The 56390-nt window shown below is 71.4% G+C and carries 54 protein-coding genes (2 of these 54 running past the window's edge); 24 read left to right on the forward strand and 30 right to left on the reverse strand.

What is annotated here, in order from left to right; translation table 11 throughout:
- On the forward strand, positions 1-876 hold the 3' portion of the coding sequence (speB, locus tag ACFVQG_RS12830; RefSeq protein ID WP_383380496.1) for an agmatinase. It extends 93 nt beyond the left edge of the window; only the last 876 of its 969 coding nucleotides appear in the window; the start codon falls outside the window, past its left edge; its stop codon occupies positions 874-876.
- Complete coding sequence (locus ACFVQG_RS12835) at positions 873-2558, forward strand: thiamine pyrophosphate-binding protein (RefSeq protein ID WP_383380499.1); 1686 nt, start codon at positions 873-875, stop codon at positions 2556-2558. Before speB ends, ACFVQG_RS12835 begins: the two co-directional genes overlap by 4 nt.
- A 13-nt stretch (positions 2559-2571) precedes the next feature.
- Here ACFVQG_RS12835 and ACFVQG_RS12840 read toward each other — a convergent pair whose 3' ends face one another.
- On the reverse strand, positions 2572-2937 hold the full coding sequence (locus tag ACFVQG_RS12840) for a peptidase inhibitor family I36 protein (RefSeq protein ID WP_383380502.1): 366 nt from the start codon (positions 2935-2937) through the stop codon (positions 2572-2574).
- 208 nt (positions 2938-3145) lie between these two features.
- Positions 3146-3955: an endonuclease I family protein gene (locus tag ACFVQG_RS12845; RefSeq protein ID WP_383380505.1), complete on the reverse strand. Its 810-nt coding sequence runs from the start codon at positions 3953-3955 to the stop codon at positions 3146-3148.
- A 173-nt stretch (positions 3956-4128) separates the two neighbouring features.
- Between ACFVQG_RS12845 and ACFVQG_RS12850 the strand changes: the two genes are divergently transcribed.
- From ACFVQG_RS12850 to ACFVQG_RS12865, 4 genes are all read left to right on the forward strand, one after another.
- Positions 4129-5154 (forward strand): esterase-like activity of phytase family protein, encoded by a 1026-nt coding sequence (locus ACFVQG_RS12850; protein WP_383380507.1) that lies wholly within the window; start codon positions 4129-4131, stop codon positions 5152-5154.
- Positions 5155-5264: 110 nt separating this feature from the next.
- Complete coding sequence (locus tag ACFVQG_RS12855; RefSeq protein WP_383380510.1) at positions 5265-8993, forward strand: ABC transporter ATP-binding protein; 3729 nt, start codon at positions 5265-5267, stop codon at positions 8991-8993.
- Between the two features lie 69 nt (positions 8994-9062).
- Positions 9063-9449 carry a hypothetical protein gene (locus ACFVQG_RS12860; protein ID WP_383380513.1) on the forward strand — a complete coding sequence of 129 codons (387 nt, stop codon included), beginning with the start codon at positions 9063-9065 and terminating at the stop codon, positions 9447-9449.
- A gap of 66 nt (positions 9450-9515) precedes the next feature.
- A complete protein-coding gene (locus ACFVQG_RS12865; RefSeq protein WP_383380516.1) occupies positions 9516-10934 on the forward strand; it encodes a S28 family serine protease in 1419 nt (472 codons plus the stop codon).
- On the opposite strand, the gene ACFVQG_RS12870 is transcribed toward ACFVQG_RS12865, so the two are convergent.
- The 3 genes from ACFVQG_RS12870 to ACFVQG_RS12880 all read right to left on the reverse strand — a co-directional run bounded on the left by ACFVQG_RS12870 (position 10935) and on the right by ACFVQG_RS12880 (position 14596).
- Positions 10935-11534: a hypothetical protein gene (locus ACFVQG_RS12870; protein WP_383380519.1), complete on the reverse strand. Its 600-nt coding sequence runs from the start codon at positions 11532-11534 to the stop codon at positions 10935-10937.
- 93 nt (positions 11535-11627) lie between these two features.
- Entirely contained in the window at positions 11628-13478 is a 1851-nt protein-coding gene (locus tag ACFVQG_RS12875; RefSeq protein WP_383380522.1) for a glycoside hydrolase family 3 protein, read from the reverse strand.
- 194 nt (positions 13479-13672) lie between these two features.
- Complete coding sequence (locus ACFVQG_RS12880; RefSeq protein WP_383380525.1) at positions 13673-14596, reverse strand: LysR family transcriptional regulator; 924 nt, start codon at positions 14594-14596, stop codon at positions 13673-13675.
- A 104-nt stretch (positions 14597-14700) separates the two neighbouring features.
- Between ACFVQG_RS12880 and ACFVQG_RS12885 the strand changes: the two genes are divergently transcribed.
- On the forward strand, positions 14701-15465 hold the full coding sequence (locus ACFVQG_RS12885; protein ID WP_383380528.1) for a hypothetical protein: 765 nt from the start codon (positions 14701-14703) through the stop codon (positions 15463-15465).
- On the opposite strand, the gene ACFVQG_RS12890 is transcribed toward ACFVQG_RS12885, so the two are convergent.
- Both ACFVQG_RS12890 and ACFVQG_RS12895 read right to left on the reverse strand, forming a co-directional pair.
- Positions 15446-15631, reverse strand: coding sequence for a DUF397 domain-containing protein (locus ACFVQG_RS12890; RefSeq protein WP_383380531.1), 186 nt, complete (start codon positions 15629-15631; stop codon positions 15446-15448). The genes ACFVQG_RS12885 and ACFVQG_RS12890 overlap by 20 nt on opposite strands.
- Complete coding sequence (locus ACFVQG_RS12895; RefSeq protein ID WP_383380534.1) at positions 15628-16479, reverse strand: Scr1 family TA system antitoxin-like transcriptional regulator; 852 nt, start codon at positions 16477-16479, stop codon at positions 15628-15630. Before ACFVQG_RS12895 ends, ACFVQG_RS12890 begins: the two co-directional genes overlap by 4 nt.
- Before the next feature lie 82 nt (positions 16480-16561).
- Here ACFVQG_RS12895 and ACFVQG_RS12900 point away from each other — a divergent pair, with 82 nt between their 5' ends.
- Positions 16562-16960, forward strand: a complete 399-nt coding sequence (locus ACFVQG_RS12900) for an ATP-binding protein (protein WP_383380537.1) — start codon at positions 16562-16564, stop codon at positions 16958-16960.
- A 16-nt stretch (positions 16961-16976) separates the two neighbouring features.
- Here ACFVQG_RS12900 and ACFVQG_RS12905 read toward each other — a convergent pair whose 3' ends face one another.
- The 6 genes from ACFVQG_RS12905 to ACFVQG_RS12930 form a co-directional block, all read right to left on the reverse strand.
- A complete protein-coding gene (locus ACFVQG_RS12905) occupies positions 16977-17363 on the reverse strand; it encodes a DoxX family protein (RefSeq protein WP_383380540.1) in 387 nt (128 codons plus the stop codon).
- An 18-nt stretch (positions 17364-17381) separates the two neighbouring features.
- Positions 17382-17852, reverse strand: a complete 471-nt coding sequence (locus tag ACFVQG_RS12910; protein ID WP_383380544.1) for a carboxymuconolactone decarboxylase family protein — start codon at positions 17850-17852, stop codon at positions 17382-17384.
- Between the two features lie 72 nt (positions 17853-17924).
- Positions 17925-18806 carry a sigma-70 family RNA polymerase sigma factor gene (locus ACFVQG_RS12915; RefSeq protein ID WP_383380547.1) on the reverse strand — a complete coding sequence of 294 codons (882 nt, stop codon included), beginning with the start codon at positions 18804-18806 and terminating at the stop codon, positions 17925-17927.
- Positions 18807-18895: 89 nt separating this feature from the next.
- Positions 18896-19699, reverse strand: a complete 804-nt coding sequence (locus ACFVQG_RS12920; RefSeq protein WP_383381704.1) for a sugar phosphate isomerase/epimerase family protein — start codon at positions 19697-19699, stop codon at positions 18896-18898.
- Positions 19700-19717: 18 nt separating this feature from the next.
- Positions 19718-20653: a GNAT family N-acetyltransferase gene (locus ACFVQG_RS12925; RefSeq protein WP_383380550.1), complete on the reverse strand. Its 936-nt coding sequence runs from the start codon at positions 20651-20653 to the stop codon at positions 19718-19720.
- Positions 20654-20938: 285 nt separating this feature from the next.
- Positions 20939-22204, reverse strand: coding sequence for an ROK family transcriptional regulator (locus tag ACFVQG_RS12930; protein ID WP_383380553.1), 1266 nt, complete (start codon positions 22202-22204; stop codon positions 20939-20941).
- Between the two features lie 205 nt (positions 22205-22409).
- Between ACFVQG_RS12930 and mmsA (ACFVQG_RS12935) the strand changes: the two genes are divergently transcribed.
- The 3 genes from mmsA (ACFVQG_RS12935) (at position 22410) to ACFVQG_RS12945 (ending at position 26485) form a co-directional block, all read left to right on the forward strand.
- Positions 22410-23930: a multiple monosaccharide ABC transporter ATP-binding protein gene (mmsA, locus tag ACFVQG_RS12935; protein ID WP_383381707.1), complete on the forward strand. Its 1521-nt coding sequence runs from the start codon at positions 22410-22412 to the stop codon at positions 23928-23930.
- Positions 23927-25225 carry a multiple monosaccharide ABC transporter permease gene (mmsB, locus tag ACFVQG_RS12940; RefSeq protein WP_383380556.1) on the forward strand — a complete coding sequence of 433 codons (1299 nt, stop codon included), beginning with the start codon at positions 23927-23929 and terminating at the stop codon, positions 25223-25225. The genes mmsA (ACFVQG_RS12935) and mmsB overlap by 4 nt, the downstream gene beginning before the upstream one ends.
- Positions 25226-25375: 150 nt before the next feature.
- Positions 25376-26485, forward strand: a complete 1110-nt coding sequence (locus ACFVQG_RS12945) for a substrate-binding domain-containing protein (protein WP_383380559.1) — start codon at positions 25376-25378, stop codon at positions 26483-26485.
- A gap of 361 nt (positions 26486-26846) precedes the next feature.
- On the opposite strand, the gene ACFVQG_RS12950 is transcribed toward ACFVQG_RS12945, so the two are convergent.
- Positions 26847-27893 (reverse strand): LacI family DNA-binding transcriptional regulator, encoded by a 1047-nt coding sequence (locus ACFVQG_RS12950; RefSeq protein WP_383380562.1) that lies wholly within the window; start codon positions 27891-27893, stop codon positions 26847-26849.
- A 316-nt stretch (positions 27894-28209) separates the two neighbouring features.
- Here ACFVQG_RS12950 and ACFVQG_RS12955 point away from each other — a divergent pair, with 316 nt between their 5' ends.
- The 3 genes from ACFVQG_RS12955 to ACFVQG_RS12965 are packed head-to-tail and all read left to right on the forward strand — an operon-like array spanning position 28210 to position 31348.
- Complete coding sequence (locus tag ACFVQG_RS12955) at positions 28210-29361, forward strand: Gfo/Idh/MocA family protein (RefSeq protein WP_383380565.1); 1152 nt, start codon at positions 28210-28212, stop codon at positions 29359-29361.
- A complete protein-coding gene (locus ACFVQG_RS12960; RefSeq protein WP_383380568.1) occupies positions 29358-30509 on the forward strand; it encodes a dihydrodipicolinate synthase family protein in 1152 nt (383 codons plus the stop codon). The genes ACFVQG_RS12955 and ACFVQG_RS12960 overlap by 4 nt, the downstream gene beginning before the upstream one ends.
- 38 nt (positions 30510-30547) lie before the next feature.
- A complete protein-coding gene (locus ACFVQG_RS12965) occupies positions 30548-31348 on the forward strand; it encodes a sugar phosphate isomerase/epimerase family protein (protein WP_383381710.1) in 801 nt (266 codons plus the stop codon).
- A 39-nt stretch (positions 31349-31387) separates the two neighbouring features.
- Here the strand turns inward: ACFVQG_RS12965 and ACFVQG_RS12970 are convergent, their stop codons facing one another.
- The 11 genes from ACFVQG_RS12970 to ACFVQG_RS13020 all read right to left on the reverse strand — a co-directional run bounded on the left by ACFVQG_RS12970 (position 31388) and on the right by ACFVQG_RS13020 (position 37746).
- Positions 31388-31771: a gas vesicle protein K gene (locus ACFVQG_RS12970; RefSeq protein ID WP_383380571.1), complete on the reverse strand. Its 384-nt coding sequence runs from the start codon at positions 31769-31771 to the stop codon at positions 31388-31390.
- A complete protein-coding gene (locus ACFVQG_RS12975) occupies positions 31755-32030 on the reverse strand; it encodes a gas vesicle protein (RefSeq protein ID WP_383380574.1) in 276 nt (91 codons plus the stop codon). The genes ACFVQG_RS12970 and ACFVQG_RS12975 overlap by 17 nt, the downstream gene beginning before the upstream one ends.
- Positions 32027-32824, reverse strand: coding sequence for a GvpL/GvpF family gas vesicle protein (locus tag ACFVQG_RS12980; RefSeq protein WP_383380578.1), 798 nt, complete (start codon positions 32822-32824; stop codon positions 32027-32029). The genes ACFVQG_RS12975 and ACFVQG_RS12980 overlap by 4 nt, the downstream gene beginning before the upstream one ends.
- The gene (locus ACFVQG_RS12985; RefSeq protein ID WP_383380581.1) at positions 32821-33177 is read right to left on the reverse strand and encodes a gas vesicle protein; all 357 of its coding nucleotides are present in this window, start codon (positions 33175-33177) and stop codon (positions 32821-32823) included. The genes ACFVQG_RS12980 and ACFVQG_RS12985 overlap by 4 nt, the downstream gene beginning before the upstream one ends.
- Entirely contained in the window at positions 33174-34190 is a 1017-nt protein-coding gene (locus tag ACFVQG_RS12990) for an SRPBCC family protein (protein WP_383380583.1), read from the reverse strand. The genes ACFVQG_RS12985 and ACFVQG_RS12990 overlap by 4 nt, the downstream gene beginning before the upstream one ends.
- The gene (locus tag ACFVQG_RS12995; RefSeq protein WP_383380586.1) at positions 34183-34647 is read right to left on the reverse strand and encodes a hypothetical protein; all 465 of its coding nucleotides are present in this window, start codon (positions 34645-34647) and stop codon (positions 34183-34185) included. Before ACFVQG_RS12995 ends, ACFVQG_RS12990 begins: the two co-directional genes overlap by 8 nt.
- A 28-nt stretch (positions 34648-34675) precedes the next feature.
- Entirely contained in the window at positions 34676-34939 is a 264-nt protein-coding gene (locus ACFVQG_RS13000; RefSeq protein ID WP_383380589.1) for a gas vesicle protein GvpG, read from the reverse strand.
- 14 nt (positions 34940-34953) lie between these two features.
- A complete protein-coding gene (locus ACFVQG_RS13005; protein ID WP_383380592.1) occupies positions 34954-35667 on the reverse strand; it encodes a GvpL/GvpF family gas vesicle protein in 714 nt (237 codons plus the stop codon).
- A 7-nt stretch (positions 35668-35674) separates the two neighbouring features.
- The gene (gene gvpJ / locus ACFVQG_RS13010) at positions 35675-36136 is read right to left on the reverse strand and encodes a gas vesicle protein GvpJ (RefSeq protein WP_383381713.1); all 462 of its coding nucleotides are present in this window, start codon (positions 36134-36136) and stop codon (positions 35675-35677) included.
- A gap of 33 nt (positions 36137-36169) precedes the next feature.
- Positions 36170-36445 carry a gas vesicle protein gene (locus tag ACFVQG_RS13015; protein WP_383380595.1) on the reverse strand — a complete coding sequence of 92 codons (276 nt, stop codon included), beginning with the start codon at positions 36443-36445 and terminating at the stop codon, positions 36170-36172.
- A 389-nt stretch (positions 36446-36834) separates the two neighbouring features.
- Positions 36835-37746, reverse strand: a complete 912-nt coding sequence (locus ACFVQG_RS13020; protein WP_383381716.1) for a ribokinase — start codon at positions 37744-37746, stop codon at positions 36835-36837.
- Positions 37747-37799: 53 nt separating this feature from the next.
- Between ACFVQG_RS13020 and ACFVQG_RS13025 the strand changes: the two genes are divergently transcribed.
- Positions 37800-40097, forward strand: a complete 2298-nt coding sequence (locus tag ACFVQG_RS13025; RefSeq protein WP_383380598.1) for an ATP-dependent RecD-like DNA helicase — start codon at positions 37800-37802, stop codon at positions 40095-40097.
- A 178-nt stretch (positions 40098-40275) separates the two neighbouring features.
- Positions 40276-41565 (forward strand): citrate synthase, encoded by a 1290-nt coding sequence (locus ACFVQG_RS13030; RefSeq protein WP_383380602.1) that lies wholly within the window; start codon positions 40276-40278, stop codon positions 41563-41565.
- Positions 41566-41834: 269 nt separating this feature from the next.
- Here the strand turns inward: ACFVQG_RS13030 and ACFVQG_RS13035 are convergent, their stop codons facing one another.
- The 3 genes from ACFVQG_RS13035 to ACFVQG_RS13045 all read right to left on the reverse strand — a co-directional run bounded on the left by ACFVQG_RS13035 (position 41835) and on the right by ACFVQG_RS13045 (position 45341).
- The gene (locus ACFVQG_RS13035; protein ID WP_383380604.1) at positions 41835-44231 is read right to left on the reverse strand and encodes a heavy metal translocating P-type ATPase; all 2397 of its coding nucleotides are present in this window, start codon (positions 44229-44231) and stop codon (positions 41835-41837) included.
- 98 nt (positions 44232-44329) lie between these two features.
- Positions 44330-44569 carry a heavy-metal-associated domain-containing protein gene (locus ACFVQG_RS13040; protein ID WP_383380607.1) on the reverse strand — a complete coding sequence of 80 codons (240 nt, stop codon included), beginning with the start codon at positions 44567-44569 and terminating at the stop codon, positions 44330-44332.
- A gap of 88 nt (positions 44570-44657) precedes the next feature.
- A complete protein-coding gene (locus ACFVQG_RS13045) occupies positions 44658-45341 on the reverse strand; it encodes a TetR/AcrR family transcriptional regulator (RefSeq protein WP_383380610.1) in 684 nt (227 codons plus the stop codon).
- Between the two features lie 164 nt (positions 45342-45505).
- Here ACFVQG_RS13045 and ACFVQG_RS13050 point away from each other — a divergent pair, with 164 nt between their 5' ends.
- Both ACFVQG_RS13050 and ACFVQG_RS13055 read left to right on the forward strand, forming a co-directional pair.
- A complete protein-coding gene (locus ACFVQG_RS13050; protein WP_383380612.1) occupies positions 45506-47749 on the forward strand; it encodes an MMPL family transporter in 2244 nt (747 codons plus the stop codon).
- Between the two features lie 104 nt (positions 47750-47853).
- Positions 47854-48897 carry a zinc-dependent alcohol dehydrogenase family protein gene (locus tag ACFVQG_RS13055; RefSeq protein WP_383380615.1) on the forward strand — a complete coding sequence of 348 codons (1044 nt, stop codon included), beginning with the start codon at positions 47854-47856 and terminating at the stop codon, positions 48895-48897.
- Here ACFVQG_RS13055 and ACFVQG_RS13060 read toward each other — a convergent pair.
- Both ACFVQG_RS13060 and ACFVQG_RS13065 read right to left on the reverse strand, forming a co-directional pair.
- Entirely contained in the window at positions 48878-49459 is a 582-nt protein-coding gene (locus ACFVQG_RS13060; RefSeq protein WP_383380618.1) for a GNAT family N-acetyltransferase, read from the reverse strand. The two genes, ACFVQG_RS13055 and ACFVQG_RS13060, sit on opposite strands and share 20 nt — an antisense overlap.
- Before the next feature lie 42 nt (positions 49460-49501).
- Positions 49502-49702, reverse strand: coding sequence for a helix-turn-helix transcriptional regulator (locus ACFVQG_RS13065; protein WP_383380621.1), 201 nt, complete (start codon positions 49700-49702; stop codon positions 49502-49504).
- A 337-nt stretch (positions 49703-50039) separates the two neighbouring features.
- Here ACFVQG_RS13065 and iolC point away from each other — a divergent pair, with 337 nt between their 5' ends.
- The 6 genes from iolC to ACFVQG_RS13095 form a co-directional block, all read left to right on the forward strand.
- Positions 50040-50990, forward strand: coding sequence for a 5-dehydro-2-deoxygluconokinase (gene iolC, locus ACFVQG_RS13070; RefSeq protein ID WP_383380624.1), 951 nt, complete (start codon positions 50040-50042; stop codon positions 50988-50990).
- Entirely contained in the window at positions 50987-51877 is an 891-nt protein-coding gene (locus tag ACFVQG_RS13075) for a deoxyribose-phosphate aldolase (protein ID WP_383380627.1), read from the forward strand. Before iolC ends, ACFVQG_RS13075 begins: the two co-directional genes overlap by 4 nt.
- A 7-nt stretch (positions 51878-51884) precedes the next feature.
- Entirely contained in the window at positions 51885-52697 is an 813-nt protein-coding gene (gene iolB, locus ACFVQG_RS13080) for a 5-deoxy-glucuronate isomerase (RefSeq protein ID WP_383380630.1), read from the forward strand.
- The gene (gene iolD, locus ACFVQG_RS13085; protein ID WP_383380633.1) at positions 52694-54577 is read left to right on the forward strand and encodes a 3D-(3,5/4)-trihydroxycyclohexane-1,2-dione acylhydrolase (decyclizing); all 1884 of its coding nucleotides are present in this window, start codon (positions 52694-52696) and stop codon (positions 54575-54577) included. The genes iolB and iolD overlap by 4 nt, the downstream gene beginning before the upstream one ends.
- A gap of 14 nt (positions 54578-54591) precedes the next feature.
- A complete protein-coding gene (gene mmsA / locus ACFVQG_RS13090) occupies positions 54592-56094 on the forward strand; it encodes a CoA-acylating methylmalonate-semialdehyde dehydrogenase (protein ID WP_383380636.1) in 1503 nt (500 codons plus the stop codon).
- A 128-nt stretch (positions 56095-56222) separates the two neighbouring features.
- Positions 56223-56390 carry the beginning of an alpha/beta fold hydrolase gene (locus ACFVQG_RS13095; protein WP_383380640.1) on the forward strand. It continues 2484 nt past the right edge of the window, so 168 of the gene's 2652 nt are visible here — the first part of the coding sequence; its start codon is at positions 56223-56225; the stop codon falls past the right edge of the window.

The raw sequence follows: 56390 nt of genomic DNA on the forward strand, positions 1-56390 counted from the left end.
GACGAGGTCGGCACCGCCGACGTCGCCGTCGTCGGGGTGCCGTTCGACTCGGGCGTCTCGTACCGTCCCGGCGCCCGCTTCGGCGGCAACGCGATCCGTGAGGCGTCCCGGCTGCTGCGGCCGTACAACCCGGCGCAGGACGCCTCCCCCTTCGCGCTCGCGCAGGTCGCGGACGGCGGGGACATCGCGGTGAACCCGTTCAACATCAACGAGGCGGTCGAGACGATCGAGGCCGCCGCCGACGACCTGCTCGGTACCGGCGCCCGGCTGATGACCCTCGGCGGTGACCACACCATCGCGCTGCCCCTGCTCAGGAGCGTCGCCAAGAAGCACGGGCCGGTCGCCCTGCTCCACTTCGACGCGCACCTGGACACCTGGGACACCTACTTCGGCGCCGAGTACACGCACGGCACCCCCTTCCGGCGCGCGGTCGAGGAGGGCATCCTCGACACCTCGGCGCTGTCGCACGTCGGCACGCGGGGTCCGCTGTACGGCAAGCAGGACCTCACCGACGACGAGAAGATGGGCTTCGGCATCGTCACGTCGGCCGACGTCTACCGGCGCGGCGCCGACGAGGTGGCCGACCAGCTCCGCCAGCGCATCGGCGACCGGCCGCTGTACATCTCCATCGACATCGACTGCCTGGACCCGGCGCACGCGCCCGGCACCGGCACCCCCGAGGCGGGCGGCATGACCTCCCGCGAGCTGCTGGAGATCCTGCGCGGCCTGGCGTCCTGCCACCTGGTCTCGGCGGACGTCGTCGAGGTGGCGCCCGCGTACGATCACGCCGAGATCACGTCGGTGGCCGCGTCCCACACGGCGTACGAACTGACCACGATCATGTCCCGCCAGATTGCGGAGGCCCGCGCGAAGTGACCCACGACCACGACCTGGTGCTCCGCCCCACGCCCGCCCAGACGGAGGCCGCCCTCAACCCTCCCCCGGGCCGCACCGGCGGGGACCTGGTCGTGGAGACGCTGGCCGGGCTCGGCGCGACCACCGTCTTCGGGCTGCCCGGCCAGCACGCGCTCGGCGTGTTCGACGCGCTGCGCCGCTCCGACCTGCGGTACATCGGCCTGCGCGTGGAGAACAACGCCGGGTTCGCGGCGGACGCGTACGGCCGGATCACCGGTGAGGCGGCGCCGCTGCTGCTGTCGACCGGGCCGGGCGCGCTGACCTCGCTGGCCGCGCTCCAGGAAGCGGCGGCGGCGAGCGCGCCCGTGCTGGCCGTCAGCAGCCAGGTGCCGACGGCCGGGCTGGGCGGCGGACGCCATGGCTATCTGCATGAACTCCCGGACCAGGCGGCCTCGTTCCGGGGCGTGGTGAAGTCGGTGCACACGGTCCGTACGCAGTCACAGATACCGTCCGCCATCGCCGCCGCCTGGCAGTCGGCGCTGACCGCTCCGCACGGGCCGGTGTGGGTGGAGATCCCGCAGGACGTGCTCACGGCCCAGACGGTGATCCCGGTGGTGACCGGCGGTGACGCCTTCCCGGAGGAGCTGCCCCCGCGCCCCGAGCTGACGGCCCTCGCCGCCGATCTGCTGTCCAAGGCCGCGCGACCGGCGATCATCGCGGGCGGGGGAGTGGTGCGCGCGGACGCGGCGAAGAAGCTGCGGCAACTGGCCGAGCGGCTGGACGCTCCCGTCGTCACCACCTTCGGCGGCAAGGGCGCCTTCCCCTGGACGCATCCGCTGTCCCTCCAGTCCTGGCTGGAGGACCGGCACACCACGGACTTCCTGGAGGACGCCGACGTCCTCCTCGTAGTCGGCTCGGGGCTCGGCGAACTCTCCTCGAACTACCACACGTTCAAGCCGCGCGGCCGGGTGATCCAGATCGAGGCCGACCTCGGCAAGCTGGAGTCCAACCACCCGGCCCTCGGTGTCCACGCCGACGCCCGGCTCGCCCTCCAGGCGCTGCTGGAGACGGTCGAGGAGCGCACCGACCCCACGGCGCCGGAGCGGGTGCGGGCGCTGCTGGAGCGGGTGCACGGCCGCGTCGCCGCCCAGGAACTCACGCTGGAGCAGGACGTACTGGCGGCCGTCCGCCGCGCCCTGCCCGCGCGGTCGCCGTCCTTCTGGGACATGACGATCCTCGCCTACTGGGCCTGGTCCGCTTTCGACGCCAAGGCCCCCAACACCATGCACTCCGCCCAGGGCTCCGGCGGCCTCGGCTACGCCTTCCCGGCCGCCCTGGGCGCGGCAGCCGCCGACCCGACCCACCCGGTTCTCGCGGTGTCCGGCGACGGCGGCGCGCTGTACTCCGTCGCCGAGCTGGCGACGGCCCGGCAGTACGGCCTGGACGTCACCTGGCTGATCGTCGACGACGGCGGCTACGGCATCCTGCGCGAGTACCTGACCGACGCCTACGGCGAGACCACGGCGACGGAGCTGACCCGGCCGGACTTCGTCGCCCTCGCCGAGTCGTTCGGGGTCCCCGGGGTCCGTACCACCCCCGGGACCCTGGAACGGGACCTCGCGAAGGCGCTGGCGTCACCCGGGCCGTCGGTGGTCGTCCTCCCGGCGGTGCTGCGGATGTTCGCGCCCACGCATCTCGGCTGAAGACGCCTGAGCGTCAGCAGGCGCCCGGGCCCACCCCGTCGATGCGGCCGCCGAAGTCGCCGAGGTAGCGCGAGCGCCAGTCGCCGTTGAAGACGTCCCGCTTCTCCACGGGACCCCAGTTGACGAAGCAGGCGCGGGTGCTCGCGACGAACGAGCCGACGTGGTCGTGCAGGTGGGGCGGCATGTCGCGGTAGCCGCTGCGTGCCGTCCACTCCCAGGTGCTGCCGCTGAAGCCCTCCCCGCTCCAGAAACACACCGAGCCGTCGGCACAGGCGGGCGGGGCGGCGGCGTCGAGCTGCTGGGCCGCGGCGCCCGGGGCGGGCAGCACCAGGGCGGTGAGGGCGAGCGCTGCGGCGGCGGACCAGGTACGAAGCTTCACGGTGTTCTCCATGGCTGTGTGGACCGGTGGCCCCGGCGAGGTCACCGGGGCGCAGCCATCGTCCCGAGCGCATGGCCCGCCCCGCGGTGAACGGCCGTTCACACCACCTGTTGGAGCGAACCGGTGGCTCGGCGCGGAGATCCACCGGGCGCGCGGAGCGCCGGTGCGCGGGGCGCACGGGCCCCGGACACCGGCGCCAAAAGCGCCGCTACCAGATCGCCTCCACCCACTCCGGGTGGTCGATGAACGGGTTCCGGTTCCCCTGGTAGTTGGTGTAGATGAGCTGGTTGCGGCGCTCCTCGAAGGCGTCCGGCGGGTCCTGTACGTTCCACTGCTTCAGCACCGACAGACGGCCGTGGTAGGGCACGCTGCCGTTGCTGACCGCGTCGTTGGGCTCCAGGTCGGGCCAGCCGTCGGTGCCCTCGTAGCGGACGGCCATGTAGAGGATCATGCGGGCCACGTCGCCCTTGACGGCGCTGCGCGGCTCGAAGGAGTTGGCGTCGGTGAGGCTGCCGCCGCTGTTGGTGAACGAGCTGCCGCCGAGGTCGAAGTCCTTGTTGCCGCGGATGCTGTTGACCTGGACGTCCTCGGGGCGCAGGTGGTGCAGGTCGGTGCCGGGCCCGGCGGAGGTGCCGAAGTCGCCGTGCGACTGCGCCCACACGTGCTCGCGGTTCCAGTTGCCGGTGCTGCCGCCGTTGAGGGACTTGCTGCGGGAGATGCCGGAGTAGAGCAGCCGGACGTTGGCGCTGTTGCTCGGGTCCTGGTCGGTGACCTTCAGCGCCTCCCAGACCGCCGAGTAGGAGATCTTCGTCTGCTTGCTGATGATCGTGTTCAGCGAACTCTTCAGGCTGGCGCCGGTCTTGCCGATCGCGTCCTTGTAGTACGTCGAGTCGTAGGCGGTGGTGGTCGCGGCGGCCGGGGTGGCGGTGAGCGCCGGGGCCGTGAGGGCCACCAGGACGGCGGAGACGGCGAGGGCGAGCGGCCTGAGGCGGTGACGGCGTACGGGGGGCACGGGCATGGGGGTGTCCGTTCTACGCGGGTTGACTGAGCGGCCGAGAGGTAGCGTGGCATGAACATGCATACCCACGGGTGAACGGCGGATTTCCGTCGTGCGTCGGAAATCCCCCCGCGCCGACGGCACTTCACGACATGTCCGCCCCGCCGTCACCGCTCCCGCCTACGGTGGCGCCCATGCGTATGAGATCCGCACTCGCCACCGTCACCGCCGCCCTGACGGCCGCCACCTGCCTGTCCGCCGCCGGGGCGGCCCACGCGAACGCGCCCGCGAGCCACGCCTGTTCGGGCTCCGTCGCCCTCCGGGGCTTCTCCGACGCCCTCGACAAGACGACGTACGAGGGCACGTACGTCGGCAACTTCTCCGCGCTCGCCACCGACCGCGACGGCACGCTCGCCGCCCTCTCCGACCGCTCCGCCCTCTTCGCGCTGGACGCCCGGACGCTCCAGCCGCGCCGGGTCACGCCGCTCGCGGACGAGGGCGGGGCGGCGCTGGACTCGGAGGGCATCGTCGTGGACCGGGACGGCACGTACCTGATCTCCGACGAGCGCGAGCCCGCCGTACGGCGCCACTCCCGCACCGGCGAGATCGTCGACCGCCTCCCCGTGCCGGACGCGCTGCGGGTCGCCCCGGCCGGGCGGGCCGTCACCAACGGCACCTTCGAGGGGCTGACCATGCTGCCCGGCGGCCGGACCCTGCTGGCGTCGATGGAGGCCGCGATCTCCGGCGACAGCGCGGGCCTCCTCCGCTTCCAGACCTGGCAGCGCGCCAAGGGCGGCCACTTCCGGCTCGCGGAGCAGTACGGCTACCGCGCCGACACCGGCCTCGGCGTCGTCGAGGTCACCGCCCTGGCCGACGGCCGTCTGCTCGTCCTGGAGCGCGGCTGGACCTCCGGCGTCGGCAACACCGTCCGCCTCTACCTCGCCGACCCCCGGCACGCCACGGACACCGGCGGCATCGAGAACCTGACCGGCCAGGACGGCGTACGCCTGATCCGCAAGACACCGCTCGCGGACCTCGTCGACTGCCCCGACCTCGGCGCCACCGCCAAGCAGCCACAGCCCAACCCGCTGCTCGACAACATCGAGGCGATGGCGGTCACCGGCCGCACCAAGAACCGTCTCGAGGTGCTGCTGGCCAGCGACGACAACCAGAGCACCACGCAGATCACCCGCTTCTACTCGCTGCGCGTGCGCCTGTGACCCGTCGGCGGGGCCTGCCGGGATGAAATCCGCCCCCGTCCGCGTTGGTGCCTTCCGGAAGATCAGGTCGATCGCAGTCGATCACAGTCGACGGAAACGGGTGGCACCGCGTGGACGAGCAACGGGGATGGGCACGGCGGCTGGCCGGATACGCCTGGCGGTATCCGAAGGACGTCGTCCTCGCCCTGGGGTCCTCACTGGCCGGGATGGCCGTCATGGCGGTCGTACCGCTGATCACCAAGGTGATCATCGACGACGTCATCGGGGACAAGAGCCGTGACATGGGCGTCTGGGCGGGCGCCCTGATCGGCGCGGCGCTGCTCGTGTACGTCTTCACCTACATCCGCCGCTACTACGGCGGACGGCTCGCCCTCGACGTCCAGCACGACCTGCGCACGGAGATGTACGGCACGATCACCCGGCTCGACGGCCGCCGTCAGGACGAGCTGTCCACCGGGCAGGTCGTCGGCCGGGCCACCAGCGACCTCCAGCTGATCCAGGGCCTGCTGTTCATGCTCCCGATGACCATCGGGAACTTCCTGCTGTTCCTGATCTCCCTGGTGATCATGGCGTGGCTGTCCGTACCGCTCACCCTGGTCGCCCTGGCCGTCGCCCCCGCGCTGTGGTGGATAGCCAAGCGCAGCCGCACCCGGCTGCACCCCTCCACCTGGTACGCGCAGGCCCAGGCCGCCGCCGTCGCGGGCGTCGTCGACGGCGCGGTCAGCGGCGTCCGCGTGGTGAAGGGGTTCGGGCAGGAGGCGCAGGAGACCGGCAAGCTGCGCGAGGTCGGGCGCAAGCTGTTCGCGGGCCGACTGCGGACCATCCGCCTGAACAGCCGCTACACCCCCGCCCTCCAGGCCGTCCCCGCGCTCGGGCAGGTCGCCATGCTGGCCCTCGGCGGCTGGCTCGCCGTACGCGGGCAGATCACCCTCGGCACGTTCGTCGCCTTCTCCACCTACCTCGCCCAGCTCGTCGGCCCGGTCCGGATGCTCGCCGTGGTGCTCACGGTCGCCCAGCAGGCCCGCGCGGGCACCGAACGCGTCCTGGAGCTGATCGACATCCGGCCGTCGCTGACCGACGGCACCAAGGACCTGCCCGCCGACGCCCCCGCGACCGTCGAGTTCGACGACGTCTCCTTCGGCTACGACCCCGACCGGCCCGTCCTCGACGGCCTCTCCTTCCGCATCGCCCCCGGCGAGACCCTCGCCGTCGTCGGCTCCTCCGGCTCCGGCAAGTCGACCGTCTCGCTGCTGATGCCCCGCTTCTACGACGCGACCGGCGGCGCCGTCCGCATCGGCGGCCACGACGTGCGCGAGCTGACCCAGGAGTCGCTGCGGGCCGCGATCGGACTGGTCCCGGAGGACTCCTTCCTCTTCTCCGACACCGTCCGCGCCAACATCGCCTACGGCCACCCGGACGCCACCGAGGAGCAGATCCTCCAAGCCGCCCGCGCCGCCCAGGCGGACCGCTTCATCGCCGAGCTGCCCGACGGCTACGACACCAAGGTGGGCGAGCACGGCCTCACCCTCTCCGGCGGCCAGCGCCAGCGCGTCGCGCTCGCCCGCGCCCTGCTCACCGACCCCCGCCTGCTCGTCCTCGACGACGCCACCTCGGCCGTGGACGCCCGCGTCGAGCACGAGATCCACGAGGCCCTCCAGCACGTCATGGCGGGCCGCACCACCCTGCTGATCGCGCACCGCCGCTCCACCCTCAACCTCGCCGACCGCATCGCCGTCCTGGACGCCGGACGCCTCGCCGACGTCGGCACCCACGAGGAACTCCAGCGGCGCTCGGCCCTGTACCGCCGCCTGCTCACCGACCCCGACGAACTGGGCGCCGTCTCCCCGGGCCACACCGTGCCCGAGGTCCCGGAGGAGGACACGTCCGTCCGCGACGAGCTGGACGCCGAGTTCGACGCCGAGCGCGGCATCACCCCGAGGCTGTGGGCGGGCGAGCGCCAGCCCAGGGACGCGGCGATGGAGGGCAGCCCCGCCACCCCCGAACTCCTCGCCCAGGTGGACGCCCTGCCCCCGGCGACCGACGTCCCGGACGTCGACGAGGACCGCGCGGTCACCCCCGAGGACTCCTACGGCCTGCGCCGACTGCTGCGCGGCTTCGGGCTCCCCCTGCTGGTCAGCCTGGGCCTGGTCGCGGTGGACGCGGGCATGGGCCTGCTGCTGCCGGTCCTGATCCGGCACGGCATCGACAGCGGCGTCACCCAGATGGCCACCGGCGCGGTCTGGGCGGCCTCGGTGCTCGCGCTGCTCTCCGTGCTCGCCCAGTGGGCCGCGCAGACCGGCGAGATCCGGATGACCGGCCGCACCGGTGAGCGGGTCCTGTACGCCCTGCGCCTGAAGATCTTCGCCCAGCTCCAGCGGCTCGGCCTGGACTACTACGAGCGTGAGCTGACCGGCCGGATCATGACCCGGATGACCACCGACGTGGACGCCCTGTCCACGTTCCTGCAGACCGGCCTGGTCACCGCGTTCGTCTCGGTCGTCACCTTCTTCGGCATCATGGTCGCCCTGCTGGTCCTCGACGTGGGCCTCGCCCTGGTCGTCTTCGCCACCCTGCCCCCGCTGGTCATCGCCACGTTCTTCTTCCGCCGGGCGAGCGTGAAGGCGTACGAACTGGCCCGCGAGCGGGTCTCCACCGTCAACGCCGACCTCCAGGAGATGGTCTCCGGGCTGCGGATCGTGCAGGCCTTCCGGCGCGAGGGCGACGGCGGCCGGGCGTTCGCCGAGCGCAGCGACAGCTACCGTCAGGCCCGCGTCCACGGCCAGTGGCTGATCTCCATCTACTTCCCGTTCGTGCAGTTCCTGGCGTCGGCCGCCGCTGCCGCCGTACTGATCGTGGGTGCGGGCCGGATCGAGGCGGGCACGCTGACGACGGGCGCGCTGGTGGCGTACCTCCTCTACATCGACCTGTTCTTCGCGCCCGTCCAGCAGCTCTCCCAGGTGTTCGACGGCTACCAGCAGGCGTCCGTCTCCCTGGGCCGCATCCAGGAACTCCTGCGCGAGCCGACCTCCACCCGGAACGCCGCCAAGCCCGCCGACGTGCGCGCCCTGCGCGGCGAGATCGCCTTCGAGGACGTCCACTTCGCCTACGGGGGCGCCGATGACGGGGAAGCGGCGCTGACCGGCATCGACCTGCGCGTCCCCGCCGGGCAGACCGTCGCGTTCGTCGGTGAGACCGGCGCGGGCAAGTCGACGCTGGTGAAGCTGGTGGCGCGGTTCTACGACCCGACCGGCGGCCGGGTCACCGTCGACGGCGCCGACATCCGCGACCTGGACCTGACGGCGTACCGGCACCGCCTGGGCGTCGTACCGCAGGAGGCGTACCTCTTCCCCGGCACCGTCCGGGACGCCATCGCCTACGGGCGGCCCGACGCCACCGACGCCGAGGTGGAGGCGGCGGCCCGCGCGGTCGGCGCCCACGAGATGATCGCCACGCTGGAGGGCGGCTATCTGCACGAGGTCGCCGAGCGTGGCCGCAACCTCTCCGCCGGGCAGCGCCAGCTGATCGCGCTGGCCCGCGCCGAACTCGTCGACCCCGACGTGCTGTTGCTCGACGAGGCGACGGCCGCGCTCGACCTGGCGACGGAGGCGCAGGTCAACCAGGCGACGGACCGGCTGGCGGGCCGCCGTACCACGCTCGTCGTGGCCCACCGGCTGACCACGGCCGCCCGCGCGGACCGGGTCGTGGTCATGGACCACGGGCGGGTCGCCGAGGACGGCACGCACGACGAACTGCTCGCCCGCGACGGCCGGTACGCCGAGCTGTGGCGCACCTTCATCGGCGTACCGGAGGAGAAGGACCTGACCCCGGCCTCCCGCTGACGCAACCAACCCCCCTACGCCGTGCGTCCGTACACCAGTACGTCCAGGGCGGGCAGGGAGGTCGTGCGGGTGGGCAAGGGTGCGATACGCCGATGGCTGGTGCTGGGCACGGCGGTGCTGACCGCGTCCGGGCTGCTGACGCTGATGACGCCCACGGACGCGCAGGCGGCGTCCTCCTGCGCGGGCCGCAAGGTCAGGTCGCTGCCGTTCTCCACCGGCACCGTGCACGTGCACCGCAGCGGCGGTTACGTCTGCGCGGTCACCCTCCCCAAGAACCCCGGCCCGCGGCGCACGATGTCGGTGAGCGTGCGGGCGCGCGGCAACCGGCCGGTCGTCGACAAGGGCAAGTACCGCTACCGCGCGGGCCCGGTGACCGTGCACGCCGGTCAGCGGTGCGTGTGGGTGAAGGGCAAGGTGGGCCGCGGTTCGGTCAGTTCGGGCTGGATCCTCTGCTGAGCCCCCTGGTGTCCCGGAGGTTGCTCCGATAGCTTCCGGCGCACATCTGATTCACAGGGAGGCTGCATGCGCAAGGCGCTCAGATGGCTGCTCGCGCTCACGGTGTTCATAGGCACACTGAGCACGGCGGGGACGGCCACCGCTGCCCAGCCGGAGGCCACGGACATCAAGGACCGGCTCCTGGACATCCCCGGGATGAGCCTGGTCGAGGAGAAGCCGTACCCCGGGTACCGCTTCTTCGTCCTGAACTACACCCAGCCGGTCGACCACCGGCACCCGGCCAAGGGCACGTTCCAGCAGCGGATCACCGTGCTGCACAAGGACGTCTCGCGCCCCACGGTCTTCTACACCGGCGGCTACAACGTCTCCACGACGCCCAGCCGCCGTGAGCCGACCCAGATCGTGGACGGCAACCAGGTCTCCATGGAGTACCGCTACTTCACCCCGTCGCGCCCCGACCCGGCCGACTGGACCAAGCTGGACATCTGGCAGGCCGCCAGCGACCAGCACCGCGTCTTCACGGCGCTCAAGCCGCTCTACGACAAGAAGTGGCTGTCGACGGGCGGTTCGAAGGGCGGCATGACCGCCACCTACTACGAGCGCTTCTACCCGCGCGACATGGACGCGGTCGTCGCCTACGTCGCCCCGAACGACGTCGTGAACAAGGAGGACTCGGCCTACGACCGCTTCTTCGCCACCGTCGGCACCGAGGAGTGCCGCGACCGGCTGAACGGCGTCCAGCGCGAGGCCCTGGTGCGCCGCGAGCCGCTGGAGGAGCGCTACGCCGCCTACGCCGCCGAGAACGGCTACACGTTCGACACCGTCGGCAGCCTGGACAAGGCGTACGAGGCCACGGTGCTCGACTTCGTCTGGGGCTTCTGGCAGTACAGCCTGCTGTCCGACTGCGACACCATCCCGGCGGACGCGAAGAACGCCACGGACGACCAGATCTGGGAGACCGTCGACACCATCGCGGGCTTCTCGTTCTACACCGACCAGGGCCTGTCCCCGTACACGCCGTACTACTACCAGGCGGGCACCCAGCTCGGCGCGCCGACGATCCACTTCCCGCACATCGAGAAGGAGTACGTCCGCTACGGCTACCTGCCGCCGCGCTACTTCGTGCCCCGGGACATCCCGATGCGGTTCCAGCCGTCCGCGATGCGCGACATCGACAGCTGGGTCCAGCACAACGCCACCCGGATGCTGTTCGTCTACGGCGAGAACGACCCGTGGGGCGCCGAGCCCTTCCGCCTCGGCAAGGGCGCGCGGGACTCCTACGTCCTCACCGCCCCCGGCGCCAACCACGGCGCCCGGGTCGCCGGGCTGGTCGAGGACGAGCGGGCGCTCGCCACGGCCCGCATCCTAAAGTGGGCGGGCGTGGCCCCGGCCGCCGTACAGGCGGACCCGACGGCCGCGAAGCCGCTCGCGAAGTTCGACGCGAAGCTGGACAAGCGGGGCGCTGAGCGCACCCTGCGGCCCTAACTAGAGGGCGAGCGCGCAGCCCACGGGAAGCGCGCCGTCGAGATGGACGTACAGGGCGGTCGACTCCGGGCACCGCGCCCGGTGGTCGACCGCCTCCGTCACCCGGTACTCCGGCCGCCGCCCGCCCCGCCCGTCGCACGCGGTCTCCCGGACCTGCCCCTCGGCCGAGCCGTGCAGGCAGTCACCGACGATGGTCCGGGGCCCGCCCCCGGCGCCGGGATCGCCGGGGTGCGGCGGCTGGAGGGAGCGCATACAGGCGTACCCGCCCGGCACCCTGCCGTCGCCGTCCTCGTCGGACGCGGGCCGCCGCTCGCTGATGTGCAGGACGAAGTCGGTTCTCGCGGGGCAGGGCGGCCCGTCGTCCTCCGTGCCCGCGTGCCGGGCGACGACCCGCGCGGCGGCCCGCTCACTGGCGCAGGGCACCTCGGTGAAGCTCGTGGTGCCGAAGGAACTGCACTCGTCGATGCCGAGGAAGACGGCGCCGTAGCCGGGCTGCGGGACCGCGGACGGCCCCGTCTCCGGCGGACCGTCACTCGGGCGACACGCCGTCACCAGTACGGCCGCCACGGCCAGCCCCACCACACCACCGCACACCCGCATGACCATCCCCCGCGCCCAGCGTGGCCCGCTCCCACGGGCGCACGCCAGAGGCGCTCAGGACTGCGCGGCACGCGGTGCGCGCGCTTGAGCGCCCTAGTAGGACAGCCCGTGCCCGATGGCGTACAGCACCCGCGCCGGGTCGTCCGCCCGCTGCACCGGCACCGGCAGCCGCCCGCGCGGTGCCACCCGCCCCGCGATCACCCGCGCGGCGGCGCGCAGTTCGACGTCCGTCCAGGAGTACGTCGCCAGGTACGCCTTGACCGAGGGGAACCGCGCGACGTCGTACGGGTTGCGGATGGCCACCGCCACCACTGGTCTCCCGGTCGCCTGCAGCCGCTCGACCAGGGTGCGCTGGGCGCTGGTCGCGGTGACGTTGTAGGTGGCGACCACGATCGCGTCGGCGTCCTGCGCGGCGGCCACGGCCTGGTCGATGACCGCCGCGGAGGGGCTGGTTCCGGTCGGCAGGGCGGTGGCCGTGAAGCCCAGTTCGGTGAGGGCGCCCGCGAGGACGCGGGTGGGCGGCCCGGTGGTGCCGGAGGGGGAGGAGAGGTCGGGCCCGGCCACCAGGAGCCTGCGGTGGCGGCGCGGGCTGAGGGGCAGCAGGGGGCCGTCGTTGACGAGCAGGGTGGTGGTCCGCTCGGCGATACGGTCGGCGGCCTCCAGGTGCCCCCGGACGCCGACCGTGTGCTCGACCCGGCGCGGACTGACGTACGGCTCGTCGAACAGCCCCAGCTTCGCCTTGAGCCGCAGCACGCGCAGGAGGGACTCCTCGAGCCTCGCCTCGGTCAGCTCGCCGTCGAGGACGGCCTGCCGGACGGCGTTCCAGGCGAGGTCCAGCTCGGGGGCGTTGAGCAGCAGGTCGACGCCCGCCTTCAGGGCGAGCACGGGCACCCGGTCGTCGCCGTACTTGGTGCGGACGCCCGCCATGTCGAGGGCGTCGGTGACCACCACGCCGTCGTAGCCGAGGCGTTCGCGCAGGATGCCGGTGAGGATGGGGCGGGAGAGGGTGGCCGGGTCGCCGGAGTCGTCGAGGGCCGGGACCAGGATGTGCGCGGTCATGATCGAGTCGATCCCGGCCTCGACCGCCGCGCGGAACGGCGGCTCGTCCAGGGTCTCCCACTGCTCACGGGTGTGCGTGATGGTCGGGAAGCCGTAGTGGCTGTCGACCTCGGTGTCCCCGTGCCCGGGGAAGTGCTTGGCGGTCGCGGCGACGCCCGACTTCTGGTACCCGGTCACCTCGGCGGCGACCAGCGCGGACACCGCCTGCGGGTCGGCGCCGAAGGACCGCACGCCGATGACCGGGTTGGCCGGGTTGACGTTCACGTCGGCCACGGGGGAGTAGTCCTGCCGGATGCCCATGGCGCGCAGTTCGCGTCCCGCGATCCGGCCCAGGGTCCGGGCGTCGGGGACGGACCCTCCGGCGCCGATGGCCATCGCGCCCGGGAAGAGCGTGGCGGGCTTGCCGACGCGGGCGACGATGCCGTGCTCCTGGTCGGTGGAGACCAGCACGGGCAGCCCGCGCGGGAGTTCGAGGGACGCCCGCTGGATGCCGTTGGAGAGGGCGGCGATCTGGTGCGGGTCGCGGGTGTTGTGCGCCCAGGCGAAGTAGATGACGCCGCCGAGCCGGTACTTGGCGATCAGCTCGGCGGCCGTCCGCACGCCGAACTGCTGGAGGTTGGCGTCGATGTCGGCCTGGTCGGGTTCGGTGGCGGAGTGGCCGTAGACCCGGGAGACGAACAGCTGTCCGACCTTCTCCTCCAGCGTCATCCGCGAGATGAGGGCGCGCAGGCGGTCGTCGTCGGGGGCGGCGTACGCGGGTGCTCCCATGCTGAGGGCGGCGGTGACGCCCGCCGTGGCGGCGAGGACGGTACGTCGGGAGGGGGCGGCGGTGACGGGGTGTCTGGAGGGGCCCGATGCGGTGCTGGCCGTGCCGGTGTCTTGCACGTGCGCTCCTTCCGGAGGGGAGCCGCTGAAGGAAACTTCCGAGGTGTCACCAATATCCGGGAAGTTTCTGCCAGTCAAGGGAGTGAGCGGCCGAAGGAGGGCGGGGACCGTCACCGGCGCATGGGAGGGGGACGCGCCGGTGACGGCCCGCGGGTGGGACGGGCGGGGGTGGCGGCGGGTTCCCCGGCGTCGGCTCAGCGAGCCGGATGGTGGATGCTCTGGGGCGGCGGCCAGTGGGCCTGGAGCGTACGCACCGTCTCGGCGAGCGCGGGACGCCGCCCGAGCCCCGTGCGCCACAGCGCGTACAGCCGCCGTACCGGCGCGGGATCGAGCGGCACCTCCACCACCCCCGCGGGCAACGGCCCCCGCCCCAGCCGAGGAATCACACAGATCCCGAGCCCGGCCGCGACGAGAGCGACAAGGGTGGGATTCTCATCGGCCTGATGCACGACCTCGGGCTCGTGCCCCGCCGTCCGCAACGTCCGCAACAGCCACTCATGGCACACCCGCCCCGGCGGCTGGCACACCCACCGCTCCCCGCCCAGGTCCTCCCGCCGCACCGACGGCCGCCCGGCGAACCGGTGCCCCTCCGGCACCAGCAGCGTGCACAGGTCCTCCCCGATCACCGCCTGCTCCACCCCCGACGGCAGCGTCAGCGGGGCGATGTCCCAGTCATGCGCCACGGCCAGATCGACGGCGCCCTTGGCGACCATGTCGACGGACAGATGCGGGTCGATCTCACTGAGCCGGGCGTCCAGCGCGGGATGCCGTACGGCGAGATCCGCCAGCACGCCGGGCAGCAGCCCGCGGGCGGCGGACGAGAACGCGGCGATGCTGAGCCGTCCCGACGGCTTGCCCCGCCGCTCCTCCAGCTCGACCTCGGCCCGCTCCACGAGCCCGAGCAACTCCGCCGCGACGGACACGAGTTGATGAGCCTCGGCGGTGAGCCGCACCCCCCGCCCCTCTCGCTCCAGGAGCACGGTCCGGGTCTCCCGCTCCAACTTGGCGATCTGCTGGGACACGGCGGAGGAGGTGTACCCGAGGGCGCTGGCGGCGGCGCCGACGGTGCCGTGCACGGAGACGGCGTGCAGGGCGCGCAGCCGTTGCAGATCAAGCACGACAACTCCCCTCGGTGCGTATTTTCACGGATGTTACGTGGTCTTCTCCACGGCATACTCGGCTGCCGCCGAAGGGCGGAGAACCGGTGACGAGTGGGGGAGTCATGGAACGACGGAGAGGCACCCGGCTGGGGGCGAGCATGGCGACGGCGATGGCTGTGCTGCTGCTCGGCGCGTGCGGGGGCGGGAGCGAGGGCGGGGACGACGCCGCCGCGACGACCACGGCCACGACCAAGCCACCCACGGACAGCACCCCCACCGAGCAGCCCACGAGCGAGGTGGAGGAAGCGCCGCCCTCCTCGCCTGCGGCGGGCGCGCAGCCGGACACGAACCTCGAGGAGGTCGTCCTGAAGCCCGGAGACCTCGCCGAGTTCCAGATCACCGAGTCCCCGGGCGGCAACCGCGACACCCCACCCACCAAGGCCAGCCCCGCCACCTGCCAGCCGGTGGAGAACTTCCGCCTGGACGCCTACGCCCCCGAACCCTCGACCACGGTCCGCCGCCTCGCCCTGGCCACCAGCGGTGACTACCTGGGCACGGGGACGACCATCACCCTGGCCGCCTTCGGCCAGCCGGACGCCGAGCAGATCATGTCGGACCTGCGGGACGCGGTGGCGGCCTGCGCCAAGGGCTACTCCGGAGGCGCACTCACCTTCACCGAGGTGCGGAAACTCACGCCGGTCGACATCGGCGACGAGGCTGTGTCCTTCCACCTGACCGGCCGCGCCAACCCGACGTCGTACACCGTCGTCCGCCAGGGATCCGTCCTCGTCCGCTTCAGCTCCGCGATCGGCACGGGCAAGGAGGCGGAGGTGCCTCAGCCGGTGGTCGTCCAGCAGGTCATGAAGCTCATGGCCGCGCTTGACTGAGCCCGCCCGCGAGGAAGTCGGCCCAGGCGGTGGGGGAGACGGTGAGGTGGGGGTGGGTGGGGGTCTTGGAGTCGCGTATGTGGATGGCGGAGGTGAGGGCCACCTCGACGCATTCGCCTCCGCTGGAGTCGCTGTAGCTGCTCTTGGACCACGTCAGCTCGGTCATAGCTCACCTGCCAACCGCTCGATCAGGGCGACGGATTCCTCCGGAGGGAGGGCCTGACTTCTGATCATCGCATAGCGGCGCGCCAGGACACCGGCGTCATCCGGACTGGAGACGAGGGTGCTGTGGCCATTGCCCTCCATGTAGGCCAGCGTTGTCTGCTCCGCCGTCTCCAGAACGGTCAAGGGACCCTGCAAACCCGCATGTGCCCACAGATCCTTCGGCATGACCTGGAGCACCACGTTCGGCCGTACCGCGCAGGCGACCAGGTACTTGCACTGCCCTCGCAGAACCTCGGAACCCCCGACGCGACGTCGTAGCGCGGCCTCTTCGAGAATCACGTTGATGACGCAGGTCGGCTTCCGGTCCAGCAACGCCTTGCGTTCCATGCGCGCGGAGACGAGCAACTCCACGTCTTCCAGTGGCGGGAAGGCGCACCCCAGCAGCGCACGGGCGTAGTCCTCCGTCTGCAGCAGACCGTGCACGAACTGCGTGCAGTACGAGGAGACGCTGATCGCCTCCTGCTCCAACTGCACGAACCCCTGGAAATGAGCCGGATACCGCTCCAGCCGTAGGTACTTGGCCGCGGCCGAGATGATCCCCCCGGCTTCCAGGGCTTTCTCCGCCGCCTGGATGAACTCGTCCGTCGCGGGCTTGGCGCAGGTCTCCACCGCACTCACCGCCGCACCCGAGTAGGCCATCCGCTCGCCCAGTTCGTTCTGTGACAGCCCCGCGGCCGTGCGCAGCATCCGCAGCACCTCGCCGAAGTACTGCGCGGCCGGTGACGACGACTTCTTCCCGGACTGCCCCATTGCAGTCACCCCCTCAACACAGCTCAACGCCGATTCCACACGCGGCCCAACTCCGTCGCCAACCAGGAACGTTGACGCTAGGTCACTAGTGACGCTAGCAACCAGGACTGACAGTGGAGGCGTGAACACAGAAAGTCACCGCACCTGGTACCGCCGCTTCATGCCGGTCGTCGAAAACGTCGCCGAGGCCCGACACGGCGTCCGTGTCGTGCTGGATTCCTGGGCGGTCCCGAAGGACACCGCGGAGACGGTCGCCCTGATCGTCACGGAGCTGGCGGCGAACGCGGTCACCCACGCCCGCCGCCCCGGCCGTACCTTCGACGTGGGCCTGACCTGCGACGGCGGCAAGACGATCGAGATCGAGGTCTTCGACCCGTGCCCCCGGCACCCGACCCCGAAGCCCTACGACCCGGAGGCGACTTCGGGCCGGGGCCTGCTCCTCGTCGAGTCGCTCTCGGACACGTGGGAGGTCAGGGAGCGGGAGTGCGGGAAGACGGTGTGGGTGAGGGTCGTGCGGTGAGCGGGCGACGGGCTGGTCAGCCGGTGAAGGGCTCCAGGGCGAAGCGCCCCACCACCACGAAGGCGGCCAGGGCGAGATAGCCGCCGTCCAGCAGCGCGGCCCTGGTCTCGCCCCGCCGGATCCGCATGGTCACGGCGCCGGTCATGACCAGGGTCAGGCCGCTGGCCGCCAGCGGGACCAGTACCGGCGCGATGTCGAGCAGGGCGGGCAGGACCAGGCCCACGGCACCGAGGATCTCCAGTGCTCCGATGGCCTTGAGGGTGCCGGGCCTGAAGTCGAGGACCCAGCGTGCGGCGGCCATCATCGTGGCCATCCTCTCCCGTGGGACGAACAGCTTCCCGAGGCCGGAGAGCAGGTAGACGGCGGTCAGCAGGCCGGTGATGATCCACAGTGCGGTGTTCACGGGGTCGGGGTCTCCGCGTCAGCCGAACTGTCCGGGCTGGTAGTCGCCGCCCGGCGTCCGGGTGATCACGTTCAGCCGGTTGAAGGCGTTGATCAGACAGATCTCGGCCACCAGGGCCATCAGCTGATCCTCGTCGAAGTGCTTCGCCGCGTTCGCCCACGCCTCATCGGTGACGCCGCCGGAGTCGGCGAGGCGGGTGCCCTGCTCGGTGAGTTCCAGCGCCGCCCGCTCCGCGTCGGTGTAGACGGTCGTCTCCCGCCACGCCCCGACCAGGTTGATCCGCACCATGCTCTCACCGGCGGCTGCGGCGTCCTTGGTGTGCATGTCCAGGCAGCCGCCGCAGCCGTTGATCTGGCTGGCGCGGATCTTCACCAGCTCCTGCACCGCCTTCGGCAGCGTGGAGTCGGTGACGACCTTGTCCGACGAGATGATGTACCTGGCCCACTTCGCCCCGACCTCGTTGGCCATGGGGTTGATACGGGTTTCCATCTCGCTCTCCTTCGTCTGTCGGATGCTTGCACCCCTACGACGAAGCGCCCCGCCGTCACGTAACAGCCACCGCTACTCGGGCCGCGCGGGCAGCCCCATGGTGGCGAGGCGCTTGCGGTCGCTCACGGTCAGCAGCTCGACGATCCGGCCGTCGGCCACGGTGCACGCCGCCACGCCGAGCAGCTTGCCCTTCGCGCCCCAGGCCACGAACCCGGGTTCGCCGTTGACCAGGACCGGGAGCATCGAGGTCATCGACCGCATGCCGCGCAGGACCGAACCGGCCACCTCGGCCGCCCCGACCGTGGTCTTCACGCCCTGCGAGTGGTACGTGCGCCAGGTCACCCTCGGATCGAGCAGCCGTACGAGCCCCTCGAAGTCCCCGTCCCGCGCCGCGGCGAGGAAGGTGTCGACCACCGCGCGCTGCCGCCGCGGCTCCTCCTCCGACAGTGAGGTGCCCCGCACCTTCCGGCGGGCCCGGCTGGCGAGCATCTTGGTCGCGTCGGTGGACCGGCCGACGATCTCGCCGATCTCGGCGAAGGGCACCGCGAACATGTCGTGCAGGACGAACGCCAGCCGCTCGCTGGGCGTGAGGTTGTCGAGCACCACCAGCAGGGCCAGCCCGACCGTTTCGGCGAGTATCGCGTCGTCCTCGGGTGCCGAGCCGCCGTCCACGGTCACCACCAGCTCGGGCAGCCGGTCCTCGTACGGCAGCTCGGCCCGGGCCCTGCGGGAGCGCAGCACGTCGATGCAGACCCGGCCGACCACGGTGGTCAGCCAGCCCGCCAGGTTGTCGATCGTGGCCGCGTCCTGTCGCGCCAGCCGGATCCAGGCCTCCTGCACCGCGTCCTCGGCGTCCACCCGCGACCCGAGCATCCGGTGGGCGACCGCCACCAGGCGCTCGCGCTGCTGCTCGAAGGCCGCCGCCAGTGCTTCATGCGGGCCTGATCCGGTCATGTCGTTACCTTCCCTGCGCGAACCGCGTCATGGTCATGACGAGGCCGAAGGCGACGAGGTAACCGTTCGGCGTGCCCGGAAGCCCGCCCTCACGCCGAGTCGTTCAACAGCCGCCCCAGATGGTCCCGCCCTCCGGCCAGCAGACCGGCGAGCGGCGCCGCGTCCGCGTACCACCGCTTCTCGTACTCCCAGCACAGCCACCCGTCCCACCCGTGCCGGGAGAGGATCTCGACGCACTCGGCGAGGGGGAGGACACCGGCGCCCAGCGGCAGCGGGGTGGTGTCGTCGGCGGAGAGGATGTCCTTGACCTGGACGTAGCCGAGGTGGGGGGAGAGGGCGGCGTAGGTCTCGGAGGGCTGTTCGCCGCCGAGCCAGGTGTGCATGACGTCCCAGAGGGCGCCGACCTGGCGGTGGCCGACCAGGCCGAGGACGCGGATGGTGTCGGCGGCCGTGCGGTGGGAGTCGTGGGTCTCCAGGAGGATGCGCACGCCCGCGTCGGTGGCGTGCTCGGCGGCCGTGCCCAGGCGGCGGGCGGCGGTCGCGTCGGCCTCCTCCGGGGACTGGCCGTGCACATCGGCGCCGGGGAAGACCCGGATGTACGGGGCGCCCAGATCGCGGGCGAGGTCGAGCAGGGCGCGCAGTTCGGCGAGTACGGGCTCGTCGTCGCCCGGCGCGGCCACGCGCGCGTACCCGGCGAGGCCGAGGATCTCGACCCCGGTGGCCTTGAAGTGGGCCGCCACCTCCGTCCGTTCGGCGGGGGAGAGGCCGGTGTGGACCGGCTCCTCGGGGTGGGTGCGCAGTTCGACGCCGTGGTAGCCGTGCTCGGTGGCGAGCCGCGTCACGTCGGGGAGGGGGAGACCGGGGACGCCGAGAGTGGAGAACGCCAGCTTCATGTTCATCGACCCTACTCGTCACTCCGGCGCCGGGCGCAGCGCGAGGCGCCAGTCCTGGCCCATCAGATCCTTGCCGAAGGAGCGGTGGGGCTTCTCCGCGACCAGGACGAATCCATGGCGCTGGTAGACGCGGCGGGCGGCCGACAGCACGTCGTTCGTCCACAGGGTCAGGTCGCGGTAGCCGACGCCGCGCGCGAAGTCGATCACCGCCGTGACCAGCCGGTCGCCGATGCGCAGGCCGCGGGCGTCGGGCTCGACCAGGAGCAGGCGCAGCCGCGCGGTCGCGGGCGCGTCGTCCCGTACGCACATCACGCAGCCCACCGGCCGCCCGTCCAGCTCCGCGATCCACGCCCGCTCCAGGTGCGGGTCGTGGTCCTCGGCGAAGTCGGCGACGATCCGGGCGACGAGCCCCTCGTAGTCGGCGTTCCAGCCGTACTCGGCGGCGTAGACCGCGGCGTTGCGCTGCACGATCCAGCCGAGGTCGCCGGGGCCGGGCTCACGCAGCAGCACGTCCTCGGGGCGGGGCGCGCGGCTGTCGTCGCCGAGGATCTCCCGGACCGTGCTCAGGGCCTCGGAGAGGCGGGGGCGGTCGGCGGGCGCCACGGTGGCCAGCAGCGCGCCGACCGTCTCCCGGGCCCGCTCGTCCAGCCGCGCGGCGGTCTCACGGCCCGCGCCGGTGAGGCTGATCCGGCGTCGGCGCGGGTCCTTCTCCGAGGGCCCGCGCTCGATCAGCCCGTCCTGCTCGAAGCGGTTGAGGATACGGCTCAGATAACCGGCGTCCAGATGCAGCTGACCCCGCAGATCGGCGGCGTCGGTCTGCGGGGCGTGCGCCAGCTCGTACAGCACCCGCGACTCGGTGAGGGTGTACGGGGCGTACAGATGGCGGCCGTAGTCGAGGGCGCCGATGACGTTGGTGTAGAAGCGGTTGAAGGAGCGGATGTCCTGGACGGTCATGAACGGCCCCCGGTCCCAGACCCTTGGATAGTTGACTCAGTCAGAGGTTATTCGGCGGCAAGCCTAGGCCGCCCTCTGCTTTCCGTCCATGCCCGACCCGAAAGCAGTGTGTTTTCCGTCACAGGTATATTTATGATTTGAATGCATGGGATGCTTCGACGCGCTCTATGTGTTCAAGTAATGAACGAATAGGGGACCTGATTAGGGACCTGTGGCCCTTCCCTTCGAGGGGCTCTCCAGTGGAGGCGATCCCGGGTGTTACGGCCTGCGGATGGCTGAAATTCGTCAGTCCGCGAGGAGCGCCGACAGCTGCGGCGAGTACGCCGAGTGCAGCACGAGGGCCGCGCTCCCCACCGGCGCCGCGTCCGCGCCGTGCGGGGACGCGGTGATGTCGACGACCCGGATGTGGCGGGACACCGGCCTGGTGGCGAGCGCGGACGCGACGACGTCCACGTACCGCGACTCCACGTGCCCGATGCCGTGGCCGCCGAGCACGATCAGGTCAACGTCCAGCAGATTGGCCACACTTGAGGCCACCGTGGCGACCTGCGCCGCGGCCTCGTCGATCACCGCGACGGCGACCGGGTCCCCGGCCGCGGCGGCGCGCCGGATCGCGGCGTGGTCGACGGACGCCGGATCCTCTGCGAACGTTTGCGAGAGCGAAGAACTGCCGGGCTGTCCGGCCAGTCGCCGCCGCGTCTGGCCCACGATCGCCGACGGGCTGGCGAACATCTCCAGGCAGCCCCGGTTGCCGCAGTAGCACTCCGGTCCGTCGGGCCGTACGGACAGGTGGCCGAACTCCCCGGCGTTCAGTGAACCACCGCGATACACCTGGTGGTTGAGGATGAGGCCGCCGCCGATGCCGGTGCCGAAGAAGAAGTAGGCGAAGTTCGCCACGCCCCGGCCCGCGCCGGACCAGCGTTCGCCGATGGCGGCGGCGGTCGCGTCGTTGTCCAGGGTGACCGGCATGCCGGTGGCCTCGGCGAGCATGTGCTGCAAAGGGATCCGGTCCAGATGGGCGAGGCTCGGCGGGGCGGCGACCATGCCGAGTTCCTGGTCGAGCGGCCCCGGCGTGGCGAGGCCCAGGCCGAGGACGCGGTCCCGTGGGACGTCCGCCTCGGTCAGCGCGGCGTCCGTCAACTCCGCCATGGCGGCGACGACTTGGGTGGCATCGGAGCCCGGGGGAGTGGGCCGTCTTCTGATGACCAGGGGGCGGCCGAGCAGGTCGAGCACGGCGCAGGCGAGCTGGGCGGCGTCGAAGTGGAGCCCGACCGCGCTGCGGGCGGCGGCGTTGACCCGCAGTCCGGTGCGCGGTTTGCCGCTTCCGGAGGCCCGGCTCGAGCCCTCCTCCCGCACGATCCCCTGGTTGATCAGACGCCGCACGATGCCCGACACGGTCTGTGGTGTGAGGCCCGTGTGCGCCGCGATCTCCACCCGGCTGATGCCGTCGGACCGCTGGATCTGGTCAAGTACGACCGCCTGGTTGTATCGCCCGACTTTCGGCAGGTTTGTACCGGATTGCTGCACTGGTGCCCTCTCCCGCTGGTCCACCTCGCCTCGCGCTTGACTTAGTAAAACAAATGAACTTAACGTCCGGACCAGTTTCCAGCGCGGACATGAGGCACCGCGTAGTTGCCAACGGAGGCAAGCTGATGTCCACCCAATGCCGCATTCCCGATCGCCCGGTGCCGCGTGGTCACCACGGCGCACCCAGAGCGGGGTCCCCGTCGTGAGCGGGAGCCCGATCCTGCTGGAGATGCAGTCGATCACCAAGACCTTCCCCGGGGTCAAAGCCCTCGACGACGTGAACCTCGTCGTGCGGCAGGGCGAGATCCACGCCATCTGCGGGGAGAACGGTGCTGGCAAGTCCACGCTCATGAAGGTGCTGAGCGGGGTCTACCCGTACGGCAGCTACACCGGCGAGATCGTCTACCAGGGCGAGCGCGTCCGGTTCGGCGACATCCGGGCCAGTGAGCACGCCGGTATCGCGATCATCCACCAGGAACTGGCCCTCGTACCGGGCATGTCGATCACCGAGAACATCTTCCTCGGCAACGAACCCCGCAAGCACGGCGCCATCGACTGGAAGTTCGCGCGCCGCCGGGCCCTGGAACTGATGCGGCAGGTCGGCCTCGACGAGGACCCCGACACGCTGATCAAGGACATCGGTGTCGGCAAGCAGCAGCTCGTGGAGATCGCCAAGGCGTTCGCCAAGGATGTGCGGCTGCTCATCCTGGACGAGCCGACCGCGGCCCTCAACGAGGCCGACTCCCGCCATCTGCTCGATCTGCTCCGCGGATTCAGGTCGCGCGGCATCACTTTGATCATGATATCCCACAAGCTCAACGAGATCGAAGCGGTCGCCGACACCATCACGATCATCCGTGACGGCCAGACCATCGAGAGCCTCGACGTCAAGGGCGACGAGGTCGACGAGGACCGCATCGTGCGTGGCATGGTCGGGCGGGAACTGAGCAGCCGGTTCCCCGAGCACACCCCCGACATCGGAGAGGTCTTCTTCGAGGTGCGGGACTGGACGGTGCGGCACCCCACCGCCGAGGACCGGCTGGTCTGCAAGGGGTCGGGCTTCCAGGTCCGGCGCGGTGAGATCGTCGGCTTCGCGGGTCTGATGGGAGCCGGTCGCACCGAACTCGCCATGAGCCTGTTCGGCCGCTCCTACGGCAGGTACCTGTCCGGCCGGGTCTTCAAGGACGGCAGGGAGATCCAGGTCAAGACGGTGTCGGACGCCATCGGCCACGGGATGGCGTACGTCAGCGAGGACCGTAAGTCCATCGGTCTCAACCTGCTGGACGACATCAAGACCTCCACGGTCGCGGCCAAGCTGAAGAAGATCAGCAAGCGCGGTGTCGTGGACCGGGTGCGTGAGCACCGGATCGCCGACGACTACCGCAAGAGCCTGCGGATCAAGACCCCGACAGTCGACGAGGGCGTGCTCAAGCTGTCCGGCGGCAACCAGCAGAAGGTCGTCCTGGCGAAGTGGATGTTCACCGACCCGGACCTGCTGATCCTCGACGAGCCCACGCGCGGCATCGACGTGGGGGCCAAGTACGAGATCTACGGGATCATCCACCGCCTCGTGGACCAGGGCAAGGGCGTGATCGTCATCTCGTCGGAGCTGCCCGAGCTGATTGGCCTGTGTGACCGCATCTACACGGTGTTCGAAGGCACCATCACCGGCGAGGTCGCGCGCGGCGACGCCGATCCGGAACTCCTGATGAAGCAGATGACCGCAATGAAGAAGAGCCCGACCTCATGAGCAGATTCAAAGAGCTGCAGAAGAACCTCTTCGGGGGTTCCCAGTCCAACGCCCGCCAGTTCGGCATGATCTTCACCCTCGTGGCGATCGTCCTGCTCTTCCAGATCTGGACCGGCGGCCTCACCCTGACCTCCAGCAACCTCATCGCGGTCGTCAGCCAGTACTCGTACATCCTGATCCTCGCCATCGGCATGCTGATGGTGATCGTGGCGGGACACATCGACCTCTCGGTCGGCTCGGTCGCGGCGTTCACCGGCATCGTCGTCGCCAAGGCGATGCAGGAGTACGACCTCCCCTGGCCGCTGGGCATCCTGCTCGGGCTGCTCGTCGGCCTGGCGATCGGAGCCTGGCAGGGCTTCTGGGTGGCCTACGTCGGGATACCGGCGTTCATCGTGACCCTGGCCGGGATGCTGCTGTTCCGCGGCGGCAACCAGTTCATCGGCAACGCCGACACCATCCCGGTCCCCGAGGGCTTCCGCGAGATCGGCGCGGGCTTCCTGCCCGAGGTCGGCCCGGAGACCGGCTTCAACAACCTGACCCTGCTGCTCGGTCTGGTGGCCTGCGCCGCCGTGGTCTGGCGGGAGTGGAAGGGGCGTCAGACCCGGCAGGAGATGAACGCCGAGGTGGCCCCGCTGTGGGTCAACGGCATCCGTCTCGCGATCATGCTGGGCGTCATCGTCTTCGCGACGCTGCGCTTCGCGGGCGGCCGGGTCGGCACCAGCCTGCCGATCTCCGGCATCATCCTGATCGTCCTGGTGCTGGCGTACTCGCACTACACCAACAACACCATCGGCGGTCGCCACATCTACGCCGTGGGCGGCAACTCCCGGGCGGCCGAGCTGTCCGGTGTGAAGCTCCGGCGGGTCAACTTCCTCGTCATGACGAACATGTCCGTCCTGGCCGCCCTGGCCGGAATGATCTTCGTGGCGCGGTCCACGGCCTCCGGGCCGCAGGACGGACTGAGCTGGGAACTCGACGCCATCGCGGCCGTCTTCATCGGCGGCGCGGCGGTCTCGGGCGGCCTTGGCACCATCAGCGGCTCGATCGTCGGTGGTCTGGTCATGGCCCTGCTCAACAACGGCCTCCAGCTCGAGGGCGTCGGCTCGGACCGGGTCCAGATGATCAAGGGTCTGGTCCTCCTCCTCGCCGTCGCGTTCGACGTCTACAGCAAGAGCCAGGGACGGTTCTCGATCATCGGAACGCTCTCGCGTCCGTTCCGTCGGGAGGAACCGGCGGCACCGGCCGAACCCACGAGTACGGCCTCCGATCCCCAGAAGGCCCCGGTCGCCACCTGAGCAGTCGTCACCCGACCACGGGTCTCAGGCCGACCCCGGTCGACGACCGGCAAGGGCCACCGCTCGCGGGCTGCCGCCAGCTCGCTCCCCACCCCGCGCCACACTCCGCGGCGCATCTCAGCACCACATGGCAAGAAGGGCACAACTCCCATGCGCAGACTCATCACCAGAGCCGTTGCTACGGTCGGCGCTGCCGCACTCCTCACCCTGGGCACGGCCTGCTCCAACGAGCGTGAGGGCTCCACCTCGGCCGACTCCTCCTCCGACAAGGGCTTCGCGCAGGACTCCCTCATCGGTGTCGCGCTGCCGTCGAAGACCTCGGAGAACTGGGTGCTCGCGGGCAACCTGTTCACCGAGGGTCTGAAGGAGGCGGGCTTCAAGGGGGACGTCCAGTACGCGGGCGCCTCCACCACCGTCGCGGACCAGCAGGCGCAGATATCCGCCATGGTCACCAAGGGCGCGAAGGTCATCGTGGTCGGCGCGACCGACGCCTCGCAGCTCGCCACCCAGGTGGCGCAGGCCAAGGAGGCGGGCGCGACCGTCATCGCGTACGACCGGCTGATCACCAACACGAAGGACGTCGACTACTACATCGCGTTCGACAACTTCAAGGTCGGCCAGCTGCAGGGCCAGGCCCTGATCGACGGCATGAAGGCCAAGGACAAGAAGGGTCCCTGGACCATCGAGCTGTTCTCCGGCTCCCCGGACGACAACAACTCGAAGGTGTTCTTCGACGGTGCCATGGACGTGCTCCAGCCCTTGATCGACAAGGGAGACATCGTTGTCGGCTCCGGCCAGACCGACATCAAGCAGACCGCGACCCAGGCCTGGAAGGCCGAGAACGCCCAGCAGCGGATGGACGCCCTGCTGAACTCGACCTACAGCGGCAAGAAGCAGCTCGACGGCGTGCTCTCGCCGAACGACACCCTGGCGCGCGCGATCATCACCTCGGTCAAGGGCGCGGGCAAGGACGTCCCGGTCGTCACCGGCCAGGACTCCGAGGTCGAGTCGGTCAAGTCGATCATGGCCGGTGAGCAGTACTCCACCATCAACAAGGACACCCGCAAGCTGGTCACCGGGACCATCGACATGGTCAAGGCGCTCCAGAAGGGCGACGAGCCGGAGATCAACGACACCAAGTCGTACGACAACGGCGTCAAGGTCGTCCCGTCCTACCTCCTTGAGCCGATCATCGTGACCAAGGAGAACGCTGCCGAGGCCTACGCCAACGACAGCAAGCTGGCGCCGCTCACCAAGTAGCGCCGCACCAGGGCGTCCCGGGCCCCCAGACCACCCTCCTCGGGGCTCGGGACCCACCGGAACCGGCCGACCTGACCCGCCCACCTGACCGGCCCGGGCCAGGTCGGCCCCACCGCCCTCACCCCACAGACCGGCAGACGGCACCCTCCCGGCCGCCGCACTCCGTACCTGACCCCGGAGCGCGACGACCGAGCCGGGCCACCACCTCACCGACCCGGAGCCGTCTGCCGCTCCCCGAGAAGTTGCGGGACTTCTCGGGGAGTTGGGCGTTTCCAGGCGGTTCCACGTCCGTTCCGGCCACGAGTGCGCTGAACGGCGGGGCGAAGCCCCGGGAGCGCACGTCAGTAACCCACCGGAGCCGTCACGACCGCGGCGCCCCGGAGGACCCCCGCACCATCAACTCCCCCCGCACCGTGGCGATCCCGCCCGGCGGCGGTTCCTCCCGCCCCATGGCGATCCGCCCGGCCCGCGCCCCCGCCCCCGCGAGGGGCAGCCGTACGGTGGTGAGGGCGGGGACCGCGTCGATGCTGAACGGCAGATCGTCGAACCCGGCCACGGAGACGTCGTCGGGAATGCGCCGCCCGGACTCCCGCAGCGCCGCGCACGCGCCCAGCGCGACGGAGTCGTTCGCGGCGACTACGGCGGTCAGGGACGGGTCCCGGCGCAACAGCTCCAGTGTGGCCTCGTAGCCGGAGCGGCGGTCGTAGCGGCCGTGCACGGTCCAGCGCGGGTCCTCCGCGATCCCGGCCGCGGCCAGCGCCTCGCGGTGGCCCTCCAGGCGGTGCCGGGTGGTGGTGCGCTCCTCGGGGCCCGCGATGTAGCCGAGCCGCCGGTGGCCGAGGCCGATGAGGTGCTCGGTGAGCTGCCGGGCGCCGCCGCGGTTGTCGAAGGTCAGGGCGATGGCCCCGGTGTCGGGCGCGGGCGGCCGTCCGCACAGCACCACACGCGTCCCGGCGTCGTCCAGCCTGCGCAGCTTCGCCGCCACCGCCGCCACGTGCGCCGCGTCCTCGATGGCACCGCCGGTCAGCACCACCGCCGCGGCCCGCTGCCGCTGGAGCAGGGTGAGGTAGGTCAGCTCGCGCTCCGGCGAGCCGCCGGTGTTGCAGACGACGGCGAGTCTCTCGCCGCCCGCCCGCCCGCCGGGTCCGCCGATCTCCGACTGGATCGCCCCGGCCATGATCCCGAAGAACGGGTCGGCGATGTCGTTGACCAGGATGCCGACCAGGTCGGAGGTGGCCGCGGCGAGGGCGCTCGCCGGGCCGTTGAGGACGTAGTCGAGTTCGTCGACCGCCTTGAGCACCCGTTCCCGGGTGGAAGCGGCGACAGGGTAGTTGCCGTTCAGCACGCGCGACACCGTCGCGGGCGAGACCTGTGCGCGGGCCGCCACGTCCGCCAGGGTCACCGTCATGTCCTCGTCCTCCGGTCGCGCCTCGTCGTACGCCCTTGTACAGACCCGGGACCAGGCCGCGGGCGTACGCCCTTGTACACATCAGGCCCCCCGGCCACGGTTCCGCTGCCGACCTTACGGCCAAGGAGTCGAGTTGTTCGACCCTTCGAACAACTCGCCTTCGCAGTGGTCTTGTCCAACCGCAGTTCAGAGGCTAGCTTCTGAAGCGATAGAAAGCGCTTGCTGCATACGCTTGCTGCACAGCTCATCACCGCGCACCGGCCCCCGGTGGCGGCCGGGCGTACGCGGCGCGCGGACCGCGTACGAAGGGAATGACGTGACACGCAAGACGGTGCGTATCGCCATGAACGGTGTGACCGGGCGCATGGGCTACCGCCAACACCTGGTCCGCTCCATCCTCGCCCTGCGCGAACAGGGCGGCCTCGACCTCGGCGACGGCACCGTGCTGTGGCCGGAACCCATCCTTCTCGGCCGCCGTGAGCACGCGCTGAACGCGCTTGCTGAGCGGCACGGTCTGGAGCATGTCTCCACGGACCTCGACGCGGTCCTCGCGGACCCCACCGTCGACATCTACTTCGACGCCCAGGTCACCTCCGCCCGCGAGGACGCCCTCAGGAAGGCGATCGCGGCGGGCAAGCACATCTACACCGAGAAGCCCACCGCCACCGGCCTCGCGGGCGCCCTCGAACTCGCCCGCCTCGCGCGCGAGAAGGGCGTCAAGCACGGCGTCGTCCAGGACAAGCTCTTTCTCCCCGGCCTGCTCAAGCTCAAGCGGCTCATCGACGGCGGCTTCTTCGGGCGGATCCTGTCCGTGCGCGGCGAGTTCGGCTACTGGGTCTTCGAGGGCGACTGGCAGACGGCCCAGCGCCCGAGCTGGAACTACCGCTCCGAGGACGGCGGCGGCATCGTCGTCGACATGTTCCCGCACTGGGAGTACGTCCTGCACGAGCTGTTCGGCCGGGTGAAGTCCGTCCAGGCCATCGCCACCACCCACATCCCGCAGCGCTGGGACGAGAACGGCAAGCCCTACGACGCCACCGCCGACGACGCCGCCTACGGCATCTTCGAACTCGACGGCGGCGCCATCGCCCAGATCAACTCCTCCTGGGCCGTGCGCGTCAACCGCGACGAACTCGTGGAGTTCCAGGTCGACGGCACCGAGGGCTCGGCCGTCGCGGGCCTGCGCAACTGCCGCGTCCAGCACCGCAGCGCCACCCCCAAGCCGGTGTGGAACCCCGACATCCCCGCCACCGAGGCCTTCCGCGACCAGTGGCAGGAGGTCCCGGACAACGCCGACTTCGACAACGGCTTCAAGGCCCAGTGGGAGCTGTTCCTCAAGCACGTCCACGCCGACGCCCCCTACCACTGGGACCTGCTCGCTGGAGCCCGCGGCGTCCAGCTCGCCGAGCTGGGCCTGAAGTCCTCGGCCGAGGGCCGCCGTATCGACGTACCGGAGATCGCGCTGTGAGCATCCGACTCCCCGGCGCCGACGGGACACCGCGCGCCTACGAACCCCGCGCCACCCCCCTCGCCCTCACCACGGAAGGCGCCTTCACCTCGCGCACGGTCTTCTCCGCCGCACACGTCGTCGCCGATCCCTGCGCCGACGTCTCGCCCGACTCGCCCGCCGCCGTCGACTGGGACGCCACCCTCGCCTTCCGCCGCCACCTGTGGTCCCACGGGCTCGGCGTGGCCGAGGCCATGGACACCGCCCAGCGTGGCATGGGCCTGGACTGGGCGGGCGCGGCCGAGCTGATCCGCCGCAGCGCCGCCGAGGCGAAGGCGGTCGGCGGCCGGATCGCCTGCGGCGTCGGCACCGACCAGCTCGCCGCCGGTTCGCTCGCCAATATCCGGGCGGCATACGAGGAGCAGCTCGCCGTCGTCGAGGAGGCGGGCGCGCAGGCCATCCTCATGGCCTCCCGCGCCCTGGCCGCCACCGCGTCCGGCCCCGAGGACTACCTGGAGGTCTACGGCCACCTCCTGCGCCAGGCCACCGAGCCCGTGATCCTGCACTGGCTCGGCCCCATGTTCGACCCGGCCCTGGACGGCTACTGGGGCTCCGCCGACCTGGACGCGGCCACCGACACCTTCCTGGAGGTCATCGCCGCCCACCCCGACAAGGTCGACGGCATCAAGGTCTCCCTGCTGGACGCCCAGCGCGAGATCGACCTGCGCCGCCGCCTCCCCCAGGGCGTGCGCTGCTACACCGGCGACGACTTCCACTACCCCGAGCTGATCGCGGGCGACGAGCACGGCTTCAGCCACGCCCTGCTGGGCATCTTCGACCCGCTCGGCCCGCTGGCGGCGGAGGCGGTACGGGTCCTGGACACCGGGGACGTGGCGGGCTTCCGCGCCCTGCTCGACCCCACCGTGGAGCTGTCCCGGCACCTCTTCCAGACCCCCACCCGCTTCTACAAGACGGGCGTGGTCTTCCTGGCCTGGCTCTCCGGCCACCAGTCCCACTTCACGATGGTCGGCGGCCTCCAGTCGGCCCGCTCCCTGCCCCACCTCGCCCGCGCCTACGAACTCGCCGACGGACTGGGCCTGTTCCCCGACCCCGACCTGGCCGAGGAACGCATGCGGAACCTGCTCGCGCTGTACGGAGTCGACCAGTGAGCCACCCCGACGATCTCGCACGCTTCAGCATCAACCAGATGACGGTCAAGCAGCTCTCGCTGCCGGAACTCGTCGACGCCTGCGCCACCTCGGGCATCGGCAACGTCGGCCTGTGGCGCGAACCCGTCCAGGCGTACGGCGTCGAGGCGACGGCCAAGCTCGTCCGCGACGCGGGTCTGACGGTGACCACGCTCTGCCGCGGCGGCTTCCTCACCGCCATCGACGCCGACGCACGCGCGCGTGCCCTCGCCGACAACCGCCGCGCCGTCGACGAGGCGGCGACGCTGGGCACCGACACCCTCGTCCTGGTCTCCGGCGGCCTCCCGCCCGGCTCCAAGGACCTGTACGGCGCCCGGGAACGCATCGCCGACGCGCTGGCCGAGCTGGGCCCCTACGCGGAGTCCCACGGGGTACGGCTGGCCATCGAGCCGCTGCACCCCATGTACGCCGCGGACCGCTGTGTCGTCTCGACCCTCACCCAGGCCCTCGACCTGGCCGAACGCTTCCCCGCCCACCAGGTCGGCGTGACCGTCGACACGTACCACATCTGGTGGGACGACCGGGCGCCGGAGCAGATCGCCCGCGCGGGCGCGGGGGGTCGCATCCACACCTTCCAACTGGCCGACTGGACCACTCCGTTGCCGGAGGGCGTCCTCAACGGCCGCGGTCAGATCGGGGACGGCTCGATCGACATGCGCGAGTGGCGGGGGTATGCGGAGGCTGCCGGGTACGGCGGGGCGATCGAGGTGGAACTGTTCAACGATGCCCTGTGGGCGCGGGACGGGAGGGAGGTGCTGGCGGAGACGGCGGCGCGCTTCGTGGAGCATGTGATGCGGTGAGCCGCTGAGCGATTCCCCTGTGCGGTCGTTGATCGATTCTCACGGCGGGAGCAGGGGGCCCAGCGGTCCCAGGTCGAGGTTGAGGTCCTCCAGGGTGAGGCCGTAGCGGTCGCACAGCTCGGCCATCCGGTCGTGCAGGACCATCAGCGTCAGCCCGAGCCGCTCCTCCTGCTCCTCCGTCAGCCCGCCCTCGTCGACCCGGTGCAGCGCCTGCCGCTCCATCAGCTGGCGCAACAGCTCGACGATGGTCAGGACCAGCTTGACCAGGTCCCGTTCCACCGTGTCCGGATCGGTGCGCAGCCGGTGTGCGGCGCCCCGCCCGGTCGGTGATTCCGGCAGGTCGTCCGGTCGGGCGGGCAGCAGCGAGAACGCCCGTGAGGCCGCGTCGGTGACCTCCCGGAGCCGGTCAGCCGGGTTCGCCACGGCCGCTGTCGCCTTCCGTGAGCGTCCGGTCCGGCGGTACGAAGGTCCACTGCTCGTCCCCCTGCTCGCGGACGGAGACGATCACCGCGCGCAGGGAGATCCGCACCAGGTCGATGTCCGCGATCGACAGCACCAGATCGCCGGTGAGCACGACCCCGCCGCTCAGCAGCCGGTCGAGCAGGTCGATCAGCGCGACCTGCCGCCCGGAGACGGGGCCGTCGTCGTCGTACAGGTCCGGGGTGGTGGCGTGTTCGGTCATGGGTGCGGCGCCCCCTCCCGCACGCCGGGCGCGGTGAAGGAGTACGGCGCCCAGGGGCCGGTGACCTCCACCCGCACCCCGGGCAGGCCGTCGGCGGCGTGCCGCATGCGGTCGTAGAACTCCCCGGCGAGGTGGCGCGGGACGAGATAGGCGTCGTTGGCGACGTTCTCGCCGGTAGTGCCGGGCACGCGCGCGAGGTCGCCCTGCTGGGGGCGGTGCCGGGCGCGTTCCACGGCGACGCCCCGCGCGAGTTCCTCCGTGCGCCGTACGGCGTCCTGGGCGGCCCGCCAGGTGTCCTCCCGTTCCTGCCGCACCCGTCGACGGCCGCGCAGATACGCGCGTCCGGCGTCCGGACCGGTGGACGGGACCGGTGGGGGAGCGGCGGCGGGGGCGGTGTCGGCGTACACCTTCACGCCCCACTCCTGGTGGTCGGCGAACCGGTCGAGCAGCGTGGCGAAGGCGTCCTCGCGTTCCCGGAGCATCTCCGCGACCCGGGCCTCGTCGAGGTACACGGTCGCCAGGCGCAGGGGCAGGACGGTGCTGTGTCCCGCCAGAGCCTCGATGACGGCGTGGTGGGCCCGCGCGGTGGTCTCCAGCCACTCCAGGTCCTCCAGGCGCGACTTCAGGGCCGCCTCGGAGAACTCCGCCGCGGGCACCGCGCCGACCGCGGCGGCCACCGCGCCGGAGCGGACGAAGGTGACCGGCGCCCCCGCCACGCCGGGGAGTGCGCCGGGCCGGTCGGATGCGGCCGACGCCGGGACGACGGCGTAGACGTAGGCCAGCCGCTCGGTCACGGCTCCTCGCCCTGGTCCTCGGAGATCTGGCTGCGCAGTTCCCGTATCTCGGCGCGCAGTCGCTTGTTCTGCGCCTCCAGGGAGCGGCGGCCGTCCGCGCGGGAGGACAGCGCGGGGTCGTGCTCCCACCAGTCGATGCCGATCTCCCGTGCCTTGTCGACCGATGCCACCAGGAGGCGGAGCTTGATGGTGAGCAGTTCGATGTCCAGCAGGTTGATCTTGATGTCGCCGACGATGACTATGCCCTTGTCGAGGACGCGTTCGAGGATGTCGGCGAGGTTGGCGCTGGAGGACTGGCCGTACGGGTAGGCGGCGCGGGAGGGGACCGGGGCGGGGGAGTCGGACGAGGTCACCGCGGGGCCTCCTCGTCGTCCTCGTCGTCATCCTGTTCGCCGTTCTCGTCTTCTTCGTCCTCCTCGTCCTCCCAGTCGGCTTCGTCCTCGGCTTCGTCCTGAGCTTCTTCCCCGGCCTCGTCCTCTTCCTTGGCCTCTTCCCCGGCCTCGTCCTCGGCCTCGGCCTCTTCCCCGGTCTCTTCCTCTTCCTGTTCCTCTTCCTCGTAGTCCTTGTCCTCCGCTTCGACCTCCTCCGGCTTCCGGACCACCTCCCCGTCGCGGATCTCCCCGCGCCAGCCGCCGGTGGCCTCGCCGCGCATCATCACGAACGTGCGGTAGAGCTTCAGATCGAGCCGTGCGCGGCGGCCCTGGGCCCGCACCAGGCCGCCGGTCTTCTCGAACACTCCCTTGGGGAAGTACTGGAGGACCAGCAGCACCTTGGTGAGGTTCTCGCCGAGGGGGTGGAAGGTGACCACACCCTTGGTGGTCCCCTTCTCCCCCTCGGACGTCCAGGCGATCCGCTCATCGGGCACCTGCTCCGTGATGGTGGCGTGCCAACGGCGGTTCGACTTGGCCACCTTGACCTGCCACTCGGTGGACGCGTCGTCCTTCTGCTGGACGTCGACCACACCCTTGGCGAAGCGGCTGAACTCCTGGTACTGCGTCCACTGGTTGTACGCCTCCCGCACGGGGACACCCACGTCGACGTCCTCGATGATGGTGTGTCCCTTGCCGACCCCGCCCTCGGTGGCCTGGGTGTGCCGCTTCCCGGTGACCTCCTTGACCTTGTCCAGCAAGGTGTCCTTGGCGTGGGACGCGGCCGTCGGGACGAGGTTCTTGCGCTTCACCATGTCGCTCAGGTGCGGTCCGCCCAGATGTGCCTCTCCGAGGCGGCGCGCTCCGGAGCCCATCCGCTGGCCCACTCCTTGCAGCATCACCTGGAGACGGGCCTCGATGTACTGCTGAAGCTCCTCCTTGAGATGGGCCGTGCCCGGGTTCTGCTGGACCTGTTCGCGCAGCTTGCTGTCAGCCATCGCCCTGCCTCCTCGCCTTCGGGGCAGCACGCCTGGAGCGGCTCGGGGAGGCGGCCGTGGTCTTCTTCCGGGGGCGGGGTGCTTCCTCCTCCGGCTCAGCCTCCGTTCGCGCCTCTTCCTCGGGCTCCGTTTCCTTCTCCGGCTCACCCTCCTCCTGCGTCGGCTTCGGCGTCTGCTCCCGCAGCCCCGCTGTGCGGTCGTGCAGGGCGTCGGCGAGGTGGTCGGCCTTCGTCGTGAGGACGGAGGTCGCCGCGGCCCGGCTCGCGTCCGTCAGCTCGGTGCGCAACTGCCGCGTGATGTCGTTGAGGAAGGGGGAGTCGAGGGCCTTGCCGAACTGTCCGGGCCGGACCCGGGATCCGGCCAGCAGGGCGCCGAGGCCGATGGCGAGCTTGGCGTTCTTGGTCCGCCCCAGCAGATAGCCGCCGAGGACGGCCGCGCCGATCTTGGCGTTGTCCATGATCCTGCCTTCTTTCCGCGGTACCAGTTCACAGACCCGGCTGCGCGCCCCGCTGGAGCTGGTAGACCCTGATCTCCTCCAGACGCCGCAACAGCTCCTCCTCGTGCCGAGTGAACTCCTCGTCGTCGATCTGCCCCTCCTCCCGCGCGCGTTCCAGGGTCACCAGCGCCTCTTGCACGGGAGCCGGGTCGTAGTACTCCTGCTCGGCGGCTTGGATCACCTTGTCGATCACCCAGCCGACGCCCCGGAAGGGGGCGAGCGGCAAGGTCAGGATGTCCACGACCAGTCCCACACCGGGCCTCCTCGTCAGGCGAAGCTGTACGGCGGCAACGGCCCGCGCAGCCGCAGTTCGACGCCGTCCCCGAGCCGCCCCGCCACCTCGTGCTCCGCGCGCCTGAACTCCTCGGCGCGGTCGCCCTCCACCAGGAAGGACGCGCTGACGAAGTACTGCTGTGAGGGCGGCGAGACCTTCTCGGCCAGCGTCAGCGGGCGCAGCGCGGCGAGTACCTCCCCGGCCAGCGCCTCCTGCCGTACCTGCACCTCCTGGGCCACGAGCTGGCCGAGCGCGAGCCGGTCCTCGTACGTCCCGCCGCCGTCGCGGGTCGCCTCGTTGAGCGTGCGGACCTGCTCGGACCCGGTGAGTACGGCGCGCAGCAGCACGTCCTCGGCCTGGACGCCCTTGACGTTGAACTCGGCCCGCCCGACGAGTTCGTCGAGGCGCTGGGCGAACAGCTCGGCCCGCTCGTCGAGCACCGCGCGCACGGCGTCCTCGTCGGGGGCGACGTAGCCGAAGCCCAGCGGGAGGACGACGCCGTCGGCCCACAGGGCCTCCTGCGTCTCGTGGTGGGCCGTCAGGGCGTCGCGGCTGAGGGACAGTTGCTCGGGGGCGTCACTGACCACGGCGCACAGCTCGCCGCTGCGTACCGTACGGACCTTTGTGGGCGCCTCGCCGACGCCCTTGAGCCCGTCCAGCCGCAGCGGGTGCGACGCCTTGGTGATCCCGTAGACGTACAGTGCCATCGGCCGCTCACTCCTCCCGGTCCCTGGAGGAACGGCGGCCGGAGCCGCGTTCCGCGCGTGTGTGCTGCTTCTCGCGCTCGGGGCGTCGCCTCTCGCGGTCGTCGTCGTCCTCGCGCCCCTTCTGGAGGGACTCGGTGACCGCCTGGACCGCGCCGGTCAGCGCGCCCTTGCTCTTGCCCCGGGCCCCGCCCTCGGTGGCCTCACCGACGATGTCCGACAACTGGGCGGGGGCCTTGCGCCCCGTCTCCAGGTCCAGCCGGTTGCAGGCCTCCGCGAAGCGCAGATACGTGTCGACGCTGGCGACGACGACACGGGCGTCCACCTTCACCAGCTCGATGCCGACCAGGGACACCCGCGCGAACGCGTCGATGACCAGTCCCCGGTCGAGGACGAGTTCCAGTACGTCGTACAGAGTTCCCGAACTGCCCGAGGCGGCGGAAACGGCGCCGCCCTCGCCCTGCGGCACCACAGTCACGGCACTGCCCCCTAACGGTTGTCCCTGTCAGTGGTTCCTGTCGACCTGTGCGCGCGTGTACCGGCGTCCGCGCTCGTATGCCAGCAGCGCGCCCGTGGGGTCGAGAACGACCTGGTAGCTGGCCATCACGCTGCTCGTCTGCGGGATGCGCTCCAGCTCCACGACCTCGACGTCGGCCTCCCAGCCCTGCTCGGTCGGCTTCAGCGCGGAGACCGACTCGGGGGCCCGGCCGAGCAACTCGGTGAGCTGCTCGGCCGCGCTTCGCATGGCCTCGGCAGCGGAGACCCGTTTCTGCTCCGTCATGTGCTCACTCCCCCTCCATCATCGACCTTGCCCATGGCATATGCCACTCAACGGGGACCGTGCGGCAAAAAAGTGCGAGGACCCGTGCAACCCTCCCGGCGGCCGGTGGGTCGTACTTGGCATCGGGACTCCGGGAGGGGATTCCGGGGGGGATCTTGAGGGGTCCCGAAAAGGGGAGGGGAAAAGGGGAGGGAACGCGAGGGGGCCGGTCGACGGACCGGCCCCCTCGAAGCGTCGAAGCGTCGAAAACGTCAGGGAATGGCGTTTTTCAGGCAGCCTCGGCGGAGTTCCTCAGCTCAACCCCGGCGGAGTTCCTCAGCCAGCCTCGGCGGAGTTCCCCAGCAAACCCCAGCGGAGTTCTTCAGCCAGCCCCGGCGGAGTCCCTCAGCTCAACCCAACCCCAACTCCTCCAGCTCCCCAGCCGACGGATACGACTCCTGCGCCCCCGCCCGCGTCACCGCCGCCGCCCCCACCCGCGCCGCGTAGGCGGCAGCCCGCGCGAGCGGCTCACCCGCCCCCAGCCGCCAGGCCAGCGCCGCCGTGAACGCGTCGCCCGCGCCGGTGGTGTCCACGACGTCCACCCGTACCGACGGCACCCGCGCGACCCCCTCCCGGGACGCGACGAGCGCGCCCTCCGCGCCCAGGGTGACGACCACCGAGCGCGGCCCCTTGGCCAGCAGCAGCCGCGCCCAGTCCTCGGGCGCGTCGCTGACACAGGCGTCGCCGAGGATGACCCGGGCCTCGTGCTCGTTGACGATCAGCGGGTCACAGGCCGCCAGCACCTCGCCGGGCAGCGGCCGGGGCGGCGACGGGTTCAGCACGAACCGGCTGTCGGGCGCCAGGCTCCGGACCACCTCCACGACCGTCTCCAGCGGGATCTCCAACTGCGCCGAGACGACCCGGGAGGCGTGGAAGAGGCTGGCCGCGGCGCGCACGTCGGCCGGGGTGAGCCTGCCGTTGGCGCCGGGCGACACCACGATGCTGTTGTCCCCGGACGGGTCCACCGTGATCAGCGCGACGCCGGTCGGCGCCCCGCCCACCAGCACGCCCACCGTGTCGACCCCGGCGGCGCGCTGCGAGTCCAGCAGCAGTTCCCCGTGCGCGTCGGCGCCGACCCTGGCCAGCAACGCCGTACGCGCCCCCAGCCGGGCGGCGGCGACGGCCTGGTTGGCGCCCTTGCCGCCCGGGTGGACGGCCAGGTCGGAGCCGAGCACCGTCTCCCCGGCGTCCGGCCGCCGCTCGACGGCGATCACCAGGTCGGCGTTGGCCGAACCCACGACCAGCAGGTCGTAGTGGTACATCAGCACCCTCATCTCCGTACATGGCTGTCAGTCGCACCCGCTACGGTCGGATCATGTCCAATGAGGCGGGGCACGCGCAGGGGGAACGGCGATTGGCCGTCCTCGAAGGCGTCCTGGAGCGGATCACCTACGCCAACGAGGAGAACGGCTACACGGTCGCGCGGGTCGACACCGGCCGCGGCGCCGGAGACCTCCTCACGGTTGTCGGCGCGCTGCTCGGCGCCCAGGTCGGGGAGTCGCTGCGGATGGAGGGCCGCTGGGGCTCCCACCCGCAGTACGGCAAGCAGTTCACCGTCGAGAACTACACGACCGTCCTCCCGGCCACCGTCCAGGGCATCCGCCGCTACCTCGGATCGGGCCTGGTCAAGGGCATCGGACCGGTCTTCGCCGACCGCATCACCCAGCACTTCGGGCTGGACACCCTGAAGATCATCGAGGAGGAGCCCCAGCGGCTGATCGAGGTCCCGGGGCTCGGCCCCAAGCGGACCAAGAAGATCGCCGACGCCTGGGAGGAGCAGAAGGCGATCAAGGAGGTGATGCTGTTCCTGCAGACCGTGGAGGTGTCCACCTCCATCGCGGTGCGCATCTACAAGAAGTACGGCGACGCGTCCATCTCCGTCGTCAAGAACCAGCCGTACCGGCTGGCCGCCGACGTCTGGGGCATCGGCTTCCTCACCGCCGACAAGATCGCCCAGTCCGTGGGCATCCCGCACGACAGCCCGGAGCGCGTCAAGGCGGGGTTGCAGTACGCGCTGTCGCAGTCCACCGACCAGGGCCACTGCTACCTCCCGGAGGAGCGCCTGATCGCCGACGCGGTCAAGCTGCTCCAGGTCGACACCGGCCTGGTCATCGAGTGCCTCGCCGAACTGGCGACGCCCGACGAGGACGGCGGGGACCCCGGCGTCGTACGCGAACAGGTGCCCGGCCCCGACGGCTCCCCGGAGCCCGTCACCGCCGTCTACCTGGTCCCCTTCCACCGCGCCGAACTCTCCCTCTCCGCCCAGTTGCTGCGCCTGCTGCGCACCGAGGACGACCGTATGCCCGGCTTCCGGGACGTCGCCTGGGACAGGGCGCTGACCTGGCTGAAGGGCCGTACCGGCGTGGAGCTGGCGCCCGAGCAGCAGGCCGCCGTCCGGCTGGCGCTGACCGAGAAGGTCGCCGTCCTCACCGGTGGTCCGGGCTGCGGCAAGTCCTTCACGGTCCGCTCGATCGTGGAGCTGGCCCGCGCGAAGAAGGCGAAGGTCGTCCTGGCCGCCCCCACCGGCCGGGCCGCCAAGCGGCTCGCGGAGCTGACCGGCGCCGAGGCCTCCACCGTCCACCGGCTGCTGGAGCTGAAGCCGGGCGGTGACGCGGCGTACGACAAGGACCGCCCCCTGGACGCCGATCTGGTGGTGGTCGACGAGGCCTCCATGCTGGATCTGCTGCTGGCCAACAAGCTGGTCAAGGCGGTGCCGCCGGGCGCCCACCTGCTCTTCGTCGGGGACGTCGACCAGTTGCCCAGCGTCGGCGCGGGCGAGGTGCTGCGCGATCTGCTCGCCGACGGCGGCCCGATCCCGGCGGTGCGGCTCACGCGCGTGTTCCGCCAGGCCCAGCAGTCCGGCGTGGTGACGAACGCCCACCGGATCAACGCGGGGCGGCATCCGGTGACCGACGGCATGAAGGACTTCTTCCTGTTCGTGGAGGACGACACCGAGGAGGCGGGGCGGCTGACGGTGGACGTGGCGGCTCGCCGCATCCCGGCGAAGTTCGGCCTAGACCCGCGCCGGGACGTGCAGGTCCTGGCCCCGATGCACCGGGGACCGGCCGGTGCGGGCGCCCTGAACGGCCTGCTCCAGCAGGCCATCACTCCGGGCCGCCCGGACCTTCCCGAACGGCGGCTGGGCGGCCGGGTGTTCCGCGTCGGCGACAAGGTCACCCAGATTCGCAACAATTACGAGAAGGGCAAGAACGGGGTCTTCAACGGCACCGTGGGCGTGGTCACCTCGCTCGACCCGGTCGAGCAGCGGCTGACGGTGCTGACGGACGAGGACGAGGAGGTTCCGTACGAGTTCGACGAGCTGGACGAACTGGCACACGCGTACGCGGTGACCATCCACCGCTCGCAGGGCAGTGAGTACCCGGCGGTCGTCATCCCGGTGACCACCGGCGCCTGGATGATGCTGCAGCGCAATCTGCTCTACACCGCGGTCACCCGGGCCAAGCGGCTGGTCGTCCTGGTCGGGTCGCGCAAGGCGATCGGCCAGGCGGTGCGCACGGTGTCTGCGGGGCGGCGCTGCACGGCGCTCGACCACCGCCTCGCGCCCCGTGGTGAGCGCCTGCCGCCAAAAAATGATCGATCAAACGAGTCGTGAAGGTCACAGACCACTTCCGGATGGGGAAGTGAGCGGGCAGGATGAGCAAGTTGGCGGCACTGAGTGCCGCCAATAAGCCCAATGGTCGACCCCGAGTGCACTCTCCTGAGCCAAATGGGGGATGGTAGAGACAGTCAGGGCACCTCGAAGATGAGGCACTACGTCGGTGAGGGAAGACGTGAGCGACAACTCTGTAGTACTGCGGTACGACGGCGGCGAGTACACCTACCCGGTGATCGATAGCACGGTCGGGGACAAGGGCTTCGACATCGGAAAGCTGCGGGCCCAGACCGGTCTGGTGACCCTGGACAGCGGCTACGGCAACACCGCCGCGTATAAATCGGCCGTCACCTACCTCGACGGCGAGGCGGGCATCCTGCGGTACCGGGGCTACCCGATCGAGCAGCTGGCCGAACGCTCCACCTTCCTCGAAGTGGCCTACCTGCTGATCAACGGTGAGCTGCCGACCGTCGACGAGCTGTCCGGCTTCAAGAACGACATCACGCAGCACACCCTGCTGCACGAGGACGTCAAGAACTTCTACCGGGGCTTCCCCCGCGACGCCCACCCGATGGCCATGCTGTCGTCGGTCGTCTCCGCGCTGTCCACCTTCTACCAGGACAGCCACAACCCGTTCGACGAGCAGCAGCGCAACCTCTCCACGATCCGGCTGCTCGCCAAGCTCCCGACGATCGCGGCCTACGCGTACAAGAAGTCGGTCGGCCACCCGTTCGTCTACCCGCGCAACGACCTCGGGTACGTCGAGAACTTCCTGCGCATGACCTTCTCGGTCCCCGCGCAGGAGTACGACCTGGACCCGGTCGTCGTCTCCGCGCTGGACAAGCTGCTGATCCTGCACGCCGACCACGAGCAGAACTGCTCCACCTCCACCGTCCGCCTGGTCGGCTCCTCGCAGGCGAACATGTTCGCCTCGATCTCGGCTGGCATCAACGCGCTGTGGGGCCCGCTGCACGGCGGCGCCAACCAGTCCGTCCTGGAGATGCTGGAGGGCATCCGCGACGCGGGCGGCGACGTCGACTCCTTCATCCGCAAGGTGAAGAACAAGGAGGACGGCGTCCGGCTGATGGGCTTCGGCCACCGGGTCTACAAGAACTTCGACCCGCGCGCCAAGATCATCAAGGCGGCGGCGCACGACGTCCTCTCCGCGCTCGGCAAGTCCGACGAGCTGCTGGACATCGCGCTGAAGCTGGAGGAGCACGCGCTCTCCGACGACTACTTCGTCTCGCGCAGCCTCTACCCGAACGTCGACTTCTACACCGGTCTGATCTACCGGGCCATGGGCTTCCCGACCGAGATGTTCACGGTCCTGTTCGCCCTCGGCCGCCTGCCGGGCTGGATCGCCCAGTGGCACGAGATGATCAAGGAGCCGGGCTCCCGCATCGGCCGCCCGCGCCAGATCTACACGGGCGTCGTCGAGCGCGACTTCGTGCCGGTCGAGGCGCGTTGAGGGCGGTCGGGTCCGTCCGGACGCGCTGAGACGGCCGTCCAGGAGCGCTAGCTGAGACGGCCTTTTCAGGAGCGCTAGCTGAGACGGCCTTTTCAGGAGCGCTAGCTGAGACCGCCTTTCAGGAGCGCTGAGACAGCAGAAGGCGCCCCGGTGCGTCAGTCCCCCCACGGGCCGACGACCAGGGCGCCTTCCCATGTCCCGGTGCGGATTCCCCCCACGGGATCCGGCCGGGCGCCTGTGAGAACCAGCGCCTGAATCGCTGTCTTGCTCTACCGCTGTTGTGCATGTGCGATCTGCCGGGACAACGCACGCTGGGAGGGCCGCTCAAAGCTCCCCGGTTGTACGTGCCCCGGCAACGCAATCTCTGGGAAAGTCCCCCAAGACATCCCCAGATGCCAGCCAACGCCCCCCAAGACGCTGCCTGACATCGCCAACTTAGACCTTCGAACCCCTTCGATGGTTACGTTCACATCACTGTGATCTGCGTCTCTTGCATTTGTCCTGTTAGGTGCGCAAGAGACCCGGTTCCGTGAACGGGGCTCAAGCGTAAGGAAGATGCGCGAGCCTTGCCGGGACAGCCGGATCGCGTCCGCCGCCGCCCGCAGGTCCCCGCGCACCAGCGTCAGGTCGCCCGCCTCGATCGCCGCGTCCGTCCCGGTGCCCATCGCGAGCCCGAGGTCGGCCTGGGCGAGCGCGGCGGCGTCGTTCACCCCGTCGCCGACCATGGCGACGACCCGCCCCTCGCGCTGCAACCGCCGTACGGCGTCGACCTTGTCCTCCGGCAGCACCTCGGCGATCACCTCACCGATGCCGACCTCGGCGGCCACCGCCTCGGCGACGGTCCTGTTGTCACCCGTGAGGAGGACGGGCCGCAGCCCGAGCGCCGTCAACCGGGCGACGGCCTCGGCGCTGGTCTCCTTGACCGCGTCCGCGACGGCGACGACCCCCCGCGCGGCCCCGTCCCAGCCCACCAGCACGGCCGTACGGCCCGCCCGCTCGGCGCGCTCCCGCGCCTGGGCCAGCTCCTCGGGGACCTCGTCGAAGAGTCGCCCCACGACGACCTCGCGGCCCTCCACGCGCCCGCGTACGCCCTTCCCCGGCACGTTCTCGAACTCCTCGGCCCGCGGCAGCGCGCCGACCCGCTTCTCGGCGCCCACGGCCACCGCGCGGGCGACGGGGTGCTCGGAGGCGTGCTCCAGGGCGCCCGCGAGCCGCAGCACCTCCGTCTCGTCGGTGTCCCCGGCGGCGTACACCTCCTGGAGGGTCATCCGGCCGGTGGTGACGGTGCCGGTCTTGTCGAGGACGACGGTGTCGACGCGGCGGGTGGACTCCAGCACCTCCGGGCCCTTGATCAGGATGCCGAGCTGGGCGCCGCGGCCGGTGCCGACCAGCAGCGCGGTCGGGGTGGCCAGGCCCAGGGCGCACGGGCAGGCGATGATCAGTACGGCGACGGCGGCGGTGAACGCGGCGACGGCGTCCCCGGTGCTGCCCAGCCAGACGCCGAAGGTGGCGGTCGCGATCAGCAGCACCACCGGTACGAAGACGGCGGAGACCCGGTCCGCGAGCCGCTGCACCTCGGCCTTGCCGCTCTGCGCGTCCTCCACCAGCTTGGCCATCCGCGCGAGCTGGGTGTCCGCGCCGACCCGGGTGGCCTCGACGACCAGTCGGCCCCCGGCGTTCACGGTCGCGCCGGTCACGGCGTCCCCGACGGTCACGTCCACCGGCACGGACTCGCCGGTGAGCATCGACGCGTCGACGGCGGAGGCACCCTCGGTCACGGTGCCGTCGGTGGCGATCTTCTCGCCGGGGCGGACGACGAACCGGTCCCCGACGGCCAGCTCGGTGACCGGGATCCGCACTTCCCGCCCGCCCCGCAGCACGGCCACGTCCCTGGCGCCCAGCTCCATCAGCGCCCGCAGCGCGGCGCCCGCGCGGCGCTTCGAGCGGGCCTCCAGATAGCGGCCCAGGAGCAGGAACGCGGTGACTCCGGCGGCGACCTCCAGATAGATCGTCGAGGAGCCGTCCGTACGGGAGACGGTGAGGTCGAAGCCGTGCCGCATGCCGGGCATGCCCGCGTCGCCGAGGAACAGCGCCCACAGCGACCAGCCGAACGCGGCCAGCGTGCCCACCGACACCAGCGTGTCCATGGTGGCCGCGGCGTGCCGGACGTTGGTCCAGGCGGCCTTGTGGAAGGGCCAGCCGCCCCAGACGACGGCCGGGGCGGCGAGCGTGAGGGAGAGCCACTGCCAGTTGTCGAACTGGAGTGCGGGGACCATCGCGAGCAAAATCACGGGCAGGGCGAGCGCGACGGAGACCAGCAGCCGGTGCCGCAGGGTCTCGAGTTCGGGGTCGTCCGCCCCTTCTTCCCGCTCCTCGGCCTCCGGCCGGGGCGGCGCGGGCTCCTCGGCGGTGTACCCCGTCTTGACGACGGTGGCGATCAGGTCGGAGACCTCGGTTCCGGCCGGGTAACTGACCCGGGCCTTCTCCGTCGCGTAGTTGACGGTGGCCGTGACACCGTCCATGCGGTTGAGCTTCTTCTCGATGCGGGCCGCGCAGGAGGCGCAGGTCATCCCGCCGATGAGCAGCTCGATCTCGGCGGTCGGAGCGGTGGCCGGGGCGGCTATGCCGGAGTCGGCCGCGGTGGTGGTGCTGGTGCTGCTGGTCATGCCCGGGCTCCAGAGGAGGGCCGGGCCGTACGGGTGCGGGGCGACGGGTACGGCCCGGTGCCGTTGCGAGGGGGTGTGCTGGTCCGCCGGGTAGCGGGTCAGGCCTTGCCGACCAGCTCGTAGCCCGCCTCGTCGACGGCGGCGCGCACGGCCTCCTCGTCCAGCGGGGCGGCGGAGACGACGGTGACCTCGCCGGAGGCGGCGACGGCCTGTACGGAGCTGACGCCGGGCAGCTCGGACAGCTCGCCGGAGATGGCGCCCTCGCAGTGGCCGCAGCTCATCCCGCTCACCTTGTAGACGGCGGTGACGGAACCCTGGGTGTCGGTCTGGGCGGTCATGTCGTTACTCCTCGTCGAGGCGTGTGGGTCTGACGTGACCCCGGAGGAGGGGCCACGTTCACCACACTATACCCCCTGGGGGTACTTCTCAAAGGGCTGCCGCGGTGCGCTCCGCCGCCATCGGGGCCAGGTAGCGGATCACGGCGTTCTTCAGCTCCTGGATGTACGCGTCGCGCTCGGCGCCCTCGTGGGCGAGGACCAGCTCCAGGCCCGCCTTGTAGATGCCGAGGCAGACATGGGCGACGCGGGTGATGTCGGCCGGGGAGGTGTCCGGCAGGAGTGAGGCGAGCAGTGCCTCTATCCGGCTGAGCAGGTTGGTGTGCAGGGCGTCGTGCTGCTCGGCGATCCGGCCCGGGATGTCGGGGCCGTGCATCAGCGCGAAGAACACCGGGTGCTCGCAGTTGAAGGTGATGAACCGGTCCACGGCCCCCGCCACGGCCACCTCCAGCGGGGTCGCGTCGTCGACCGGGGCGAGCGCCTCGCCGTAGGTCTCGCGCATCTGGTGCATCAGACGGCCGCCCAGCTCCACCGCGATCGCTTCCTTGTTCGGGAAGAACTGGTACAGCGTGCCCGGCGAGACACCCGCCTCGCGGGCGATGGCGTTGGTGCTGGCGGCGGTGTAGCCGGTCGTGCAGAAGACGTTGGCGGCGGCCTCCAGCAACTGCGCGATCCGCCGCTCGCCGCGCGCCTGACGGCGGCGCGGCTTGTCCTGTGCCTCGTCCGCCGAGTCGTTCGCCCCGTTCGTCCCGTTCTCTGGTCGCTCCTCGGACACGCGTTATCCCCAGCTCTCCGGACGCGATTGACAAACACGAGCGACCGCTCGCATTCTGGAGAAACGCGAGCGAGTTCTCGTGTTTGCCAGTCTATGGCAATGGCACTCCCATGCTGCCTGCCCGTACGCGGGCAGATGGGCCACGGTGAAGGGGACACCGCAGGATGACCGAAGTCAAAAGTCCACCCAGGGCCGACCGGCCCAGGGTCGGGGGCTGGACCCGCTTCGTGACCGCCCGCCCGCGGCTGTCGCTGCTCGCGGCGCTGCTGGTGACCCTGCTCGCCGTGCTGGCGGGCGGCGGCGTCGCCGACCGGCTGGGCAGCGGCGGCTGGGAGGACCCGGCCGCGGAGTCGACGTACGCCACCGAGGCCCTGGAGCGCGAGTTCCCCGGCTCCCAGCCCAATCTGCTGCTCCTCGTCGACGCGGGCCGGGCCTCGGTGGACGACCCGGCCGTGGCCGCGCAGGCCGAGCGCCTCACCGACCGCCTGGCGGCCGAGGAGGGCATCACCGGCGTCGGCTCCTACTGGCAGTCCCGCTCACCCGCCCTGCGCTCCCAGGACGGCAGCCAGGCGCTGATCGCCGCCCGTATCACCGGCGACGAGACCACCGCGGGCGAGACCCTGGACCGCGTCGCACCCCGCTTCCAGGGCGGTCAGGGCCCGGTGGAGGTGCGGATCGGCGGCATCGTCGCCGTGCGGCACGAGATGCAGACGATCATCCAGGAAGACCTGGTGCGGGCCGAGATGATCGCCCTGCCGGTGACCCTGGTGCTGCTGGTGATGGTCTTCGGCAGCGCGATCGCCGCCCTGCTGCCGCTCGCCGTCGGCATCGTGGCGATCCTCGGCACCAACGCCGTACTGCGCGGCCTCACCGAGTTCACCGATGTCTCGGTCTTCGCGCTGAACCTCACCACCGCCCTGGGACTGGGCCTCGCCATCGACTACGCCCTGTTCATCGTCCGCCGCTTCCGCGAGGAACTGGCCACCGGCGCGGACCCCTTGGCGGCGGTGGGCACCACCCTGCGCACCGCGGGCCGCACCGTCCTCTTCTCCGCCCTCACGGTCGCGGTCTCCCTGGCGGCGATGCTGCTTTTCCCGCAGTACTTCCTGCGGTCCTTCGCCTACGCCGGTATCGCCGTCGTCCTGCTGGCCGCGGCAGCCGCGCTGATCCTGCTCCCGGCGGCCCTGGTGCTGCTCGGGCACCGGGTGAACTCCCTCGACCTGCGCCGCCTGTTCCGGCGCGGCGGTGACCGGGCGAAGGGCGCGGAGGAAGGCAGGGGCTGGGGCCGCGCGGCGGGCCTGGTGATGCGCAGGGCCCCCTTCTTCGCCCTGGGCACCACCGCGGTCCTGGTGCTGCTCGGGCTGCCCTTCCTGGGCGTGAAGTTCGGCACCGCGGACGACCGCCAGCTCCCCACCGACGCCGAGTCGCATGTCGTCCAGCAGTACATCCGCGACGGCTTCCCCGGCAGCCCCGGCGGCGGTCTGGAGATCCTCGCCGAGGGCCGTGCGACCGAGGCCCAGTACGCGGCCTACAAGGACCGCGTCGCCGACCTGCCGGAGGTGCTCCGCGTGGACGGCCCGCTGGTCCAGGGCGACTCGGCGTACTTCACGGTGCAGCCGAAGGGCGAGGCCGTCGACGAACCGGCCCAGCGCCTGGTGGGCGACATCCGCGCCCTGGACGCCCCCTTCGACACCTCCGTCACGGGCACGGCGGCGGTCCTGGTCGACTCCAAGGACGCGATCGGGGAGCAACTCCCCTGGGCGGCGCTGTTCATCACCGTCGTCACCCTCATCCTGGTCTTCCTGCTCACCGGCAGCGTCCTGATACCGATCCAGGCGGTGCTGCTCAACGCCCTCAGCCTGACCGCCATGTTCGGCGCCGTGGTGTGGGTCTTCCAGGACGGCCATCTCTCCGGCCTGCTCGACTTCACCAGCACCGGTTCCATAGAGACGACCCTGCCCGTCCTGATGTTCTGCGTCGCCTTCGGCCTCTCCATGGACTACGGCGTGTTCCTGCTGTCCCGCATCAAGGAGGAGTACGACCACACCGGCGACCACCAGCAGGCCGTACGGCACGGACTCCAGCGCACCGGCGGCCTGATCACCGCGGCGGCCGTCATCCTGGCGGTGGTGATGGTCGCCATCGGCACCTCCCGCGTCGCCAACACCAAGATGCTCGGCCTGGGGATCGCGCTGGCCGTGCTGATGGACGCCATGGTGGTGCGCAGCCTGCTGGTCCCGGCGGTCATGCGGCTGACGGGCCGCGCCACCTGGTGGGCCCCGGCCCCGCTGCGGCGCTTCCACGCGCGGTTCGGACTGAGCGAGGGGGAGACGACGGCGGCCACCGTTCCGGACGGGCAGGAGCGGGAGCAACGACGGGAGGAGGACAAGGTGGCGACGCGGGGCTAGCGTTTCGCGGACGTCCACGCGAGGCGGATGTCCACGCGAGGCGGACGTACCGGCGAGCGGACGTACCGGCGGCGGATGTACGGGCGAAGGGAAGAGGACGGCGCATGCGAGCTGTGGTGTTCGAGCGGTTCGGGGAACCTGCCGAGGTGCGGGAGGTGCCGGACCCGCGGCCCGTGGGGCACGGCGTGGTGGTGCGGGTCGAGGCCACCGGCCTGTGCCGCAGCGACTGGCACGGCTGGCAGGGCCACGACCCGGACATCACGCTGCCGCACGTCCCCGGCCATGAACTCGCCGGTGTCGTCGAGGCGGTCGGCGACCGGGTCACCGGGTGGCGGCCGGGCGACCGGGTCACCGTGCCGTTCGTGTGCGCCTGCGGCGGCTGCCCGTCCTGCGCCGCGGGCGACCAGCAGGTGTGCGAACGCCAGACCCAGCCCGGCTTCACCCACTGGGGCTCCTTCGCCCAGTACGTCGCGCTGGACCACGCGGACGTGAACCTCGTCGCCGTCCCCGAGGGGCTGTCCTTCGCCACGGCGGCCTCGCTGGGCTGCCGGTTCGCCACCGCCTTCCGTGCGGTGGTGCAGCAGGGTCGGGTGGCCGCGGGGGAGTGGGTGGCGGTGCACGGCTGTGGGGGAGTGGGACTGTCGGCGGTGATGATCGCCGCGGCGGCGGGCGCCCGCGTGGTCGCCGTCGACGTGTCACCCCGGGCCCTGGACCTGGCACGGAAGTTCGGCGCGGCGCACACCGTGGACGCCGCCCGCACCGAGGACACCGCGCGGGCGGTCCGGGAGCTGACCGGCGGCGGCGCCCATCTCTCCCTTGACGCCCTCGGCTCGCCCGCCACCTGCGCCGCCTCCGTGAACGGCCTGCGCCGTCGCGGGCGCCACCTCCAGGTCGGCCTGCTGCCCTCGGCCGACGGCACCACCCCCGTGCCGATGGCCCGCGCGGTCGCCCTGGAGCTGGAGATCCTCGGCAGCCACGGCATGGCGGCGCACACCTACCCGCCCCTGCTGGACCTCGTCCGCTCCGGCACCCTCCGCCCCGACCTGCTGGTCACCTCGGCGATAGGCCTGGACGCGGCCCCGGAGGCCCTGGCCGCGCTGGGCACGGCGCCGGGCGCGGGCGTGACGGTCATAGAGCCCTGGAGCTGAGCGCCGCCCACTCCCGGTCCAGCAGTCCCATCACCACCTCGTCCACCCACGCCCCGTCCCGCAGCTCCACCTCGCGCCGCACGCCCTCCACCACGAACCCGGTCTTCTCGTAGACGCGCAGGGCCCGGTGGTTGTGGGCGTAGGCGTCCAGTTGGATGCGGTGCAGACCGAGTCGCTCGAAGCCGTAGCCGACGATCAGCCGGGTCGCCTCGGTGCCGAGGCCGCGGCCCCGGCCGCGCGGGCCGAGGAGGGTGCGGAAGGTGCAGCCGCGGGCCTGCGCCTCCCACTCGTGCAGGACGACCTCGCCGACGAGTTCGCCGGTGGCCCGGTCGGTGACGGCGAGGTCGAGGCGGTCGGGCTGGTCGGCGCGGGTGGCGTACCAGGAGCGCACCCGCTCCGGGGTGAGCGCGGCGGGCGGGGTGCCGGTGAAGTGGGCGACCTCCGGGTCGCCGATGATCTCCCACATCACCTCGGCGTCGTCCGCGGTGAAGGGCCGCAGCACGGTCTTCTCGCCGGTGAGGACGGGTTTCACGGAGAAGTCCGTGACGCTGGGGAAGCTCATCCGCGGATCCTCCGACGTCCACCGGCGCCCGGGCAACCGAATTCAGTCCTGTCGGCGGCTCCGGTTGCCCGGCCTGGCGGCGACCCAGGCGCGGACGGTGTCGGCGTACCAGTAGGGCTTGCCGCCTTCCACATGGTCCGGTGGGGGCAGCAGACCGTGCTTGCGGTAGGAGCGCACGGTGTCGGGCTGCACCCGGATGTGCGCCGCGATCTCCTTGTAGGACCAGAGCCTTCGGTCGGTCATGGGTCGCACCTCCCTGTTTTCGGCAAGTCTGTGTCCGGTCAACGACACAGAGTGACGACAAGCGGGGGCTGTGGGACGGGTGTGACGGGGGACCCGCGTACATGCGACATGTGTGACACGGAGGTGGTGTTTGTGACAGACATGCCGCAAAGGCGTACGCCGGTCCCTGGGCGGGGCGCGTTGACATCGCCCCCGGAAGCGGGCACCCGGGCAGCGGCCCTATCTCGTCAGAATGTCCGGACAAAATATTGACAGGGCTGCCCACCCGGAGCTAGAAACCGGGGAGAGCCGCCGCAAGGCGCGTAGGCACCGTGCAGGGCATCGCGAAGGGGACTCGATGGCGTACGACCTGATCACGATGGGGCGGATCGGGGTGGACCTGTACCCGTTGCAGACGGGCGTTCCGCTCCCGCGCGTGACGTCCTTCGGCAAGTTCCTCGGCGGTTCGGCGACGAACGTCGCGGTCGCCGCCGCGCGCCTGGGCCGCCGTACGGCGGTGATCACCCGCACCGGCGACGACCCGTTCGGCACCTACCTCCACGAGGCGCTGCGCGGCTTCGGCGTCGACGACCGCTGGGTCACCCCGGTCGTGGGACTGCCGACGCCGGTGACCTTCTGCGAGGTGTTCCCGCCGGACGACTTCCCCCTGTACTTCTACCGGCAGCCGAAGGCCCCGGACCTGGAGATCGACGCCCATGACCTCGACCTGGACGCCATCCGCGAGGCGGGCGTCTTCTGGGTCACCGGCACCGGTCTGAGCGAGGAGCCCAGCCGCACCGCCACCCTCGCGGCGCTCGCGCACCGGGCGAAGGCGGGCACGACCGTCTTCGACCTCGACTGGCGGCCCGTGTTCTGGACGGACCCCGACACCGCCCGTCCCTTCTACGCCGAGGCCCTGCGCCACACCACCGTCGCCGTCGGCAACCTCGACGAGGTGGAGATCGCCACCGGCCTGCGCGACCCGCACGCCGCCGCCCGCGCCCTGCTGGCCGCCGGAGTGGAACTGGCCGTGGTCAAGCAGGGCCCGAAGGGTGTGCTGGCCGTCCGCGCCGACGGCGAGTCCGCCGAGGTCCCGCCCCTGCCCGTGACCGTCCTCAACGGCCTGGGCGCCGGAGACGCCTTCGGCGGCTCCCTGTGCCACGGCCTGCTGGGCGGCTGGAACCTGGAGAAGACCATGCGGCACGCCAACGCCGCCGGAGCCATCGTGGCCTCCCGCCTGGAGTGCTCCTCCGCGATGCCCACCCCGGACGAGGTCGAGGCCGCGCTCGCCGCGGGAGCGGTCCGATGACCGTCGACGTCACGCACCTGGTCCGGATCCGCACCCGCCACCCGGAGGCGATCGCCGAGGCCGCCGCCCGCCGCCGACGCCGCCCGCTGCTCGGCGACAGCGGACGGCTGATGATCGTCGCCGCCGACCACCCGGCCCGCGGCTCGCTCGGCGTCGGCGACCGCAAGCTCGCCATGGCCAACCGCGCCGACCTGCTCGAACGCCTCTGCCTGGCGCTCTCCCGGCCCGGTGTGGACGGCGTCCTCGCCACCGCCGACATCCTCGACGACCTGCTGCTGCTCGGCGCCCTCGACCGCAAGGTGGTGATGGGCTCGATGAACCGCGGCGGCCTCCAGGGCGCCGCCTTCGAACTCGACGACCGCTTCACCGGCCACCGCCCCGAGGACATCGAGCGCCTCGGCTTCGACGCGGGCAAGCTGCTGCTGCGCATCGACTACAGCGACCGCGGCTCCCTGACCACCCTGGAGTCCACCGCCCGCGCGGTCGACGCGATGGCGGCGCGCGGGCTGCCGGTCTTCGTGGAGCCGTTCATCTCCCGCCGCGACGAGCGGGGGCGGCTGCGCAACGACCTGTCCGCCGACGCCGTCACCCGGTCCATCGCCATCGCCTCCGGGCTCGGCGGCAGCTCGGCCTACACCTGGCTGAAGGTCCCGGTCACCGAGAACCCGGACGACATGGCCCGGGTGATGGAGACCTCGACCCTGCCCGCCGTCCTCCTCGGCGGCGACGTCGGGGACCACCCGGACGACCAGGCGGGCGCGTACGAGAAATGGCGTGGCGCGCTCCAACTGCCCACCGTGCGCGGGCTGGTGGTGGGCAGGTCGCTGCTGTATCCGGCGGACGGCGACGTGGCCGCCGCCGTGGACACCGCCGTAGGACTGCTGTGAGGGCCGTATGAGCGAGGAGTTGCACATCCCGGACGGTGCCGCCGCCCACGCGGAGTACGCGCTGGACATCGACCCCGAACGCGCCGGGTGGGGATACAGCGCCCTGCGGGTCGTGGAGCTGGCACCGGGCGGCACGCACACCTTCGCCGCCGGGGACAGCGAGTGGATCGTGCTGCCCCTGAACGGCGGCTGTACGGTGCACGTAAATGACGAGGTGTTCCCCCTCCTGGGCAGGGAGGACGTCTTCGCGTCGGCAACCGACTTCGCGTACGTGCCCCGTGACGCCCAGGTCCAGATCGCCTCCGACGCGGGAGGCCGGTTCGCCCTGGCAGGAGCGAAGTGCGAGCGACGACTCCCCGCTCGCCGCGGCCCCGCGTCGGAGGTTCCCGTGGAGGTGCGCGGCAGCGGCACGTGCACCCGCCACGTCCGCAACTTCGCCTCCGCCGACGCCTTCGCGTGCGACAAGCTCATCGCCGTGGAGGTGATCACTCCGGGCGGCAACTGGTCGTCGTACCCGCCGCACAAGCACGACGAGCACCGGCCCGGGCGGGAGTCCGCGCTGGAGGAGATCTACTACTTCGAGATCGACGGTCCGAACGGGTTCGGGTACCAGCGCGTATTCCCCTCCCGTGAGGGCGGCTCGGACGTCCTCGCGGAGGTCCGCTCCGGCGACGCCGTCCTGGTCCCCGACGGCTGGCACGGCCCGTCGATCGCCCAGCCCGGCCACGACATGTACTACCTGAACGTCATGGCCGGTCCGGGGGAGAACCGGGAGTGGCGGATCTGTTTCCACCCGGACCACACAGAGGGGTACCGATGACGACGACCAGGCTCACGGTCGCGCAGGCGCTCGTCCGCTTCCTGTCCGCCCAGTACACCGAACGCGACGGGGTGCGACAGCGGCTGATCGGCGCGACCTGGGGCATCTTCGGCCATGGCAACGTCGCCGGGATCGGCCAGGCGCTCGTCGAGTACGGCGACGTGATGCCGTACCACCAGGGCCGCAACGAACAGGCCATGGTGCACGCGGCCGTCGGCTACGCCCGCCAGTCGAACCGCCTGTCCACGCACGCGGTGACCACCTCCATCGGCCCGGGCGCCACCAACCTGGTCACCGGCGCCGCGCTCGCGACGATCAACCACCTCCCCGTCCTGCTGCTGCCCGGCGACACCTTCGCCGCCCGCCCCGCCGACCCGGTGCTCCAGCAACTGGAGGTGCCGTACGCGGGCGACGTGTCGGTCAACGACTGCCTGCGCCCGGTGTCGAGGTACTTCGACCGCGTCAACCGGCCGGAGGCCCTGATTCCAGCAGCCCTCCAGGCCATGCGCGTCCTCACCGACCCGGTGGAGACCGGCGCCGTCACCCTCGCCCTCCCGCAGGACGTCCAGGCCGAGGCGTACGACTGGCCGGACGACTTCTTCGCCGACCGCACCTGGGTGATCAGGCGGCCGGGCGCCGACCCCACCGAGCTGGCCGAGGCGGTCACCGCGATCCGCGCCGCGAGCCGCCCCCTGATCGTCGCGGGCGGCGGCGTCCACCACAGCCGCGCCGAGGAAGCCCTCGCCGAACTCGCCGCGGCCACCGGCATCCCGGTCGCCGCCACCCAGGCGGGCAAGGGCTCCCTGACCTACGACCACCCCCAGGACGTCGGCGGCATCGGCCACACCGGCACCGCCGCCGCCGACGAACTCGCCCGCACCGCGGACCTGGTGATCGGTGTCGGCACCCGCTGGACCGACTTCACCACCGCCTCCGGCACCCTGTTCGCCACGCCCGGCGTCCGCTTCCTCAACCTCAACATCGCGCCCTTCGACGGCCACAAGCTGTCGGGCCTGCCCCTGGTCGCCGACGCCCGCAGCGGCCTGACCGAACTCACCGACGCGCTCCGGCTGCACGGCCACCGGGTCCCCGACGCGTACGTCACCGAGTACACCGAGGACAAGGAGCGCTGGGAACAGCGCGTCGACGCCTGCTACGAGGCCGACGAGCCCGACGTACGGCGCCCCACCCAGCCGCAGGTCCTCGGCGCCCTGGACGCCCTCGTCGACGAGACGGACATCCTCATCAACGCGGCCGGTTCCCTCCCCGGCGACCTGCACAAGCTCTGGCGCACCCGGTCCCGCGACCAGTACCACCTGGAGTACGGCTACTCCTGCATGGGCTACGAGATCCCCGCCGCCATCGGCGTGAAGCTCGCCGCGCCCGACCGCCCGGTGTGGGCGCTGGTCGGCGACGGCACCTACCTCATGATGCCGACGGAGATCGTCACCGCCGTACAGGAGGGCGTCGCGATCAAGGTCCTGCTGGTGCAGAACCACGGGTACGCCTCCATCGGCGGCCTCTCCGAGTCGGTCGGCGGCGAGCGGTTCGGCACCGCCTACCGCTACCCGGCCGACGACGGCACCTACACGGGCGCCCCGCTCCCCGTCGACCTCGCCGCCAACGCCGCCAGCCTCGGCATGCGGGTGCTGCGCGCCCGGACCGTGCGCGACCTGCGCGCCGCGCTCGCCGAGGCGCGGGCGGCCGACACCCCCACATGTGTCTACGTCGAGACCGAAACGGCAGACACAGTGTCGGGCGCGCCCCCGGCGCAGGCCTGGTGGGATGTACCCGTGGCCGAGACCGCGACCAGGCCGTCCGCGGTCAAGGCACGTGAGCTGTACGAACGGCACGTCTCCACCCGACGCCGCCATCTGTGAAGGAGCAACCGGTCATGACGAAGATCGTCAACCACTGGATCGGCGGCAAGACCGTCGACGGCACGTCGGGCACCTACGGCCCGGTCACCGACCCGGCCACCGGCCAGGTCACCACGAAGGTCGCCTTCGCCTCGGTCGAGGAGGTGGACGCCGCGGTCGCCGCCGCCAAGGACGCCTACGCCACCTGGGGCCAGTCCTCGCTGGCCCAGCGCACCTCGATCCTGTTCAGGTTCCGGGCGCTGCTGGACGACCACCGCGACGAGATCGCCGAGCTGATCACCGCCGAGCACGGCAAGGTGCACTCCGACGCCCTCGGCGAGGTGGCGCGCGGCCTGGAGATCGTCGACCTGGCGTGCGGGATCAGCGTGCAGCTCAAGGGCGAGCTGTCGACGCAGGTCGCCAGCCGCGTCGACGTGGCCGCGATCCGCCAGCCGCTGGGCGTCGTCGCGGGCATCACGCCGTTCAACTTCCCGGCGATGGTGCCGATGTGGATGTTCCCGCTGGCCATCGCCTGCGGCAACACCTTCGTCCTCAAGCCCAGCGAGAAGGACCCGTCGGCGTCCCTGAAGCTCGCCGAACTCCTCGCGGAGGCGGGCCTCCCGGACGGCGTCTTCAACGTCGTGCACGGCGACAAGGTGGCCGTCGACCGGCTCCTGGAACACCCCGACGTCAAGGCCGTCTCCTTCGTCGGCTCCACCCCGATCGCCCGCTACATCCACACCACCGCCTCCGCGGGCGGCAAGCGCGTGCAGGCCCTCGGCGGCGCCAAGAACCACATGCTGGTCCTGCCCGACGCCGACCTCGACGCCGCGGCCGACGCGGCCGTCTCCGCCGCCTACGGCTCGGCGGGCGAGCGCTGCATGGCGATCTCCGCGGTCGTGGCCGTCGGCGCGATCGGCGACGAGCTGGTGGAGAAGATCCGCGAGCGCGCCGAGAAGATCAAGATCGGCCCCGGCAGCGACCCCGCCTCCGAGATGGGCCCGCTGATCACCGCCGCCCACCGCGACAAGGTGGCCTCCTATGTCACGGGCGCGGCGGCCGAGGGCTGCGAGGTCGTCCTGGACGGCACCGGCTACACCGTCGACGGCCACGAGGACGGCCACTGGATCGGCATCTCCCTCCTCGACAAGGTGCCGACCACCGCCAAGGCCTACCAGGACGAGATCTTCGGCCCGGTGCTGTGCGTCCTGCGCGCGGAGACGTACGACGACGGCGTGGCCCTCATCAACGCCTCCCCCTTCGGCAACGGCACCGCGATCTTCACCCGGGACGGCGGCGCCGCCCGCCGCTTCCAGCTGGAGATCGAGGCGGGCATGGTCGGCGTGAACGTGCCGATCCCGGTCCCCGTCGGCTACCACTCCTTCGGTGGCTGGAAGGACTCCCTCTTCGGCGACCACCACATCTACGGCAACGACGGCACGCACTTCTACACCCGCGGCAAGGTCGTCACCACCCGCTGGCCCGACCCGGCCGACGCCCCCGCGGGCGTGGACCTGGGCTTCCCGCGCAACCACTGACCGGGCGAAACCCGTGGGCGTGTACCGCGAGCGCGGTACACGCCCACGGCGCCGTACGCCCGTGGGAGGTCAGGGGCCTCCGACCGGGGACTGCATCGGTTGTCGGTGGCGGCCCGTACCGTTGACGCATGGATCTTCGACTGCCCGGACTGCGAGGCCCCCGCGGGCCACGGAGGCTTTTCGCCGCCGTGGCCGCCGTGGCCGTCCTCGCCGGTGCCGGTACGTGGACGGCCGTCGCCTCCGACGACACGCCCGCGGTGCGCCGCGCCGACCGGGTGCTCGACGTGGGTGACGGA

It is taken from the genome of Streptomyces sp. NPDC057877, assembly GCF_042796855.1.
Classification (GTDB): domain Bacteria; phylum Actinomycetota; class Actinomycetes; order Streptomycetales; family Streptomycetaceae; genus Streptomyces.

Bases quoted from the DNA above. Each gene is read 5' to 3' on its own strand.
- ACFVQG_RS12845 (WP_383380505.1), bottom strand. From the start codon at position 3,955: ATGCCCGTGCCCCCCGTACGCCGTCACCGCCTCAGGCCGCTCGCCCTC.
- ACFVQG_RS12850 (WP_383380507.1), top strand. From the start codon at position 4,129: ATGCGTATGAGATCCGCACTCGCCACCGTCACCGCCGCCCTGACGGCC.
- ACFVQG_RS12865 (WP_383380516.1), top strand. From the start codon at position 9,516: ATGCGCAAGGCGCTCAGATGGCTGCTCGCGCTCACGGTGTTCATAGGC.
- ACFVQG_RS12870 (WP_383380519.1), bottom strand. From the start codon at position 11,534: ATGCGGGTGTGCGGTGGTGTGGTGGGGCTGGCCGTGGCGGCCGTACTG.
- ACFVQG_RS12885 (WP_383380528.1), top strand. From the start codon at position 14,701: ATGGAACGACGGAGAGGCACCCGGCTGGGGGCGAGCATGGCGACGGCG.
- ACFVQG_RS12890 (WP_383380531.1), bottom strand. From the start codon at position 15,631: ATGACCGAGCTGACGTGGTCCAAGAGCAGCTACAGCGACTCCAGCGGA.
- ACFVQG_RS12910 (WP_383380544.1), bottom strand. From the start codon at position 17,852: ATGGAAACCCGTATCAACCCCATGGCCAACGAGGTCGGGGCGAAGTGG.
- ACFVQG_RS12915 (WP_383380547.1), bottom strand. From the start codon at position 18,806: ATGACCGGATCAGGCCCGCATGAAGCACTGGCGGCGGCCTTCGAGCAG.
- ACFVQG_RS12920 (WP_383381704.1), bottom strand. From the start codon at position 19,699: ATGAAGCTGGCGTTCTCCACTCTCGGCGTCCCCGGTCTCCCCCTCCCC.
- ACFVQG_RS12925 (WP_383380550.1), bottom strand. From the start codon at position 20,653: ATGACCGTCCAGGACATCCGCTCCTTCAACCGCTTCTACACCAACGTC.
- mmsA (WP_383381707.1), top strand. From the start codon at position 22,410: ATGCAGTCGATCACCAAGACCTTCCCCGGGGTCAAAGCCCTCGACGAC.
- mmsB (WP_383380556.1), top strand. From the start codon at position 23,927: ATGAGCAGATTCAAAGAGCTGCAGAAGAACCTCTTCGGGGGTTCCCAG.
- ACFVQG_RS12945 (WP_383380559.1), top strand. From the start codon at position 25,376: ATGCGCAGACTCATCACCAGAGCCGTTGCTACGGTCGGCGCTGCCGCA.
- ACFVQG_RS12950 (WP_383380562.1), bottom strand. From the start codon at position 27,893: ATGACGGTGACCCTGGCGGACGTGGCGGCCCGCGCACAGGTCTCGCCC.
- ACFVQG_RS12965 (WP_383381710.1), top strand. From the start codon at position 30,548: ATGACGGTCAAGCAGCTCTCGCTGCCGGAACTCGTCGACGCCTGCGCC.
- ACFVQG_RS12975 (WP_383380574.1), bottom strand. From the start codon at position 32,030: ATGACCGAACACGCCACCACCCCGGACCTGTACGACGACGACGGCCCC.
- ACFVQG_RS12990 (WP_383380583.1), bottom strand. From the start codon at position 34,190: ATGGCTGACAGCAAGCTGCGCGAACAGGTCCAGCAGAACCCGGGCACG.
- ACFVQG_RS12995 (WP_383380586.1), bottom strand. From the start codon at position 34,647: ATGGACAACGCCAAGATCGGCGCGGCCGTCCTCGGCGGCTATCTGCTG.
- ACFVQG_RS13005 (WP_383380592.1), bottom strand. From the start codon at position 35,667: ATGGCACTGTACGTCTACGGGATCACCAAGGCGTCGCACCCGCTGCGG.
- ACFVQG_RS13015 (WP_383380595.1), bottom strand. From the start codon at position 36,445: ATGACGGAGCAGAAACGGGTCTCCGCTGCCGAGGCCATGCGAAGCGCG.
- ACFVQG_RS13020 (WP_383381716.1), bottom strand. From the start codon at position 37,746: ATGTACCACTACGACCTGCTGGTCGTGGGTTCGGCCAACGCCGACCTG.
- ACFVQG_RS13025 (WP_383380598.1), top strand. From the start codon at position 37,800: ATGTCCAATGAGGCGGGGCACGCGCAGGGGGAACGGCGATTGGCCGTC.
- ACFVQG_RS13035 (WP_383380604.1), bottom strand. From the start codon at position 44,231: ATGACCAGCAGCACCAGCACCACCACCGCGGCCGACTCCGGCATAGCC.
- ACFVQG_RS13040 (WP_383380607.1), bottom strand. From the start codon at position 44,569: ATGACCGCCCAGACCGACACCCAGGGTTCCGTCACCGCCGTCTACAAG.
- ACFVQG_RS13050 (WP_383380612.1), top strand. From the start codon at position 45,506: ATGACCGAAGTCAAAAGTCCACCCAGGGCCGACCGGCCCAGGGTCGGG.
- ACFVQG_RS13055 (WP_383380615.1), top strand. From the start codon at position 47,854: ATGCGAGCTGTGGTGTTCGAGCGGTTCGGGGAACCTGCCGAGGTGCGG.
- ACFVQG_RS13060 (WP_383380618.1), bottom strand. From the start codon at position 49,459: ATGAGCTTCCCCAGCGTCACGGACTTCTCCGTGAAACCCGTCCTCACC.
- ACFVQG_RS13065 (WP_383380621.1), bottom strand. From the start codon at position 49,702: ATGACCGACCGAAGGCTCTGGTCCTACAAGGAGATCGCGGCGCACATC.
- iolC (WP_383380624.1), top strand. From the start codon at position 50,040: ATGGCGTACGACCTGATCACGATGGGGCGGATCGGGGTGGACCTGTAC.
- ACFVQG_RS13075 (WP_383380627.1), top strand. From the start codon at position 50,987: ATGACCGTCGACGTCACGCACCTGGTCCGGATCCGCACCCGCCACCCG.
- iolB (WP_383380630.1), top strand. From the start codon at position 51,885: ATGAGCGAGGAGTTGCACATCCCGGACGGTGCCGCCGCCCACGCGGAG.
- iolD (WP_383380633.1), top strand. From the start codon at position 52,694: ATGACGACGACCAGGCTCACGGTCGCGCAGGCGCTCGTCCGCTTCCTG.
- mmsA (WP_383380636.1), top strand. From the start codon at position 54,592: ATGACGAAGATCGTCAACCACTGGATCGGCGGCAAGACCGTCGACGGC.